Below are 57,260 nucleotides of genomic sequence, written 5' to 3'. Positions count from 1 at the left end.
CCCTGTGGCCGCATGATCGCCTTGAAGTGCACCGCGATGACTACCGGTGGCTGTCCAAGGTGTACGCCTCCATCCTGCCCGCAGATACGAGCCGGGACTTGCTCTGGCACCGTATCGGAGCGAAAACCCTCGAACTAGTACATGGCCACATCGGCCAGGTGACAGTGAAGGACACCGGCGTGGACGTCGTCATCGCCGATGAGGGCACTATCAAGCGGCTCATGGAATCCGGGGTCCTCATTGACGAGGACCGGGAAAAGGCCACAGTGCTGACAGCCTCCGACGTCGTCGACAACATTGCCGAACGACTCAAGCGCCGCATCGCTGGCCCCAACGGCAAGCACACCGTCTACCAATCCCTGTCCGAACGCCTGGAGCGGCTACGCGAACGCCAGTTCACCCGGTCGCAGGATGGAATCTCATTCCTGCAGGAACTGCTCAATCTGGCACGCGACCTGTCCGCCGCGGAGCACGCCGAGGATGAGGCCGACGCTGAAGGTCTTGACCTGCTCCCGGATCCGCACATCGGTGCGCTCACGCAGATCTTCGAGGAGTACAAGCCCGACGGTGCCCCGGTCATCCTGGAGAAGGTCGTCCGCGACATCGACGAAATCGTGAAAATGGTTAGCTGGGAGGGCTGGAACGAGACCAAACGCGGCGACCGCGAAGTCCGCAAAGCCATCCTAAAGGTGCTCCGCCATTACGGGCTGCCCCTTGAGGGCGAACTATTCGATCGTTCCTATGCCTATGTTGCGGAGAACTACTGAGATCCGACAGCCCTAGGGCACCAACGTGAGGTGTTCTCTGGTAGGCATGTGAAGACAGACACACTCCTCTCCCGGCTTCGCGGGGCTACACACAGAATTCCGTCGATGATCCAGTTCTGAGCCTGATGAGTTGTTCATGTCCGGTTGCGTAAGGCCGGGATCCCCGAACTGGCCCGGGCCATCCTCAACGGAAACGACCGCCGGCACGACCATCGTGGCCACCTGGATCAGGGCCCAGCTCCTAGACGATAAAGGCCATCCGCTCGGCATCCGGTACGCCAGCAATGTTGGCCGCGGATACAGATGGGCCCACTGGCCGCGCCCTGGCAGTTGCTAGAACCTAATGAGCCCCAGTAGCGGCGCCGAGATCCAGGGATCCAACCTTGACCTACTCGCGGCCGCGCATCGTTTCGGTATCCGCGTCGCCTGAGCCAGATCCACAGCCGGCAATCGCGTATGAGATCACATGAACAGCTATGATTGAATCAAGACTCGCAAGCTTGATTCAACGATGGGAATTGTCATGGCAGTAGATGTTGGCCGCCGGATAGCTGAGCGGCGTGACGAAGCGGGCATGAACCAGCGGGAGTTGGAGGTCGCCACTGGCATCTCACAATCGACCCTGTGCCGTATTGAGAACGGGAGTCGTCCCGCCCGCTTGGACGAAGTCATCTCCATCGCCTGGGCTCTGGGCTGCCCAGTTGAGGCGATCCTGGATGAGAATCCCGTCCGGGATAGGGTGCTCGTTGCCAGTCGGGCCAACGCTTCCACGGCCGATGCCGCTGCAGTTAGATTGCGGCTGACTCAGTTTCTGGAGATGGACGAGTACTTGGCGCTGCACGGCATCGGGGCGTAATGTCCGAAGAACCTCTGGTCGTTCCTGCCTGCGTTGGGGGAAGTGAGCAGGCGGCGTGCCTGGCCGCTATGAAGATTCGCCGTGAACATGGTTTTGGCTCCGGGCCGATCCCTGACCTTCACGAGCTCATCGGGTTGGTGGCGCCCGGCGTTGACATCGCCATCTTGGACATGCCGGACGGGATGGACGGCATGGTCATCACCGATCCGTTGCGCAAGAAATCCATCATCGGCGTTGCCACCACAGGTGTCCCTGAACGCCAGAGGTCATCGATGGGCCATGAACTTGGGCATATAGTTTTCGCCGATTACGAGGCAGGATTGCGGCACGATCCGTCGTCACGGACGCCGGAAGAAACCCGCGCTGATACCTTTGCACGTCATCTACTGGCCCCCGTAGAGGGCGTAGCCGGATTCCTCGAAGATTTGAACGCTGTCCGAGGGGACCTCAATCCCCGACACATCTCCTCTGTCGTGCACCACTTCCAGGTGTCACCAGCCATCGCCATGATCCAGATGCACTCGGACGGGTGGATCACTGCCGCGCAGAAAGCTGAACGGAGCGAATCAGCACGCAGTTTAGCCCTGAGGTACGGATGGATCGGTGACTACCGGGCGATGGCAGCGGAGAGCAGTACCCCTCGCCCCCCTCAGCGGCTAATCGAAAACACCACCGAGGGGTACATCCGGAATCTTGTATCCGTTCAGGGTCTTGCGGCGGTCAGTGGGGTCGATCCTAAGGTGCAGCTAGCGGAACTTGAGCAGGCCTGCATCAAGCCTGAAACCATTGAAGTGGCCTGGGCCGACCTTGACGACTTCGGGCCGGCCTGACCCGGTGGCTGCCGGCCTGACGATACTAGATGCCGGACCATGCATCACTTTCTGCGCCGCGTCCAAGCAGCGACTGCTTATCGACGTGCTGCAGTCTGCGTCCAGTAAGCTCTACGTTCCTGATGTCGTCGACGACGAAGTTGCTAAACGAGGCTCCAACCGCCGGGATTTCCCCTTGACCACGGTCAAGAACTGGCAGTTGCTGACTGAGCATGATCATGTTGGAATCCTCGACTCAAGGCTGGACGCCGACAATGCCAAAGCGCTATCTATTGCTGTCAAAAAGCTCACGGGCATGCCCCTGGCTCAACGGCTTACGGAAAGCAGCGACCTCGGTGAAATCATGGTCATAGCTCACGCTATGGTCCGCAAGGAACGGGGTGAATCCGTCCTTGTCGTCATCGATGAGCACCGCGGTCAACGGTTAGCGTCGAAGTTCGGAATCAAGGTTATCGATACGGCGCTGATACTTAGCAAGGCAATAGTGCTCGGCCTGATCACTGACCGCGGCGACATGCGCAAGACTTATGATGCCCTCCGCAAATACGACTCTGGTTTGGTCGACATAGGCTCCACCACCCTCCTAGGGAGCGAGCTATGGGCGAAGAAGCCCAGGCCCGAAACAGATGCTGAGGAATCGGGAGGCGGATAGTTCTTCCGTCCGGCAAGCTCCAGTTCGGTAGTACACATCAAAAGCGACTCCCTTTTTCGAGTATTTCGTCTCTGACTGTCCTATCAACCCCGTCCCACTTGGCCGATCTCACGACTCCTCGAAGAGGAATGACACACCCAAGGGCTACCGTTTGCGAGTATGGGACTTCTACTCGGATATGTCAGATATGTGGGCATGAGACATGTTCAGTATCTGGTCTGTCTCATCGCAACCATTGATGCAAAAAAATCAATTAAACTAACCTTCCGCGAATTTTGGGCGCACCCTAATCTTGATGGCTTCGCTACTCCAACAGCCCCGGACCATATGCGGCGGTAGGCTCGCACCATTCTCGTAGCGATGCTTTATACACCGTCGCTCTGGTTCTGTTGGTCCGGTTCCGGACTCGAAGTCTCCGGGGTGGTAGTGGTCAAAGCTGAAAGGACGACAAGCGCGATCACGTCCGGGCCACCAGGGACGGGTGGAGTGGTGACGAGCTTAAGAAGCTCGGGCTGGAGAACAATGCGGCCGCAACCCGCCGCCGTAACAACCGTCGGCCAGCAGCACAGTCCGCTTCGGAAGCATCCACCGAACCCGCCCCCGAATGAGAAACGTGGTTCTGACTGTCCTCCGTCCACACCGGCGGGACCCGTGACAGCTCAATTGTCGTTACCTCAAACAAGATTCTGATCTACAGTCCGGATTGATCAACTCAGCGGGTCTGGGCGGACCCGTCTAGAGGTAGCTGCAGATACGTTCAGCGTTGCACTGATTGGGGTCACCTGCCGCGGCGGTTTCGTAAAAACCGGCAACGGATTCCCGCAGCGCGGTGAGCTCAGCGATCTGCCTGTCAAGGTTTCTGAGGTGTTCAGATAACTGATCCCGTACGTGACCACAGGGCGCCTCCCCCGCATCCCTGATACGGAGAATGCCACGAATTTCAGACAGGGCAAGGCCTGCGACCTGGCTGCGCCGGATGAACTCGATCCTGCCAAGGGTTTCCTGCGGGTAATCCCGATACCCGTTGGTCGAGCGGTCAGCCTGGGGCAGAAGCCCTCGCTCCTCATAAAATCTGAGGGCCTTGGTCGTCACGCCGGAGGACGCTGCAACTTCGCCGATACGCATGATTCACCTCATCCTGGTGGTACTTTCCTCTAACCTTCCATTGTAGTGGAAGGTCGTCGTGACAAGCTTTCGCGTTGATCTTGTTGCCCGGTCCTACGGCGAACCGCGCTCAGGTTTCATCCCGGACGCTACCGGAGGTCGAGTTTCTCCAGGGCTGCCTGGTAGGCCTCGTGGTAGGTGGGGAACTGTGCCACCTGGTCCAGGAGGGTGTCGATGGGCAGCTGCGCGCGGATCGCCAGAGAGGCATGATGGATCCATTCTCCGGCCATCGGTCCCACCGCCCACGCTCCGATGAGAATCTTCCGATCGGCATCGGCGAGTAATCCCAGGTGCCCGCGCGGGTCCTGTTCGTAAGTCCACGGGCGTGCGATGGCTTTGGCGAGGTCAAGTTCGGTGGCGGCGGTGCGGATCCCGTGGTGTTCGGCCTGGTCGTGGGTCAGGCCGGCGGCGGCGATTTCAGGGTCAGCAAATATCACCCGTGGTATCCCGTCATAGGTGGCCGGGTGGGGCCGCCCGAGAATGGCATCCGCAACGATCCGGCCCTGGTATTTCGCGACGTGTGTGAAGGGCATGATGCCAGTGACGTCGCCGATGGCCCAGGTGTTGTCGCCGGCCTGGCAATGCTCATCGACCAGCACTTCGCTGCGGTCGCCGAACTGTACCCCGGCGTGTTCGAATCCGAGCCCTTTGGTGCGGGGTTTGCGCCCGGTGCCGAAGATCACGACGTCAGCTGCCACGTCACCGCCAGGTTCCCCTTCGCTGGTCACCAGTTCGATGACGCTGTCGGCGCCTTCACGTCGTGCCCGGGCAGCGGACGTGCTCAAGCGGATGTCGATGCCGGCTTCCTGCAGGTACTGGTGGGCCAATTCACCGACCCGGGCCTCTTCCCGGTCGATCAACCGTTTCCCGCGGTGGATGAGGGTGACCTTGACTCCGAAGCGGGCCAGGAACGTCGCCGTTTCAACACCAACCGCACTGCCGCCGATAATCACCGCTCGCTCCGGAACAGTGCTGGCGGTGTAGGTTTCGCGGTTGGTCCACGCCGTAATGTTTTCGATGCCTTCCAACGGTGGGATCACCGCTTCGGTGCCGGTGGCGATGACGATATGGTCGGCCGTGATTTCCTGGGCGCCCGCCTGGATCCGGCCCGGCCCGGTAATCCGGGCCTCCTCTTTGAGAACCACCGCACCCTCTTTCTCATACCCCTCAATTTGGGATTGGTCGTCGAGATTGCGGATCATATAATCCCGATACTTCGAGGTTTCGGTCCAGTCCAGTTCCGCGCCGGAAACCCCGGCGGCCCGTTGCACTTCCGTGCGCGCTTCCGGCGGCCGCAGCACAGTCTTGGACGGAATGCACGCCCAATAGGCGCACTCCCCACCAATCAGTTCGCGTTCAAAAACCGCAACCTTTTTTCCTGCTTTGAGAAGACGGTCCGCAGCAACCTCACCGCCCGGTCCCATACCAATTACCGCAACATCGAAGTGCTCGCTCATCTTGGATCTCCTTCAGGTTCGGTGGATCTCTCTGTCGTCGAATATTTCGTACCATCACCTATCCGGCGTCGCACACCGCTGCTTGTTGCGTGGGCTACGCCAGAGCAGGACGGGATAGGGTCTTGGCTCAGCAGCGGCAGCTTTGCGCCCCGCTCTCCTGCTGATCCGGGGTGGGTGCTGGTGTGTGGGCGAGCATCTTCTCCGCCATGGAAGAGCCAAGCCGGTAGGCTTCCTCGACAGGTATCACGGTGCCTCCGGGATGGGTGTCGAGCCAGGGCGCGGCTTCTTCGGGTGAGGCGAAAAAGTGGACCTGGTTACAGAAGGACGAACGCACGGAGCTCATATCGTCCGGATTCACGAGTGAGACGACGGCGGTGGCCGGCTCGACGCCGGTAAAGCCGGTGTTATCCACCGTTACCCTCACCGGCGTACCGGTGGCCCTATAAGCGGATTCAATCCGCGCCGTCGCGCCCAGGAGGGTGGGGAAGATCAGGGTGTCCAGTGCGCACCAGGTGTAGAGCTGTTCGCCGTCCACTTCGAAGCGGTGCTGGGTGGGACGCTGAGTCAAGCCCTGCCCGATGATCCGCCCGGACCCGTCATACTCGGTGTCAGCCATGGCGTCCAAAGCGGTGCGGACTTCATCGACGGGGCGTCCGGTGGCTACGGCGAGATCCACTACGTCGACCGGGTCGCCTTGGGCGAGGAGTTTCAGCAGCGGCAACCACAGCCAGGGCTGCATCCCTGTTTCGGTGGAGGCAAGCCGGTCGGTTACCTGACTGATGCTGTCCGTCACGGAACTGTTCCTTTCAGTGGTCATGGTTGTTGGCCTGCAAGGTCAGGAGGCGCAGCAGGAGAGCCGGGAGACGTCGGTGTTGAAGGATTGGGCGGCGATTTTGATGCCTTCGGCCATCGTCAGGTACGGGCTCCACAGGTTCGCGACCTGATCCACGGTCATCTCGGCCTGGAGAATATAGACCCCGGCTGCGGCGATGTCGCCGGCTTCCTTGGCGACAGCGGTGATGCCCAGGATCCGCCCGGTGTCGGCTTCAGCAACGATTTTGATGAATCCGCGGGTGTCCCTGTTGACCAGTGCCCGGGGCACGTATTCCAGCGGCAGGACCCGGCACTCACAGATGATGCCCGCGTCCCGGGCCTGTTTGTCAGTCATTCCCACCGCGGCCAGGGTCGGCCCGGTAAACGTCACCCGAGGCAGGTACCGGTAGTCCACTTCACGTCCTGCGTTGTTAAAGGCGTTCTCGACCATCAACGTGCCGTGGGAGGCAGCCACATACACGAACTCGGGGTGCCCGGTGACATCGCCGGCAGCCCAGATCCGCGGATTCGAGCTGATCAGCGTGTCCCGCACCAGGACTTCACCCTTGTCCCCGGTTTTGACGCCCACTCCTGCCAGGTTCAGGCCGTCGGTGACTGGGCGCCGGCCCGTTGCGACCAGCAGTTTCGCGGCCCGGATTTCTTCCTGCCCGCCGGCGATCGCCGCCTGGGCCACAATCCCGCCGGTGGCGTCCGTAGTGATCGAGGAGAGGGTGGCCCGGCGGATGACCCGGATGCCTTCATCAGCGAAAACACTCATCAACGCCCGGGATGCATCGGGTTCCTCCGCAGAGGCCAGGCGGGAGCGCACCAGCATCGTCACTTTCGAACCGAGCCGGGCGAAAAGCTGCGCCTGTTCCAGAGCCACATAGCCGCCACCGATGACCAGCAAAGACTCGGGCACCTCGTCGAGTTCCATGGCCGTGGTGGACGTCAGATAATCCACCCCGTCCAGCCCTTCGATGGGCGGCGCCCAAGGCGCTGATCCGGTGGCCACCAAATAGTGGGCGGCCGTGATTGTTTCCCGGGTTCCATCCGTTGCGGTGACCTCCAGCACCGGTTCCGCGGCGTCACCGGCGAATACGGCATTGCCCTGGCGCAGTTCCCACCCGTATTCGCCGATCAGGTCCACGTACTTTTCGGAGCGCATGTTTTCCACCAGGGACCGCTTACCCCCGATGAGCCCGGTCATGTCCACCGGTTCAGCGGTGGTGGTGATGCCGGGGAACCTACCCGAATCCTGGGCGGTGTGACGCGCTTCGGCGGCGGCCAGCAAAGCTTTTGAGGGTACGCAGCCGGTGTTTACGCAGGTCCCGCCCACCGTTCCGCGCTCGATCATGACCACCCGTTTGCCGAGATTGGTTGCCCTGATGGCGGCAGCGAAGGCGCCGCCGCCTGAACCGATGACGGCTAAATCAAAATCCGGTACTGCCTCAGGCATGAAATTCTCCACAATTCTTATCTGGAACGCACCGGCCGTGGCCGGTGGGTGATCTTCGGTTTGGGGGCTACACCCAGTCTGCACCTTCCCCTTCGGGGGAAGGTCAAGGATTCCGGGTGCCAGTTGCTCACCACAGCCGGCCAGGTCCCGTCCGTGCCTTCCACTCCACCTTGCCCCGGGGCGGGCCGGACAGGCCTGGAACTGAATCGTCTAAGGGAGTGTTTCGTCGAGGAATTCCCGCAGGGCTTCGGCTTTCATTGGTTGCGCGTCGGCGCGTCCGAGGACTTCGCCATCCGGGGCGATGACCACGGTGGAATCCAGGGAAACGATCTCGTACTTCTTAGACAGTTCACCTGTTTCGTCGACGACGTAGGGATGCTCGGGGAAGCCTGCCAGTTCACGGAACTCGTCGACCTGGGTTTTCGTGTTTCCCGGGGTCACATCGACTCCCACGAAGTCAGCCTGGTCGGCGTACTCGGACTCCAGTTCCTTCATCGCTTCCGCCTGCGGAATGCAGGTGAAGCACCAGCTCGCCATGAAATACAGGACTGTGGGACGCTCTGCGGGCACGGTGATCGGTTCGCCTTCCGTGGAGGTGAGTTCGATCCGGTCCACGCTCGTTCCGCCAGCAGCAGCGGTGTCGGCTCCTGCGCCGCGGTTCAGCGCTATGCCGGCAAGAATTACCACAACGGCCACGACCGCGGCGAACGCGGTAATGATCAGGATGCGCCGACGGTTTTTGGTGGCGGTCATGGGGTTCCTTGCTGTTGGTTGCGATCATTTAGTGGTTCCGTGGTTCCAGGGGCACAGCACGAGTCCGCGCTGTTGTGGGTGTCAATCGCGTCGCTGCGATCCGATCCGTCTGCCGGATCCGCGTCCGGGGCCTTGGCTTTGTTGCGGCGTCCACGGGAAAAAGCCAGCACCGCGAGGATTGCGGCCACGGTCATTGCCGTGATCACCGGCCAGGTGTCCGTGATGAAACCGGACAGTCCGACACTGGCTGCAGTGATAACCGACCCCATGATCCCGCCGGCCTGCCCGCCGCTCAGAGCTGGCACCCAGTAGAGCAGCAGATATATTCCGGCCAGGACCAGGGCCGCCCCGCCGAGCCGGTTAATGTAGGGCAGCAGCCGGCGGACGTGGCGGGCCAGGGCATCGCGGGCCACCGCAGCGCCCAGAGACAACAGAATCAGTACTACCGATGAGCCCAAAGCGTAGGCGGCGAAGACTGCCAGCAGCCCGAGCAGGCTTCCCGTGGACACGGCCTGCGCGACGACGGCCAGCAGGAGGGCCAGGCTGCAGGAAAGAGCGGCCACCGCTTAGGCCACACCGTAACCGAATACGCCTTTGAGCCCCGAGGCGGTTCCGTCCGTTTTGAAGAACCGGTTCAGGTTCAGCCGGGTGCCCGGCAGTTGCCACCCGACGATCATTCCCAGCCCGGCGATGACGATCACGGCGCCGATGACCACCGCGGCCCAGGGCAGCGCCGAAGCAATCGAGCGTAGTCCCACCGCAACGAGCAGCCCGGCTGTCACAAAAACCGTGCCGAATCCGGCGCTCAGCGCAATACCTGCCCGAAGCCCTGCCAGAAGCGGTCGCTTGGGTCCGCTGCCTGGGCCGGAACCAATGAAATACGCCAGATACGTCGGAAGCATCGCAAACCCGCACGGATTAACGGTCGCAAGCATCCCGGTCAAAAAGGCCAGACCCAGCGCCCCGGTCATGCGCGGGTCCTCGATGCCAGCGAAGCCGGACGGTCAGAGAGACCATCATTGTGCCGGTCGGCATCGGAGGGCATCGTTTCCAGCAAGACAGCGGAACCCCAGGGCGGGACCTGGCCCGATCCCGAGGGAGCGCAGCCACCGCCCGTCGTTCTCGGCATCAGGCCGGAGCGTTTGTCGTTCTTCGCATCAATGGGCATGTTAATCCTTCCAAGGTTCCGCGCCGCCCGGCACCGGTTGATCACCAGGCGCAAACAGCAACACCAAAATTCCTACTCAACCCATCATCAACCTTTCCCCGCGGGGGAAGGTCAAGCCTGGCTGACGCTGACTAGAGGCAGGCTGCCTGGAAGCCGTCACTTCCCTTGTGGTGAGATGTCGGACGCCGGTCCCGGGCCTTGATATTTGATGCGCTATTGCGTGCCTGCTGCAATCAGGGCTGTTCGGAGCTGTGCAGCGCTTGGATCTACGGTGCGGAACACTTCACTACCCGTGGCGTCCAGAACGACGGCCGTGCTTACCTGGCTGATCTGGTAGGCGGTGATCAAACGGGCGTTCAGGTCGGTGGCGAAGGCCAAAGATGAGGCATCATTTTCGCCCAGGAACGCTTCGATTTCCTCGACGGTTTCGTAGGGTGCAATATCGACGGCAACATAATTTGCTTCGTCCGGTGACTCCCGCTGCAGCTCGGCAAGGACGTTCGTTGCCGGCCCGCAGGCACCGCAATCAATGGAGAAGAAAAACAGCACGCTGGGCTGAGATCCCGGAATCGGAACCTGTGTTCCCTCCACGGTGCGGGCCATGAAGTCCCCTCCCACCACGGCAGCTCCAGGCGTGACCCGTTGCTCAACTTCAGAGGAAAGCAGCGACACCGACAGGGTCCCGACCGCTGCGGTGACGAGTATCAACACCATCCCTGTCAGCCACCATGGGCTCTTCCGATCTCTGCTACTCCGATCTCTGCTATAGGGCCCAGCACGGATGCCGTCTGGGCGTGTCATCTGCCGCGCGGACCCTGCCCGGTCTGGTTTTGGATCTGATCCCGCCCAGGCGTACCTGGTGGAACGCAGCAATCACCGTCGTCCGTTTTCCCGGAAGCGCGGCGCCGGAAAACCCAGACCAGCACGCCGAGGGCCAAGACTACTGCGGCCGTGATCAGCCATGGATTGCCCAGCAGTGATCCCGTTGCGCCGAGGGCTCCGGCAGCGATCAGTAACGGCAGCCCACAGCAGAGCACATGAAGCAACACAAACCCGGCAACGACCAGCGCCGTCTTGTTTCCCTGTTTCTGCTCACTCTCTTGCTCACTCTTCTGCTTAATGGTTGACAAGGGTGATCCCTTCGAAGGCGGCGGACTTTTAGGTGAGGCTCTGGAGGCACTGGGTTGGCCGTGCTCTCCGTCCAGTATTGACCTTGCCCTATGGGGAAGGTCAATACTGGACGGTGAAACACCATCAGAGGTGTTTGCCCGTTGGACAGATTACCTAATCCTGCCGCTGTCCCGAGGCCGTCCGCAGCAGATCATCAGGCAGGAGCGGGGGAACCAACAGCGGGCTTCGCGAGAAGCCCTAGGGGCTAAGCCGCTGAATGAATGTTTTCGACGATATTCAGCGTCCGGATGATCCCATCCGAGTCCGACAGCCAACTTCGCCGGCATTGGGAGAGGCCAATTTTTGTCTAAGAACCATCATCCGGCGCGCCACCGCGCCAATCCTGTCCGCCGCCACCCGGCGCGGGTCGTTTCACATGCCGGGAGCATCGGCCGGTCCACAGCCGTTGTTACCGCTGCTTCAGCGCTACTGCTCAGTGGCGGCCTGCCGGCCAACGCCGTCGACACAGCCGAGGAACTTCACCAGGCAGGAGAACCGGCCACGCACACGGTCGTCTCCGGTGACACCCTAGGAGCCATCTCCGGCCGGTACGGTGTCGAGCTGGGCACCGTGTTCTCCCTCAACGAAATGAACCAGACCACCATCATCTACCCCGGCGATATTGTCAGCGTAAGCGGCGATGCAGACACCCCGACGCCGGCCACGCACACGGTCGTTTCCGGTGACACCTTGGGAATCATCTCCGGCCAGTACGGTGTCGAGCTAGGCACCGTGTTCTCCCTCAACCAGATGAATCAGAGCACCATCATCTATCCAGGCGACGTCATCAACCTGACCGGTGATGTGGCCGTCGGCGGTCCTGCTCCCGCAGCACCCGCCGTGCAGGCTTTGAGTGTTCAGGCGTTACCGGCACCCCCACCAGCCCCAGCACCCGCAGCACCACCCGTGCCTGCACCTGCACCTGCACCTGCACCTGCACCTAGGATGGTGCTTGCAGCCGTGTCCACAGCACCGGCGCCGGTGAGCCGGCTGAGTTTGCCGTTAGCAAACGCGTCGGTGAACTCGCCGTTTGGTTACCGTGGAGGAGAACTCCATACGGGCCTTGATTTCGCGGCCGGGTGCGGCACCCCCGTCCTGAGTTCGGCAGCCGGAACGGTCATCGAAGCCGGGTTCAGCGCCTACGGAGGCGGCAACCGGATTGTCATCGATCACGGAAACGGTCTTCAAACCACGTACAACCACCTTGAAACCATCGGCATTCAGCTGAACCAATCTGTGGGAAGTGGAGCACCGATCGGGGTGGCCGGTTCCACCGGTAACTCCACCGGCTGCCACCTGCATTTTGAAGTCGTCGTCAATGGCCAGACAGTAGACCCTGCCGCCTGGCTCTAACAGTGTGTGGTGCAGGGTTTCCGCAGCAGTATCGCCCCGGAAGCCCTGCACCATAGCTATACCCGCCGGATCAGCTTTACCGTCTAACGCCGTTTCCGAGCGGAAGGGCTTTTTTGTGACAAGACGTCAGAGGCCGCGACGCAACGCGGCGGCGGTGTGGATCGCCGGCAGTTTCGCGACGGCCGTTCTGCTGGCAGTCGCCGGCGTGGCCCTTTCTGGTGCAGCCCAAGTGCGTGTGCTCGGGGACCCGGGAGCCGTGGCCCGGTGGGGTCTTCCAGCCGTTCTGGCCGTACATCACCTGGCTTTGGCCGCAGTGGTAGGTGCACTGGTTTTCGCCGCCCTAATCGTTCCGCGCAGGATTCACAGTAACGAGCACCATCAGCCGGGGACCACCAGGCGCCCAGGAGATGCGGATCATCCGGCGTTCCTGCGTGCGATCACGGTGGCATCCGTTGCCGCGGTGGTGTGGGTGCCAGCGGCAGCGGTGGTCCTTCTCCTGACCTATGCCGATATTGCCGGCTCACCCCTGAGCGCTGACCCCTCCTTCACAGCCCAGCTGGGGGTGTTCGTGACCGACATCGCCGCGGGCCGGGCCCGACTGGTGATCCTCATCATCGCGGTCCTGACCAGCATGCTGGTCCTGGTGGTTCGGTCATCCTTGGGCTTGCTGATGCTCGCCGGGCTCTGTCTGGCAAGCATCATCCCTGCCACCTCCGCCATCGGTCACGCCGCAGGCAGCACCGACCACATTGGGGCCAGCAACGCCCTGGGTTTACACATCGGCGCCGGAACGGTCTGGGCCGGGGGCATCATCGTGCTGGCCGCCATCATTCCCGCCCTGGCCATCCCCGATCCCGGTTCCATCAGCGGGAAATCCTCTCCCGCGGACACGGCGACCGTCATGACCCGTTTTTCGGTCCTGGCCGGGCTGGCCTTCGCACTCGTGGTAATCACCGGAACCATCAGTTCTCTTTACCGGATTGAGGGTATGGGGAATCTGCTTTCACCGTATGGTCTGCTGCTCGTGTCGAAGACTGTCGCGACACTGCTGCTGGGTTTGCTGGGACTCGTTCATCGCCGCCGGATCATCCCCCAGCTGGCAAGTCCCGCCGGTCACCCCCGTCTGCTGTGGCAGATTCTTATAGTCGAGCTGCTCCTCATGGGAGGTGCCGCCGGGCTCGCCGTCGCCTTAGCCCGCAGCCCCTCCCCTGTTCCTTTGGAACCGGACCCGACGTCAACCCCGGCGCAGTTGCTCACCGGCTACCTGCTACCTCCCGCACCTGATGGATTCGCTTGGTTGTCCCAGTGGCGGCCCGACTGGCTGTGGATCACGGCTGCGGTGTTCGCGGCGCTGGCCTACGTGTGGGCCTACGTCGCCTCCCGGCGCAAGGGTACCGAGTTGCCGTGTAAGCCTCTGCTGAGCTGGTTCAGCGCCCTGATCCTGCTGACTTTCATCACCTCCGGACCTCCGGCCGTGTACGCACCTGTCCTGCTCACCGCCCATACCGCGAGCATGGTGACGCTGGTTTTTGCGGTTCCGGTACTGCTCTTGGCAGGCACACCATTACGCCTTGTCCTCAGCGTCCTGCCGGCACGCACCGACGGTAGCTTCGGACCGCAGGAAATTGTCCTATCCATCGCACGCGCCGCAACGAAACCCGGGCCAGTCCTTTATGGGCTGGCATTGGGATCAGTGACCATCCTGTTCTACCTCACACCGGCTTTCGCCCTCAGCCTCTCCAAACACGTGGCCCACGAAACGGTGCTGATCCTTTTCCTCACCCTCGGCCTGCTGTTCGTCAACGCCGTTTACATCCGGGAATCCCCGGGATTTCGTGGACCACAGGTGGTAAGCGTTAGCGTCGCGCTGAGTGGCATTGCAGCAGTCGGCCTCAGGTTCCTGAGGCCGGCGGGCATCGAACAGGACTGGTTCACAGGGCTAGGACGGGCATGGGGTCCTTCCACGTCAGCGGACCAGCAACAGGCCGGCATCATCCTTCTCTCCGCCTGCGCCCTCACGGCCGCGGCATTCGTCGTGTCCCGGTTCCGTAGCTCCCGGATTGGGTGGACGCACACCACTTCAATGGAATCCCGCAGGCTCGATCAAATTTGAATTCATCCGCCGCAGCTAGCTGGCGGACGCATTCTGGCGCAGATCAGCGACATACTGCGGATCCGCGTTGCCGCCATCACACCGTGCGCTCATGTGCGGGATCTACTGGCATGACAGCTGACAGATCTGGACCGACTGCTCACCGAGCTCACGGCGCCACAGGAAACGGGTCTAGTACCGCGGCGCGGGAGCAGCTTTGGTTGGGTTTCTCGGCGGCTGTCCGGGAGCTACCGCCGGCTCATGCGGGTCTGTAACGCTGATAACAGGACGCCATAAACCCCGAAACCTTCCAGCCGGATGTAATATTGGCGGTTGGGAGGCATGATGAAAATTGGTGAACTTGCCGGTATGGCCGGTGTGAATCCGAAGACGATCCGTTACTACGAGTCGATCGGGGTGCTGCCGGAGCCCGCACGCACGGGGTCGGGCTACCGCGATTACGACAGTTCCTTCCTGGACAGGCTGATTTTTATCCGCACTGCTCAGAGTCTTGGCATCACACTGGATGAAATCAAGGAAATTCGTGTTTTCAGCGAGCGTGGTGAGACGCCGTGTTCCTACGTGCGCGGTGTCCTCACGACCCAGCTCGAAGGGATCGGCGGCCGCATCCGGGAGCTGGAACAGCTGCAGGAACAGTTGACTGAAATCGTCTCCGAAGCGAACCGGCTTTCCCCTGATGTGCCGGATTGCACGTGCCGGTTGATCGAGCACGTGCGGCTGAAAGCCGGTACCGCTTCGGTGCTGCCCCGGGGTCGAGTCGGCTTAGGCTGAAATCATCTGCAGGCAGGCCTCGGCTGCCTTGCGGCAGGCCTGGGCGCATTCGTCCATGCCGGTGCGCTCACATTCTTCGGCGCACCGTTCGCAGGCGTCGGCGCAGAGCCGGCACAGTTCCGGTGTGAGGCTGCTGCCGCGTGCCAGCAGCCTGATGCACAGCCCGCAGAGATCCGCGCAGTCCGAACACATCTTGATGCAGCCGGCCAGATCTGCGTTGCCCTGGTCCGCGCAATCCTGAGCGCAGGCGGTACACGTAGCCAGACAGTCGCTGAGAAGAGTAATGAGTTCTTTGGTCTGATCCTCGATGAGCGGCATGTGGTGTCCTTTCCAATCTGGTTGCTTTCCGGCTGATGCCGATCCATCCACCTTGAACCTTCCTGCCGGTGGAAGGTCAAGCCCGTCGGGCGCTGGGCCGACTGACCTGGTTAACTTGACCTTCCATTCGAATGGAAGGTTTACCTTTGATTGATCACGGAATCACGAGGGTTCCGGATGGGCGGATCTACGTTGCGGGTTATGCAGCGGGCCGTCCGGATATAGGAGGTAATCGCCATGGCAGAGAATGTGACTCTTCGGGTTGAGGGAATGACCTGCACCGGCTGTGAGCGGCGGCTGGGAACAGCACTGAAACGTCTGGACGGGGTCAGTGAGGCAACCGCGGATCACCGCACCGGCGAACTTACGGTGCGCTATGACCCGGCCATTGCCACCCGTGAGACTTTGGTTGAGCGGGTGGAGACAGCCGGCTACACAGTTCCTGACGACACCAGTGGGGCAGCGCAACGCGGTTCAGGGCACCCAGGTCCAGGACGATGAGTGCCGATACCGAGACCCGCAGCGAGGAATTGTGGGCTGAGGAGCCCAGCCATCTTGAGGGCCATGCGAGGATCCGGGCCCGGATCGCGGGGCTGCACTGTTCGCTGTGCACGGGGACGATCGAAAAGGCTCTGGGCCGGCAGGCCGGCGTGGAGCAGGTCGCGGTCAGCCTCACCCACGAACAGGCACTGATCGACTATGACCCACTGCAGATCAAGCCGCAGGAGATCCTGCGTACCCTGCGCGAAATCGGCTATGACCTCTACGACCCGCGGAAGCTTCGCCCGTTCGAGGACGAGGAAGCCGACCTGATCCGCGAGGGCAAACGACTGCTCGCCGCGGTCGCGGTGAGCTTGACCGCTATTGCACTGATCCTGGAGATTTCCGGGGTTTGGTCCATCCTGGTCCCGGCCTCCGTGGTGGCACTGATGGTGCCGGTGGGTTACGCAATCCTGCTCCCGGCCGGCAAATCCCGTGCCGTACTGGGTGCCCTGACCATCATCGCTCCGGGCGCGCTGGCCTACGCCGGCCGTGAAACAGGGCTGATCACCGACACGGCAGCCGGCTGGATCACCGGCGTCCTCGCCCTGGTGGTGATATTCGGTGTCGGCCCGCATATTCTGCGGATGGCCTACCAAGCGGCCCGGCGGCGGATCCTGAACCAGCACGTGCTGCTGGAAATCGGTGCGTTCGCCGGTATCGCCGGCGGCATCATCGGCCTGACCGGGGTCTTTACCGATTACCCAACCGCCCCGTTCTTCGCCGTCACGGTACTGGTGGCGAACTACCATATTTTCTCCGAATGGCTGTCCCTGCTGGTAAAGACCCGCTCCAGCCAGGCGGTCCGGAAACTCCTTGAACTCCAACCCGACACCGCACGCCTGGTACGCGATGGCCGTGAGGAGGAAATTCCCGTCGACCAGGTCGAAACCGGCGACGTCGTGCGGATACGCCCGGGCGAGCGGGTACCGGTGGACGGCCGGGTCACCGAAGGACACTCCACTCTTGACCTTTCTCTGGTCACCGGGGAACCGGTGCCCACGGAACGCTCAACCGGTGATGAGGTAATCGGCGGTTCCATCAACGGCGCCGGGTGCCTCCTAGTGGAAGTCACCCGCACCGGGGCGGACAGTTTCCTTTCCCAGGTCGTCCGCCACGTCGAAGACGCCAGGGCACTCAAACCCGGGATCCTGCACCTGGTTGACCGGGTGCTGCGCGTCTACACCCCCACGGTGCTCCTGATTGCCGCGGCCGCCCTGCTGGGATGGCTGCTGGGCAGCTGGGCCCTGACCGGTGAGCCCGATGTGCGCCGTGCAGTTTTCGCCGGCATCGGGGTCCTGGTGATGGGTTACCCCTGCGCCGTGGGTATCGCAGCCCCCCTGGCAATAGTGCGTGCCGCCGGTGAAGCGGCGGATCAGGGCATCATCATGCGCACCGGTGAAGCGTTCCAGACCTTCGGCCAGGTACGCACCATCGTGTTAGATAAAACCGGGACACTAACCGAGGGACGCCCCACCCTCCGGGAAATCAAGGCCCTGGGCAATGAAGCGGAACTACTGGCCCTGGCCGCTGCAGCGGAAAGCCCCTCAGAGCACCCGCTGGCCCGGGCTGTGGTGGAAGCCGCCGAACAGCGCCAGCTGGTTGTGCCCTCCGCGCAGAACTTTGAATCCGTGACCGGATTCGGAGTCACTGCCCGCGTCGACGGGCGGGCGGTCATTGTCGGACGGCCCGGCTTCCTCACCGAACATGGAGTGGATATGACGCAGCTGGCCGGTGCCGTCGATGATCTCGAGGGCATCGGACGCACGGTCGTCGCGGTCTCCGCGGACGGAGAGCTGCAGGGTGTTCTTGCCCTCGGTGATGACATCCGCCCGGACGCTGTCGAAGCGGTCACCGCAATGAAAGAGGCCGGGATCCGGCCCGTACTTGCCACCGGGGACAACGCCCGCGCGGCCGCCCACGTCGCAGCGCAGGTCGGGATTGATGACGTCCACGCCGGTATCCTGCCGGATCAGAAAGCCGCGCTGGTGCGCGAACTCCAGGGACGCGGTACCCGTGTGGCGATGGTCGGTGACGGCATCAATGACGCCCCGGCCCTGATGCAGGCCGACGTCGGAATCGCCATGGGCGGTGGCACCGACATAGCGGTGGAATCCGCCGACGTCGTCATCGTCCGCAACGATCTGCGCTCCATTCTGATAGCGCAGCAGAACAGCCGCTCCAGCTACCGGCGGACCCGTCAAAACGTGTCCCTGGCATTTGTGTTCAACGGCATCGGGATCCCCGCCGCCGCGACAGGGCTGGTCTACCCGGTCTGGGCAATGGTCGCCATGGCACTGTCCGTCACCGCGATATTCATCAACAGCCTCGGCGGCCGCCCTGCCTTGCTGTTCCAAGCCATCGGCAGCGTCGGACGCACCCACAACGACGACTAAACCACCACCAAACCTACTCAGGTGCCCCACTACCGCATCGTCCCACCGAGAACCGGGACGGTGCGGTACTGCATGAAAAAGCGCTGAAAGGAACACCCATGATCGCCTTCCCCATCCTCAACCACGAAAACATCGACGCGGCACTCACCCGACCCGGGCTGATACTGCTGGATTTCTGGCAGGCCTCCTGTGCCCCGTGCCGGGCCCTGGAACCCCGGCTGGAACAATTCGCCCGACGTCACCCCGGTGAGTTCACCGGATACCGCATCGACATCGACACAGACCTGGATGCAGCGACCGCCTACGATGTTCAATCCATCCCAACCCTCATCCTGTTCAAGGATGGACAGGAAACCGGAAGGCTCGACGGACTCATCCGTGACACGGACCTTGAAGCAATACTCAACCCGGCCCCACAGGACGGCAGCCAATAACCGGCACAAGGTAAGAACCACCGCCTCCAGTCCCCGATCCTGTTGCTGAAGCGTCACCCCATGACACCCACCTGCCCAGTCCACGACCGGAGACCAGCGACCGACCTGTACAGCATTTCTGAAAGGATCGGCACATGGCCGCCAGCACCTCGTTAACGTCGCTGCTCAAACAGCGCCCCTACCGTGCGCTGTGGACGGCCCGGACAATCTCCCAATGGGGGGACGCGTTCAACACGGTCGCCCTGGTCCTGCTGGTCTACTCACTGACCGGTTCCGGCCTCGGAGTCTCCGGGGTGGTCATCGCCGAGATCATCCCGGTTCTACTCCTGGCTCCCCTGGCAGGGGCACTAGTAGACCGGCTGCCCCGGGTGAAAGTCATGATCGCCGCCGACCTGATCAGGGCTGGGCTCGCCTTTGCCCTGCCCTTCGTGGACGGCAACGTCTTCAACGTCTACCTGATCGCCGTCGGCCTCTCCGCTGCGTCCGTGTTCTTCAACCCGGCAGCCCAGTCGGTTCTGCCGTCCATCGTCAAGGAACGGGACCTGGTGGCGGCGAACAGCGGAATCTGGACCGCCGCCGTCATCTCCCAAGTCGTCCTGGCACCCCTGGCCGGGGTGGTGGTCGCAGTCTTCGGCTACGACTGGGCGTTCTGGATCAACGCCGCAAGCTACCTCGCCTCAGCCGCCGCCCTGCTGCGCCTGAAAGTGCCGGCCCATCCCAAACGCACCCAACGGTCCTCGTGGTACCGGGACGCCCGCGAAGGGCTCTCCGAACTCGCCGGGCACCGGCTGCTGCGCGCACTGGCAGCCACTCAGTTTCTGGCCGCCCTCTCAGCCGGAGCAACCGGCGCACTCCTCGTGGTCCTGGCACAGGACCACCTCCGCCTCGACGAAGCCAGCTTCGGTCTGCTCATCGGAGCCATCGGCGTCGGCGCCGCACTCGGACCCCTCATCCTCACTAAAATCACCGACAACCCCCGCCGCCCAGCATTTGTACTGGGGCCGTTTGTCCTGCGCGGCCTGGTCGACGCCGTCCTCGCGACGATCACCGGTCTGTACTCGGCTGTTGCCGCCCTCGTTGTCTACGGGCTGGGAACCTCCACCGGAGCAGTCACCTTCAATTCCCTGCTCCAGACCGAGATACCGGAAAAACTACGTGGACGTATCTTCGCGACCTTCGACATGCTCTGGCAATCCGGACGGCTCATCTCACTCCTACTCGGCGGCATCGCCGCCGATCTCTTCGGCATCAGAGCCGTCTTCTACCTCGGCGGCGCCCTCCTGCTCGCAGCCGCCTGGACCGGCTGGCACGGACTCAAAAACGCACCCGCGGCCAATTAACAGAGTGTTTCACTTCCTTAGAAGTGGAACACTCACCGCAATCACACTTTCCTTGTAATGCACGCGGCATTTCCTGCTCCACAACTAATTCCATAAAGGAATTCCATAAAGTGCGTACGGAACTGACATCCGGTACGGTGGGCACATGGATCTTGGCTACGCCCGCGTCTCGACCGCCAAACAGGACCTCGATCGGCAAATAGACGCGCTCCGAGCTGTGGGGATTCCTCGTGAGCGCATTTACGTGGATAAGAAATCTGGGTCGACTACCAACAGGGTGGGACTCAACACAGCCTTGGCCTACGCCCGCGATGGAGACGTCATCGTAGTACACACTCTCGACCGCCTCGGCCGCACCGTACGCGATACCTTGAACATGATTCACGATCTGGCCCAACGGGGCATTGGTGTGCGTAACCTGGCCGATCCCATCAGGGTGGATTCGGCTAAACCGGATGACCCGATGTCGCAACTAGCGCTGGTCATGCTGGCGTTGTTCGGGCAAATGGAGCGAACCTACGCTATTGAGCGCGCATCGCATGCCCGGTCGGTGGCTACGAGCCAGGGTAAAAGAGTAGGCAGGCCTTCCGTTGTCGATCCGTCCAAGCTTGCCTATGCAGCACACTTACGCGACGCCGGACGGTCGATCACCGAAATTGTCGACGAGACAGGGATCACTCGATCGAGCTTGTATAGGCACCTACCGCCAAGACCCCCTGAATCGGTGATGGCCGACGGGTCGTGGGTGTCATTGCGTGAAGAGGAATCAACGCAGGACGCTGAATAGCGGGTCGTCAGCTAGACGGTAGGAACGCCCCCCGAGCAGGCCTGTGACGTGTCTGGGCTCAACGGATACTCTGAACCTTGTTCTCTACGTTCGTGCTGTTGGATCGCAGACGCAGAAGTTCCTCGTTCTGGGCTGCCAGCCTTGAAAGCGCGAGTTCCTTGAAATTTTCCAGTTCACGGACTTTCCTTGCCGTTTCTGCAAGGCGGAATTGGAGCCTAGTCCTTTCGGATTGCAGCCGCTGCTGTTGTTCCGGTGGGCTGCTGGGGCTTGGCCCTCCCTTGTCGCGCAGAGACCGTTGTTGCTCGAACTCGGCTTTGAGATGCGGGTAGGTCCGATACATGGTCGCGCGAGAGACATTCGCTAGGGAGCAGAGGCTGGCAATGTCGCGCTTCATTCCGGGTGGGACTTCGCCGTCGAGCAACCGTCGGATAGCTGCCCGGATCCGGTCCTCTGTCTGCAGCTGGTCCGTTTTCATGTGAGGGGTCCTTGAGCGACTGTCGCGTGGTCTATTTCGGTGAGAATCCGTTCGGCCCTGTCTAAGGTTGCCTGAGCTCGGCCGCGTTCAGGTTTGGAAATTCGCGGGTTGCCAAGAAAAACCGTGCGAGTCGCTTCGGCGTGATTTGCCCAGGCTTCGCGGTGTACCCCGTGGTGCGTCGCTTGGGGACAGCGCCCCGAATCGCAGAGCCCGATGAGTGGTGCTTTAGCGTCTGGCGTCCCAGCCAGTTGGAGGCATAACGCCTTTTTGGGATCAGTGAACCAGCAGTAGTTTGCGGCTCCGATGTGCAGACTCTCGGCCTTTGCCTTGAGGAGGCGTTCAACCCGGCGATCATCGATGACGATAGCGGGCCCGGGTTGGTGGCCTGTCAAAGCTTCGTCGACGGTAGTGAATAGACTGATCAGTTCCTTTGCTCCGCGACCAGTGGGAAGTTTTCCCTGCTTGTAGTCGTCGTACGCTGCGATGGTGAGTCGTAAGTGTTCCGCATCTTCTTCTGCCGAAATTTCGGCCCGGAGAGCTGCTTGGTGTCCCCCGGGGCGTGCCGCATACCCCTCCGTGGTCGCTACGCTGATGTGTTTGAGATGATACTTCGCTGCCATCAGTCCGTGTGGGCGCTGGGCGATGGACAGCGCCAGCGTTCGGCGAAGCGCGCGTGGATTCACGGGTCCTTCGGGAATCGGTACCAGCCCCAGGCGCTGCCCATTGGGTCCGTTCATCCAGCTGCGAAAGCGGTCGTACCGGACCGAGGCGGAATTCGACTGCTTTGTGAAGAGCAGCTCGCCTGGCGAAGCGTTCTGCAGCGACTCAACCATCCCCAAGGCACGGTAAACATCTTCAATGACAACCCACGAATCGTCGATACCGCCGAATCGTTGTCCCTTAATCCGCCGGGATGAGATCCGGTAGCGGAGAATACCGTTTCCCATGTCCTCGCGCGTGCGGCTGCCAAAGCGGAGCTCCTGCAATTCTGAGGATCTCATCCCCGAGAGTGCGGACGTAAGAAAGAAGGCGGCGGATTCAACGGCGGTTTTGGTCGAATTGAGCCTAGCCCGGTCGGCGGGAAGAGACCAAGGTATCTGCTCTTGATCGTCCGCTCGGCTGACGGGGGCGCTGTCGCGGCACCATTGCTCCTCGAAACCGCATTCGCGCGACGAATCTGCTGGAGCGTTCAACGAGAGTTCCGATCGCCGATTGGTTCAGGGCGCCGGTAATGAGATCGCCTTCCCAATGCCCGGGCACTGCCCGATCGTCGGCCTCGGCTGGGCGCTTAGCGATGGAAATCATGGGATCCATGAAACGTCTGGTTCGATGGGCGGAATCACGGCGGGGTTTCCTTCTCGTCCGCCCACGACGCATCGAGGCTGCTATCTCTCGCTTGAGCCCGCCCTGGCCCTGAACGTAGATCGCTTGATAGACCGTCTCGGTACTCACCCGCATCCTCCGATCCTCGGGGAACTCCTTCACCATCCGGTGGCTGATCTGTTCCGGTGACCACCGCTTCCGAAGCTTTACCTCAACATAGGCGCGTAGAGCCCCATCGTCGAGTTTGCGGGACCTGGGGCGCGGCCGGCGTGCTGCAGCGGTACGGTGCGCCGCATAAGGTAGGTAGCCGATCGTTGGGGACGCGTTGCGCTCTAACTCTCGGCTGATCGTCGACGGGCTGCGACCCAACACCCGGCTGACGGCACGCATTGACTGGCCGCTCCTGCGCAGATCGTGGATCTGCTCGCGTTCAACCAGGCTAAGGTAGCGGGCATCGACAACGGTCTCGAGGCGCACCAAGTCAACTGGTGTCCCTCGTGTGTAGATGGTGCGCGGTGACTTCACATTGGCCAGTATCGCCGCTTGGTTGTAGCGGACCACGCGCCCGTCCGGGTAGCGGCGTCCGCCAGTGATCTGGGTGATGCCCTTGTCCCAGTCTGCCGCGGTCCGTTTATCGACCTGGACTTCGCTGGCCGCCGCGGCCCGACTCACCCCGGCAGCCCGGAGATCGAGAAACCGTGCCCGCTGAGCGCGGGTATCCGTGCCTGTGAAGATCCCGGCCCGATGCGCCCATTTGTAGCAGGTGACCCGGACAAAGCCGAGTTCCTTCGCCACCCGCGACACGTTCCCGCTGATCTTCAGTCGTCGGAAGAACTCGGCCTTGTCTGCATCCGTATACGACCGGTTCTTCACGCGAACTGTGGACAGCTGCGCCTCGCGGCGCCACCTGTAACAGGAGTCGACGCTCAGCCCGAGCTCGGCGGCGACAGCACGAATCGTGCCCCCACGATCCAAACGATGAAAGAACTCCTCCCGCTCCTTCGCCATATATTGCAGGTTCTGCTTTCCACGAGGTCGACCGACCACAACATGCTCCCTAAATTTCAGGGTGTTGCGACGATGCCTAGAATTCAAGCGGACGAGGGCAAGCTTTACCTTTGCGCGATCAAAGACCTGCACTCGAACCGGATCGTCGGGTATTCCATGGACGGTCGGATGAAAGCGTCCCTTGCCGTAGCGGCCCTGGATCACGCTGTTTCGTTCAGGAACCCCGCCGGTACCATCGTTCATTCCGACCGAGGATCCCAGTTCAGATCCAGGAAATTCGTCTCCGCCCTGCACTGCCATGGGTTGAGCGGATCGATGGGACGGGTGGGTGCCTGCGGTGACAACGCTGCGATGGAATCGTTCTTCTCGCTGCTGCAAAAGAACGTCCTGAATCGGAAGCGGTGGAAACCAGGGACGAGCTCAGGCTCGCCATCACGACCTGGATTGAACGGACTTACCACCGTAAACGCCGACAACGCGCCCTCGGCCGGCTGACCCCGATCGAGTTTGAGACAATAAACAACGCGGCCACAGCCGCCTAGGAAACTATCAACCCCAGCTGTCAACTAAACCTTCAGCAGTCCCAACCGATGGTTAGACACATGAGCGGGTACACACGCGTATCCAGCAATGAGCAAGACCTCACCGCGCATCGCAACGGGCTCGCTGCATTGAATGCCCCGAGGAAAGAATCTACGTCGACCACGGATTAGCCGACACCAACCGCGAACGACCAGGACCTCGGGGAACGGATACGACACGGAAGCGGCGTCAGCAATACTCACGCCCGGCTTCCGGGGAGGACTTGAGGTAATCATCGTAGTGACCTCAGCCGAGGATAAGGTGTCCAAGGGCGTAAACGTATCGGGCTGATTTGCCCTTTTTCTACTCGCGTGTGCGAGTAGTGCGTGACGGAGTTTGACGTTGTGTGCTTTTTTCGGTCATTTAGTTGCGGTTCAGTCCATCTTCGCCACGGGACAGCAGGGCCTTCTTGTAGTGGATTTCGGCGTTGTCAATGAGGCGGGTATGAGCGTTAGGCGAGAAAACCTGCAAGATGCTGAACTGAAGATGCTGACGATGGTTAAGATCCGCGTCGTTCAACTCGCCTAGGGCGGCATTGCCGCCGTGACCGGTCTTGGCGTATTCGCTCCAGCGCCCGAGGAACCCATTAGCACCGTCAGCCTTCCCTACATAGAGCCGACGCGTCGAGGTGTCCGCGATGAGGTAGACACCCTTCACGGATGCCAGGGCGGCCTGCCATTCCCGGTAGCGGGAGTCCACCACAACTTCCTGCAGTGTTGCGAAGTCGACAATGATTGAATCGAAGCCCGGGAAAGCCACCTGAGCCCTGTCCGCAACCTCGACCACGGCAAAGCCTTCCGCCTGGTCACCTGGCTTCGCCCAGTTCACCGCGTCACCGGACCATTCGATGACGAGCCTGTCCGTGTGTGCGGAGAAAACATCAGACGGTGTCAGGTCGAAGAACCGCTGGACCTCGGTGCGTTCGGACACGACTTCCCCGTGATTCTCATACGCCGTAATGAACCGGCCAAGACGGCCTGGGGCACCGAGGAAGACTAGCCAGATCCGGGGAGGAATCATGGGCAACTTGCCGCCGATGAGACTCTGAGTCCGCGTGTAGTCCCACAGTGATTCTCCGTATGCCACCGCCCCGTCTGCGGCAAGCCCCTTGAGAGTGTGTCGGATGACGACGACGTCGGCGGGGCCTAAGCCGGCTGCCTGAAGAAGGTGCCCGAGTTTGAGTTGGCCAGTCGAGTCGGTATGCATTTGTCCCCTATACGTGTTTGTGAAGCTTCAGTCTATGAGCCGCGCGTGAACCCGCGTCGATCTCGATGGGGCCCTCCGCCCCTCAGCCAGAGAGCTCTGGACGCGGACACTAAGTGCTCCGGTCGCCTTATGGTTTCGGTGCAACGCCCCGGTCGTTGGTCTGTGCGACCACATATCGTCGTGGCATCAAGAGATAAGTCCCGCCTCGCGAACCGTAGATGTAGGCTCGATCGTCCACATATGACCAACCGACCGGTGAACCACCCACTGATTGAAGAGCAAGATGAATGAACACAGTTCTGCCCAGCCTGAGAAGCGCTCAACAGCGGCGGGCGACCCCTCCCGCAGGAGACCGTCACGGATCGCCTTAGTGGATGCGAACAGTTTCTACGTCAGCTGTGAACGGGTTTTCGACCCCAAGCTGGCCGGGATCCCGACGGTAGTTTTGTTCAATAACGATGGCTGCGTCGTTGCGAGGTCCAGCGAGGCTAAGGACCTGGGCATCCCGATGGGTGAACCCTGGTTCAAGCTGGCGGCCCGGGCAAAAGAGTGGAACCTGTAGAAATTCTCCAGCAACTACGAGCTGTATGGCGACCTCAGCTCACGCTTCATGGAGCTCCTCGGACGGCACGCTGCCTGGGTTGAGATCTACTCGATTGATGAAGCATTTTGTGGACTGTCCGGGGAGCCTGAAGAGCTAGTAAACGAAGGCCAAAAGATCCGCCGGACCGTCCTGCGGAACACGGGCCTGCCCGTCTGTGTGGGCATCGCACCGACGAAGACGTTAGCCAAATTCGCGAACCGGATCGCGAAGCAGAACCCGGCCATGAACGGTGTCTGCAATTTGGACACAATGCCGCCGGCCCATGTCGTCCACATCATGTCGCGCGTCCCAGTGACCGGCATCTGGGGTATGGCCGGCCGGCTCGGGAAGCGGCTGAACTCGATGGGCATCTTCACGATCGCTGACCTGCAAGCGTCCGACCCCGTGGTGATGCGCAAGAAGTTCTCCGTCCTGATGCAGCGGACCATCCTGGAGCTGAACAGCATCCCCTGCATAGAGCTCGAGCTGGAGAGCGAAGACAAGAAGCAGATGATCTTCTCCCGGTCCTTCTCCACCCCGGTCACCATCATCGCCGAGATGCACCAGGTGCTGAGCATTTACGCCCAGTCAGCAGCCGCCCGCCTGGCCAAGGGAGAGCAACTCGCGAAGGTGATGACCGTGTTCGCCGGCACCTCGCACTTCCACCAGAGCGCCTCCTCGTTCCCGTCCGTGACCGTGAAGCTGCCGGCTCCGACCGCGGATCCGGTCATCCTCACGAAGGCGGCCGTCGGCGCCTTGAACGGGGTCCTCATGGAGGGCGTCCCGTATGCGCGGGCCGGGGTGATGCTCACCGACCTCTCCCCCGCCGGCTACCAGCCCCAGTTCGATGCGTTCGTCTCCGTCCACGAGCACCGCAACATCGGTAACCTGCTCGGGAAGGTGAAGGGCAAGTACGGGACCGCCAGCATCGGCCTCGGCCGGGCCGGGATGCTCGCCCCGCCGGACTGGACGATGAGCCGGAAGCATTCCTCCCCGCGGTACACGACCGAATGGGCTGATCTGCCGGTCGTCAAAGCCAGCTAAACCTGAAGTCCAGGAGGGCATGACTACGATTGCCCGTGAGCCTGCCGGAATTCCCACTGGCGGCGCTTCGCCCCCACTTACGGAGCCCGAGCTCTCACTGATCCCTTGCCACTTTAATCTGGCGTCCATCTCAGAAACCCGGAGGAGGATGAGGTCCTTCGGGAACCCTGCGGCGGTAGCGCTATTCACCGTCGCAGGCTGCACCGCCCAGATCAAGTGATCCCGAGAAATGAACCTCCGGCGCGGGAGCCGGAACGCCCGCGTAGGTCTGCCTTGGGTCGCTGGCACGCATGGCCAGGTGGTTGTAGACCGACACCTCACCATCATCAGCTGCGAAAATCGTGGCTACCGCGCCTGGCACAATTGCCGCGGCCGAGATCGCACCAGGGATCCGCGAGGCCACGGCGTCAGACGAGGACTCAGGCACCAACTCAATCTGAATCGTCATTCCCGTGCTGCCGTCGTTAGCTACCATATTGTTCCCATCGTCGGTCCGATGTCTTGTACTCTGATGATCCTCGGCTGGGTGCATCTGTCAAGAGAAGGCTGGCTACTGAAGGTTGATCTCTCGTCTGCCACGCACAGACGGAGTAATGCTCGTGTCACCGCACAAGGCGCAGCGCCGGCGGCTTAATTTGGGCAGCACCATCATCCCGTTCACGCAGTAGCCGGGTCACGCCGATGATCAGGTCAGCGGCGACCGTTTCAGCGAACTCCGCAGGGATAGCTGGGGACGGATCGAAGCCGATGATTTCCCCGCCGTGGGTGGAGCTCACACAGGAGATCAGCGCGCCGCACGCTTCGGCTGCAGTCAGGGCAGCCTGCACCTGAGTCTCGGAAGGCTGGAAGTAGCTGCGCCGCGGGTTCATCAGGTAGGTGCAGACGACCCTCCCGTCAACGACCAGCTGCCGGACGACGTCGGCCGGATCCACGGACACGCTCATGATCCACGGCGCGCAGGAATCCTTCGGGACGGTGACTGCCGGGGCCAGGCGCACCCCGGTGACAGGTTCCTCTGCACCCAGGGCGGGTCGGGCGGTCATACCTGCGGGCACGGTGCAGCCGGGGTAGATCCCGGACGACAGTTGAGTCTTCAGGCCGGCGACGTGCAGGCGCAGTATGGTGTCCCTATGGTCGGCTGCTGCCTCAAGCGTCGACAGTGGATTCGCGACGAGGATACCGTTGACCTCGAAGTGCCGGGCGATGCCTTCCATGGCAGGGTACGTTTCCGGCGGCAGCCGCCAAAGGACCGCGTCAATGTCCGGCAGCGGCCGGGAACGGTCCTCCAGATCTCGGTTAGGCAAGGCGGTGAAGTTAGCTGGGGCCAAGTGAACAATGTCCACGCCAAGGGCGCGTAGGTGCCGGCTGAGAACGTCTCGTCCAGTTCCGGCCCGCTCCACGATGGCCAACCGCAGGATGGGGGCATTATTCATGGACTGGACCATGCGTAGATACGCGCAGCCTCTTCACGGGCAAACCGGCGGTTACAGGAATGGCGCGGGACCGATCCTCTCCCCTGTCCGATCCACCACCGGTACTCACTGTTAGCCGTCGTAAGCTTCATCAAGTAGCGCCTTCGCCGCTGCAGCTGCGGCGACGAATCTGTCCTCTCGAATTGCTTTCACAGGGGTTGTGTATCCAAGTCGAGGGTTCACGGTGATGGCCCATGACTGTGCGATGCTGGCATGCCGCGCGCGCTGAATGGTACTTAGTACTTCGAGGGCGAAGCGAAGTCGCGTGTCGGCAGAATCTGGGGGAACTGAGGTTCCGTCACCCCATTCGCGCACTAGGTCCGGGTCTTGGTGTCCCGCTATGCTGGCAACGATCCGCGGAGTCAGGAGTAGGCTCAGCTCGCCGACCACATCTTTGATCTCGGGCGGCAAGTATCCGTCTTGGCTGCCAGAAGGTGGGAAGGTCGTCATTTGGAGTCCCTTTCCGCTAGTTTCATGATTTTAGCGTCAGCTAGATCGCCCCTGCAGACAAGTAACGGACCTATATCAGCGCTCTACACCGGCCCCTATCGGTAAATTGTCATACGGCGCTGGCAGGATTTCGGCTAATGGCGACGAGTGCCGCCGACTGGAGGAAACATGTTTGAACGCTCTGACGCTGGTCTTCTCAGTTCCGATGATGAGCCCACAGAGTCTTCCACTGACCTTCCCCGCGACCACGCGGATGTTAAAGATCAGAGAGCCGGTCGCGTTCCTGCATTTCCGCCGTTCGCCATGAGCTTTCTCCCGGAATACTGGCCCTGACTCTGGGTTAGCATTCCGGCGGCAACACGTTTGGACGAGGACGCATTACTCACGGCGATCCAAGAAGACCGGCACAGAGAGTTGGCCGTGCGGCAATGATCCCTCAAGGAGAATTTCCAGGACCGCAGATCAACCTAAAGATGTTGAAGTCCAACGTGAACGGCATGGGTAGGCCTGAACCGGGTGCTTGATCGTTTTAAGTTCAGTTGCAGATAGGGAGAGCGATGAGTGCCAACGAGCTGGCTCATGCGGTGGAAGCGTCCGAGTTCGTCAAAGCGTTCGGAGGTTACGGCGTGAGCCCGTCCGACATAGCCCGGGTCGTCCAGATCGACGTCGATACGGTGTGCGCATGGAAGGCGGACGGTGCCAAACCGAGACAAAGTGCCTACACCCAGCTTGTGGGACTGCGCGAAATCATTTTGGTGCTGTCTGATTCACTCACCCCTCGTGGGGTCGGACAGTGGTTGCACTCGAAGAATCGACTCCTTGACGGGAAGCCGCCGCTGGATGCGCTGTGTGAAGGTCAACAGCAGAAGGCACTGGAAGCTGCGCGAGTTTTCGTCGATGGATCCTTTATCTAAGAGATGCAGACTGGACGAGGGCACGTCTCGCCGTGGTTTGTCACACCCGCAAACTAGGGTGAGGGAATGGCTACCGAACCTCACCCAATTGCTATTTTCGGGGACTGGCATGGGCACCTAGGCTGGGCGCTTGGCAGCCTCGATGCAGCATCAAAAGCCGGCGCGAGGATCCTCGTCCATGTAGGTGATCTTGGTCTGGACTTCCCGGGCCGAAACCGAGGCAGATTCGAAAAGAAGCTCAACCGCATCCTAGTCGAACGCGAGATGACCCTCATCTTGTCTTTGGGTAATCATGACAACCACGACTCCGCGGCAAAGCTGGAGATGCAAGCCGACGGTCTTGCCACTTTTCGGTCCAACATCAGGATCCTTCCCCGCGGCGGCCGTACCCTCATCGAGGGCCTCACCATCGGCGGTCTCGGCGGCGCCTACAGCATCGATCGGAAACATAGGACCGAGGGAGAAGACTGGTGGGCCAATGAGGAGCCCACTCAGGAAGAAGCTGACCTGCTTGTGGCAGGCGGCCCAGTGGACATTCTGATCACCCACGATGTGCCAGCTTCCGTCCCCATGACAGGGGATCTGAAGCTTCAAGCCGACGTCGTTGCCCGGGCGGAGAGAACCAGAATTCTCCTCGATACGGTGGTGCGGCGATTGCGGCCTCCGCATCTGTTCGCTGGTCATTGGCACCAACGACGGACATACGACCTTGTTCATAAGGACGGCACGGTGACACGGGTTGACGTCCTCGCGAATGAGTTCGCTACCAACGGCAATGGTGTCCTGGTTTGGCCGGCCGAACCGATGCCACTCAGGGTCGAACCGCTAAGGATAACAACGAGATGAATGGAAGGTTTGATCGGGAATGGACGTAGACGAGTGGGAATCGGATTTGGTGTATGACCTTGCCAATGGCCCGGGAACTACGTCTCTGCTGACGCTGGCCAGTTGCGGGAGTCCTGCCGCCAGCCGGAAGATTATCCAGATTGCACAGCGGGTCGTTGGCGAGTCAGGTTGGCCGCTGTACGAACTGGTCGCCGGTCAGGTAGCCGCCGCCGGACCATTGAAGGAAGAGGGGTTCCTCATTCTTAAGGATGTGCGGCGGCCCGTGCCGGAAGCGGTGCCAGCCCTTGTTGCCGCACACCAGCACCTCATTACACGGAGTCTGCCCGTAGGGTTGCTGGTCGTAGGGTCCGTCACGGGGATCAGGGATCTACGTCGGTACCCTGTCATGGGCTTCCTCAGCCGAGCCTACCCAGTCGACCTCGCCTGAAAGCAGTATAAAAGGCCCCGCCTGTTCAGGCGCCAATCCTCGTCTCGGTGTCCTAGTAGGCAGGTTTATCGCACAGGTGGGGCCAGATAATAGGGGCCTTGCTCGGGAAAGCCGCCGGGGGCTTAATGGTCCTGTGCCTATTACGCCGCTAGATTTACCTGTGCTGTCTCCTCCCACCGGAGTGCGAAAAGAGCTGACTCACCTTGGGGTAGCCCTGGACGAAACTATCCCTGCCAAGGCCGAATCGAATCTGCTGATCGCGACCTGGAACCTGCGGGCCTTCGGCGGGTTGACCCGCTCTTGGGAATCCTCTCGTGGCGACTCCCCTAAACGAAACTGGCACGCGGTCGCCTGTATCGCCGCCGTTTCCTCCAGATTCGATGTGATCGCCGTCCAAGAGGTCCGCCGGGACGTCACCGCCCTGCACACCCTGATGACCATTCTTGGTCCGACCTGGAAGTTCATAACCTCCGACGTCACCGAAGGTTCGGCCGGCAACAGCGAAAGACTGACGTTTATCTATGACACCAACCGAGTCCAAGTATCGGGCCTTGTCGGAGAAATCGTTCTCCCCCCAGCAGCAGATGGCCCCGTCGAACAGTTTGCCCGCACCCCTTACGCCGCGGGGTTCACCCGAGGTGAAGTCGAGTTCCTCCTGACCACCGTGCACGTCCTATGGGGAGCAAGCCCAGCGCAACGGCTCCCCGAAATTACCGGCTTCGCCCAATGGATGCGCGACTGGGCCGACCGGCCAAACGACTGGAACCAGAATCTGTTCGTCCTCGGCGACTTCAACCTCGACCGGATCGGTGATCCGCTTTTTGAAGCGTTCATCTCCACCGGGCTCTGGCCCCCGACCGAGCTCAACAACGTACCTCGAACTATCTTCGACGCCAGCGGTGCTAATCATTTTTACGACCAGATCGCCTGGTTCTCGGAACCGGACGGCACCGCACTGCTGAAGTCGATGACCTACACCGGTCGGGCTGGCCACTTCAACTTCGTCGCGCACCTCTACCTAGATCTGACCCGCAATGAGGTCTCGTGGCGGATCTCCGACCACTACCCGCTATGGGCCGAATTCACCCTCTGAAGGAACAATCATGAACGCCGAACTCCGGTCACTCCACCGTGGCGCATTACAGCGTCGGGCACGGCAGCGTATCGATCTGTTCGATGAAATGCGCGCAGTGAAGATTCCCAAAGGCCATGGGCTCGTACAACGAGAGATTGCTGACTTGCTCGTCATCAGTCAGGACAAGGTCCACCGCCTTCTGAAGGCCGTCGAGCGTCGGGGTGATGATCTCACCCCTGATCCGGCCGAGCTCATTCTGCAGGTTTTCGTTTACGACAGCCCTCGCGCAGGAAATGCTAAGTAGAGAAGAGTTCGACGAATTGAAGAATGCAGTTGGCCGGTAAGGCGAGGCCGTTTCACGTCCCTCACAAGCATGGTGCCGCTCGTCCACAATCATTGCTCCACTCCAACCTGGTGAACCTAAGTGGCCACAATCGCCTCGAACATGAGGGGCCGCGTGATTCATCATCAGGAATGACACCGACAAAGGCTAACGTCTGGTCTATCAAATAGCATCTAATCACCTTGGGGAGTCAGCCGTGAATGTCACTGTTAGTCCGCAGCAGAACGAGCAATCGACCCGCGCAAGTTGGAGATGTCATAGCCCCGCGGACGACCGCGATGGACTTGCACCGGGTGACCCTCACAATGGCCTTCTGAAGCCTCACGAATCCGAGGTAGGGCGTTGAATATCTTTAGTAAGCGATCTTTGTGCCCCTCGCGTGGTCCTTTGCCCGGCAGACTCTCCTGGGATTTAACCCGGGCGGCGATGGACCGAGCCCTCAGCTCAGAACCTCGCGTTCGTCAGATAGGACTCGCATCGTTGCAAGCTCTCGCTTCAGGAACATTGCTGACCACGATCGATCGAGCTGCCGCGATTAAATGCATCGAGGTCGTGGCCGAAAGCTATCCCCCGAATGACTGATCATGACCTCCTCTACCAACTATCGGGTGACGAACCTGGAAGCTTCACCATCACCACTGAAAGCGGGACGGTGTACGTGGTGGACTGCACTCTAGGCTTCGTTCAGAGATTTCCCAAACTCAGGCGGCCCACAACCGACTACGTTCCCTTACCCGTTCAGGATCTCCGCCGTGATGAGGGTCGGATTCCCATCATTCGAATCGAACGACTAGTCGTGGGAGAGCGCGGCGTACTCATTTTGGACGTCGTCGGTGACGGCCAGACCGTGACGGTCCGCACCACCACTCCCGTGCTGTCCATCGAACGATCCAGCAGCGCCGACTGATTCCATCGTGTCCGACGCTTGAGTCCCGGTCGGACAATGGGCTGAGAGCGCACCGGGCGCGTGAATACCCACCGAGAGGTGACCATGTCGAATCGTCATTGGGAGAGCGCAACCATCGTCTTGCCTCTGCAGAGTTCGGCCGCGTACGGCAGGTGCTCCGGACCAAGGACCATGCGCGCAAAGAGAAAGCGTTCGAGTTGACCCAGGACGCCTGGAAGTCGATGAGCCGCAAGGAGCAGACCGACCCAAACGCCTACCGGCAGGCTGTCTCCGGCTGGTACGACCGGACCGCTGCCAGGGTCGATCCTTACGGCGACCGGTCTGGCAAACCCACCGAGAAGCGGGCAGTCCTCGATGCTGCCCTCGACAGGCTCTACTCCGTCGCCAGTGAAGGCAAACCGGCACGGGTCCGTAAAGGCGACATGGAGTTCCCCACGAACCGGACCACCCAGTTCAGTGCAGGCCCGGCCGAGATTACCTTCGACCGAAAGACCAACTCCGTCGAGTGGGACGTTCTGGAGAACAACTGGGCTGTAGAGAAGGCCACCATTCACCCTCTCTCACGGGACTTCATCGGCGCCCGCCGCCGTCGGGGAGCCGGAAGTCTTCGTCCGATACAGCGTTTTGAGCACTGAAAATGGAGAAAACGACGATTTCAGGTGATCGGCGTCGTGGAGGCCCGAAATCTGTCCAGCAACGAAAACCGGGATTTGGGCCCCTTTTTCGGTACCGATTACGACAACACCCTTTTTCGGCTCAAACCGGCGATCAACGAAAGATGACCGTTTTTGGGCAAAAAAGAAGGTCCCGATTTGGCCTTGTGATAACCGTCGTCTCTATGGATGAAAGTTCGTTCCTAGGTTATCACACTCCACCAAACCGGGAATTCACCCGATTTCGTTTGTCCCACCTGTCCAACCCCTGTCCACCCCCTTTGCGGGACACTTTTTTCGGGTATCGTCCCACGTCAGAGGCACAATGGAGGGTCGAAAAAGGGTTTGTCCCACCTGTCCCACCTGTGGGGAGACCATCTATAGATATACCAATGGTTGTAGTAGTAGCTAGAGACAACAACAACAGTGGCCCTATATATATATATTTTAAGTAAACAGGTAGGACAACTGTCTCTAAGGGGCCCCCTTCCCTTTGTTTACCTGGGGAAATTTTGTCCCACCAGTGGTAGGACAGAGGTGGGACGGTGGGACAAACCGCCACAGGCCCAAATCTCCTCTTTCCCGGCCCGGACACTTCTCAACTGATCTCAGCAGCCGGATCCGGCTGCACCTCCCTCTCCCTCGGCCGGCACATCTGCGCATGGCTGGACATACCAACCCCTCCCTGCCCTGTCGCCGGGGATGCCGGGTTGCGTCGCCGCACACATCAGTGGTGTCAGTCCAGAAAACCTTGAGAGGAAACCTCGCCACCATGATGGGAGCCCACCACGCAGCCTGCGGCGCAGCCGCCTGGGTCGCGATCACCACCAGCGCAACCGTGCCGCTGAATTTCATCGCAGAGGGCGCCACCATGCAGGCCGGGTTCGGTCTGCTCGAGGTTGGGCCCGTCGGTGTCATCACCGGCGCACTCGTCTGCGCGGGAGCCGCCCTCGTCCCTGACGCTGATCACCACAACGCGACCATCGCCCACTCGCTGCCTCCCCTCTCGAACGCCATCTGCACCGGCATCGGCGCCGCCGCCGGCGGTCACCGCCACGGCACCCACTCCATCATCGGGATCGCGTTCTTCACCGCCCTCGCCTGGCTGGCCGGACTCTGGACCACCGAGCTCACCGGCTTCGGAACCATTGGCATCGGTGCAGGGATCCTCTCCGTCCTGCTCGTCGCCTTCGCAGCGAAAGCCTTGAAGATCATCCCCGACTCCATGAGGAAGTCCCCGTGGGCGGTCGGCATCACCGCCGGAGCGTTCATCGCCTTCTTCCCGCCCGAGCACGCCAGCTGGTTCCCCATCGCGATGGGCCTCGGCGTGATCATCCACATCCTCGGCGACATGATGACCACCGGCGGTTGCAACCTCGCCTGGCCAGTCACCATCAAGCCCCCCAAGGTCCTGCGCAGCGTCCCGGTCATCAACATGATGTGGAAGCCCAACGGCTACTTCGCCATCCCCGTCCTCGGCAACGCCGGATCCTGGCGTGAATGGCTGCTCCTGGTCCCGATCAGCCTGTACGCGATCGCCGGGGTCGGCACCGTCATGGCCACCGCCGGCCAGGACGGCCTCACAGCCCTTGTCGCCATGGCCGGCGGCTAGAGACTCACCCCAGTTCTCCCGGTAGCTTCACTGGCCGACCACCGGTCCACTAACCACCCAGCTGGCGCTCAGCGGATCTGCCGCACACAAGAAGTCATGAGCACTCTCGCCACACGCCAGCCCCGAGGAGTCCCTGTCGGCGGCCAATTCGCCAGCATCCACCGATCTGAGACCGACCTCGAACTCTGCCCAGCCACCGGGCTCACTGCGGGACGTCCCCTGGCGGTCCGCCTGGGCTTGGGTGAGAACGATGAGTACAACGACCTGGTCGACGGTCAGGTCATCGAGTCCCTCGACATCCGCCGCTCCGAAGACGACGGGACCTACTGGGTCTCCCCCGCCAAGGTCATCAACTTTCGCGACCTCATCCCCGCCGCGGACCTCGGTGTCACCGACACTGAGCGTGACCAGTGGCTGGACCTCAATGAACCGGTGATCGAAGATTTCATCGGCGAACGCTACGGGGCTGAACTCGGCGATGGAAGCCTTGACGAGGACTGGTCCAACATCAGTGCCGAATTCACCGCTGCCCACCCCGGCCAGGAGCTTGGCTCCGACCAGGCGCTCAACCTGGCGTGGAACAACACCAAAATCGTCCAGCTGCACAGCGAGATGGATCCCGGTACGCAAGGCGCAGAGCATCTGGGCCGGTTGCTGCGCGAGAAAGTTGACGCCTGCAAAGTCGTCCCCCTGGACCTGACCGTCCGGGAAGAGACCCTGCGCCTGCGCAAGGACCCGACCAGCCTCGACTCCATCGTGAGCGGCCGTCTCGGTGAGCGTGAACTTCCCGACCCGGTAGCCCTTGCCATCGCCCATGACCTCGGCTCCACCGGCACCCGCCCCGCCCTGGCCAAGCTCGCCCGCGTCGGATACACCGACCTGGAAGCTGCCACCAACGAACTCCGCGACGCCTACGACGCCGCACCCAACCCACTACAGAAGCGCCGCATCGACATGATGTGGACCTGGCTTCACCACGGAGGCGACAACGCATGACCACCAACGACACCCCCATCAACCGGCAGCCCGCCGGCGTCCCCACCGGTGGGCAGTTCGCCCACGGCTCTCACGCCGAACCGTCAGCTGTCGTCCTGCCTTTGACGGAGGTTCATCTGGCCCCCGGTGAGGATGACGAATTCGATCACCTGGCTGACGGGTACGTGATGGACTCCCTGCACGTCCACCGCAACGACCACGACGGGTACTACGTCACCGCGGCACGCAGGATCGAGATCCCCGACCTGGTCAGCGCTGAAGACATGAAAATGGACGAAACCGAGCACGCTTCCTGGGTCGACAAGCACGACCAACTCATCCGTGGCTACCTGGCCGAACGCTACGGTGCGGACGTCGTCGAAGCCGGTGAGGATTCGATGGAGATCCAGTTCACCGCCGAGCACCCCGGAGACACCCTCACCGAAGCTGAGGCGATGAGACTCGGCTGGGAGGAAACGAAGATCGTCCAGTTCCATAACGAGTCCGACCCCGGCACCTTCGGTTCGGAGAACCTGAACCGGCTGATCATGGACACGGTCGACGCAAGCACCATCATCCCCGATCACCACACCCTGATGTCTGAGGCCCACCAGTTAGCCAACGATCGACGATTCGTTGACTCGATCGTCTCGCTGCGCAGCGGTGAGCGTGAAATTCCGGACGCCGCGGCCATGGCTATCGCCCGCAACCTAGCCACCGATAACCCCGGCAAGTACCCTGCGCTGGCCAAGCTCGGCTACCACGGCCACACCGACACAAAAGCGATGCAGCACCTGGATCCTCAACGGAGGCGACAACGCATGACCATCAACGACGCACCCATCAGCCGTCAGCCGGCCGGCGTCCCCACCGGAGGACAATTCGCTCCCGGGACGCACCCCGAATCGTCCGTAACGCTGTAGTGCACCGGTTGCCCGCAGCCAGTTGCCTTTTCCTAGGCTGGTTCTGCCAGGGTGCGTCGGAGGTCCCGAGTATTTTGGCGGATGGGTGATCTTACGGCGAGCGGGGTTCGGGCTTGTTCAAGCTGGTGATCCATTTCCTCAGAATCGCGCACCGCTGCGCTGAGTAGCCGCTGTCTATTTTCTGTGGAGTGGGTATGTGGGTCGCAGGTCGCCATCGATATGTTCGACGACTGCCAGGGCCTGGAGTTCATCACCGACCTATCGGTCGCCTACATGATCGCACGCGGCCTCGCGAAGTCAAGAAGCCGCGAACACTACGACGCCTAACACACGCCGTGGCGGGGAAATCAATCATCCTCGCCACGGATAGGCACTATGTCACTCACCAAGGTTCGTGGCGCGTACCGCTGTCGGCCCATCATCAACCCCGGTGGATCCACTTGTTTAGTGCTGGCCTTCGGTTCTTAACCCTGCTAGCTCGCGGCAATCAGCCTGTTGGCTGCAAACGATGACTTCAGCGACCTGCCGAGTGAGCTGTATTTCCCGGGTGGACCTGAGGATGCTGAGCGCCAATCTTTATCGCATGTACAAACGCTTCTTATGTTCGTCGGAATGGCCCGTTGCCTGGTCAAGGTTCTGGCCCACCAAATGGTGGAAGTTGATGGACTGATTGCTTCTGGCGGGTTACCGTTGAGTAGTGCCCCGGACCCCGGCATGGCCGCATTGACTATGCGGATGTCGATGAGTTTTGGGGTTTAGATCATGGCCACTACTGAAATACGTTCCAGCGAGCAGGTGGTTGGGCACCTAGCCCCGGAATTGCGGCTTAGTGCTCTGATCCAGGTCAATACTGATATGGACTTCGCGACCGTGGCCGTTCGGGGATCACTAACCCAGTCCAATTGTGCCGCACTGATCCGGATGGTTGTTTGCACCAGCTATGTGGACTCTAATCTGAAGATCACCGTCGATCTCAGCGGGGCTCGATCAGTAGATCGTGAAGCTCTCAAAAGATTGGGCAATTATCCTACGTGGACGGTCATTGGGCCTCTCCCAGAGACCGCCATCGACGCTCAGCCGAACGCGGGATCTAGCCACCTATCTGTGGGTTCGAACTGGCATGCCTCATACCCGACATCGCCTCGATCAATTGCCGCTCACCAATCAGCCACTAGCCCGCTGGTGGGAGAAGTAGGCAGGGGTGAGTATGTGCACCCGGCAGCCCCGAGTCGGCACGCGCCGGAGGAACCGTTCCCGCAGGACCTGACCGTTCTGGATCAGTTTCGGTTAGAGGTACTGAACAGTAGAACGCATCGTCAACTCGATATGGAGTACATCCGCGATATACAGGCGCACCCTGAAACCAGTACGCGATTAGAGGAACTGACTGAAGAACTTGACCGCAGAGACAGTAAATACAGTCAGCGCTAAAGGGTCAAGGAACCTCCAACAATTTTACTTGCCGTCTGTTGCAAACCGAGACTGTTCGAACGCGAGTATCGGCGGAGCCTGCTGAAAGCCTCGCTCATGTCCACATCATTGGTCTGAGAAATGACGCCCTTTGCCTGCTCAATCAAGACCCGACTGTTCAGCGCATTCTGCAGTTGGTCATTAACCATGGTGCTTTCGCGGATCGCGCGCTCCTGAAGCAGACCAATGGTCGCAACGTGCGCTAGGGCTTGCCCGATGGCTGAGTCTTCGTCGGTCAACGCACCGGGCTGGTGACCGAACAATCCCATAGCCCCAATTGTCCGGTCCTTCACGCGTAGCGGGATTGCATGGATGGAATGGAACCCTTGGCTCAGCGCCGCGGCCTGAAATTCGGGCCAGCGTCCGCCCATGGAATCGATGCTATCGATGGTGATCACAACACCCGTTTTGAAGCATTCGACACAAGGACCCTCACCGGCCTGGAGCTGCAATATCTCCACCAGCTGGGTTTCCTCACTCGTGGAGGCCACCACTTGCAGCTCCCCGTCAGGATCGACCAACAAAAGGCCAGCTGCACTGGCGTCGAGCAGATCAACGGTCTCCTCCACCAGGGTTTGCAGGAGATCCAGGACGTCGTAATCGGTGACGAGTGTGTCTGTAAGTTTCACAAACGCTGCGCCCACCCGCTCCGCACGCGATGTAGTCACCATACGCACACCCTACTCCAGCACATGCCGATGGTCCCCTTAAATAGGCGAGCAAAATCTAAATAGGCGACGTGAAATCCAGTTCCCGAGCAACCACATCCCGGGCGGTTTCCGTGAGCGTGCGCCCGTTAGCAAACGCGTGAGCACGCAACAGCAACAGGGCATCCGCTGCCGAAAGCGTTGCCTGGACAAGAACCATGCCGGTGGCCTGATGAATTTCCCTACGGGACTGATAAGAATGTCCCGAAGGCGAGCCATCATCGGTACCAGCGCTGTCATTCAATAACTGGCGCAACACGGTCCACGACGTCTGGTCCGCGAGGGCGGACGCCGTCGTTTGGTCGGAACGGCTCAGGGTCCACGGCGAGGTCCTATACAGTTCCACCACCCCAATTTCAATTGTTCCTACGGCCAGCGGGAAAACATACAACGCCGCTGCGCCCGTCTCGGCTACTGCCGTCCCAAATACCGGCCATAAATGGTGATCCGCGGATTGTAGATCCGGTAAAAGTACTGGGAGGCGGGTGCGGAGGGCTTCCCACCGCGGGCCCTCACCCAAATCGAACTGCAACTCATCTAATCTGGCCGCAACAGGATCGCTGGCATGCAACAACGTCTCGTGCATGGACCCGCCGAAGACCGACACCGAAGCACCCGTGACCGGTAATTGTTCAAGAAAGGGTGCACACAGCCGGGCGTTGCCCGAGCCCGAACCCACTTGCGACTCAGTCACCGCTTCTCCGAAACACTGTGCGAGGATTCGGCGTGCTGACCATAGATACCCGTCTCCACCCCTTCGTCATTGTCGGTATTCGGTCCTGATCTAACAATAAACCCGATGCTCCTGAGGATGTCCGGATCGACCATGAGAGGTTAGCCCGGGTGAACCAGAAAACCGTTTTACTGATCACCGGGTACACCTGGACCCAAAGGACCAACTACACCCAGGTCAGGGACCACCGCTGCAGCGAAGAAGCCACCACCGCAGCAGCGGCCACGGAAACACAGAAACCTGTTAACACGGAAACCAGTGCAGCAGAGCATAGCTAGCAGCCTGCACTAGGCGCCCCCGCCCACCACAAGTGCGGGGGGTGCCGCCCACCACAAGTGCGGGGGGGGTGCTGCCCACCACAGGCGCGGGGGTGCTGCCCGGCCCGGACGGAACCGGACCAGGCGAACAAAGGCTACGCGGCCGGGCGAGAACCCCGGTACTTAGCCAGCCAGTCGCTCCTCAGATCGTGCTCAAAATGAGGTCGTAGAGCGCGGTATCGGGGCAGAGCTCTCTTATGCCTTTTCGTAGCATCACCCGACCAAGCCCGGATAGGCTACAAAAGCCCAATACCAGCTGCCGGGGGAGAACAACCGATGGATCGTTTTAGTCTACTGAAGCTTGAGAATCCACTCATGGAGAATGAGACGGTTGGAAGCCGGTTGGCGGCGGCTCGGCCAGATCTGGATGAACACTTCTTCCATGTGAACCCTGCTCATCACCTTGAACGCCGGCTGTGGAGCATCATTGCGCTGTCCGACATGCCCGAGAAGGACATTCCCATCAGGAAAGATGATCCGGATTCGCTTTTCAACCGATTCCGTCGGTTAGTGGAAGAAATGCCATTCTCGGAGGATTCTAACTTGGATGAGGAAGTATCGAAGGAGCGCTTGGCGGCGCTCGAAGCGCATTCACTGATGCACCAAGTTATGGAGACGGCTCTACGCCTCTTTGTGATGCTTAGTGAGCTTGAGACTGGCGAGTCCCCTTGGATTCCACTCGCTGAACTGCCTGCCAACAGTGAGTACCGCCGAAAGGTAAAGGGCTTACTCTCAGGGACGGACGCCGCGCAGCTCGCTGTGAAAGTTGCGATACCTCATTATGGTCAGTTGGTGCGGAGTCTAGGTGAGAACCAGGCCTTGGCTCATGCTCGTTTCGTATCGCACTGGCTGATGTTCTTTGCGGAACTCTTCGACCAAGACGGCTACAACGGAGCACAAAGTCACAACCAGATGAAACACGGGATGGCTGCTATCGCTCGGGATGATGTCAAAATGACCTTCGTCGGCAATTCGGATCGGCTAACAGTGGATGAACTGAACGCCGGGTACGACATCATTAACGCCGTATCGATTACCTACCTGTCAAGAAAGAAAATCAAGGGTCATGCAGCTGGATGGAGTCTCCGAACTGACAACGCCGACCCTGCTCTATGCTTGGCCGTCGCGCAGGCAGGCATTTGTGTGGTCCGCTCGCTCTGGCAGGTCAGCAAGCTGAAGGCACAGCCAGGTATAGCGAATGATTACGAACACAACGCCGCACCATTGCCGACTGACGTATTCGCACGAAGTCAGTCCGGTTTTCAATCTGTATCAATGGAACTAGTGCCGCCGATACCGGTGCAGGCGAAGGCGACCTGAAGACTAGGGTTACTGCTGACGTAGGAGTTTGCAGGCCCAGCGTCAGCGGGTGCGAGTTAAACCCGCAGCCGCCAGGATGATCCGCTTCCGGCAGCAACTCAGATTACGGGCTCAGTCTTGAGTATCACCGGATACAAGTTTGTGAACATATTCCAGCATCTTGATCGGGTAATGCTTGGCTTGAAGCCATGGGCTGGACGCAGCTGTATACCAATACAGCAGTGCGTGCGGCGTGATGCCCAAGTGATGGGTCGATGTAGGGCCAGGAAGAGCTTCGAAGCTGTTGTCAGGCGCGGTATTGAGCAACACACCCTGATCGAGGAAACACGCGTTATCGATGCGCATATTGACCGGGAGGGTTCCGTTTAGAGAGTCGAAGGCTGGGACTAAGTTTTCGGGACTCGAACTTTGCAGGCAATCAGCCCACATGGTGGTGCGTCAGAGCTGACGGTTCAGGTACAGGACGTGGGCTGAACGACTTGGTCGTCGATGGCCCGGTGTGGAAGATCCTCTTCTCAGATTCGGAGGAGGCAGAGCTGGTCGAGGCCCAAGTCGTAGCGGCATGGTACTGAACGAACCCGCCACTGCAACTGGCGCAGCATTTGTTTCCGGCAGGGGCTGCACCTGTGACTGTTAGCCAGGAATGGCGGTTAATCGCAGCTTCAGTTGGCGGTCCTGTCGTCCTATTTAGCGATCAGCTTACGGGCGGTAGTTGTCCGTGCCGTTGGCGACCAAAAATGAGATTACTAATCAACGGCATGTGGCATTGATGCGTCAAGGCCCGGATCTGTTGGACTTTTTCTCAGGCCTCTTCAAGAAGTAGATCAGCATGCCCGTTGTCGTAACTACGAAAACCAAGGCGAACGGCCATTCTTGGCTGCCGGAGATGAAAGCGTTGACCAAAAAGCCGACGCCTGCCAAAACAATCGCTGAACAACAGGCGACATTCCACAGCTTCACCTTGGACGTACGGGCTCAATCACTTCGCGCTGGACTGTAGGCTCAACGATCACGTTTACGCTTCTTCCTGATGATGCTCGTGATGCCCACGCCTAAAACCACCAGAATAATGGGTATGACCAGCCACCATTGGGTGTCCCCCGAAATCCTTTGCCCGACAGCTGTTGCTGCATCGGCAATTGGTCCGCCGACGGACAGGATGGAGGTGGTCATTGGCGCTCCCTTGATCGCATTCCTGATTTTAGTTTCTGCTAGCCGGTAATACTCCTGCGAGAGTAACCCTGAATAACGACATTAAACGAATCATGGTGCAGGCAACGTAGTGGACCTGGTCGCATCTTTGGGGTCACTGGAGTGATGGAAAGGTTCGTTGTGTCTGTGCATGTTGCGGTTGGGGATCCCCTACCGCAACAACTACTATTCGAACCAAAAACCCCTACCGTTGCGACGACCGCTTGAATACACCCACCGTCCTACGGGACCAGAAGTCTCCTCTAATTGGAGAGCTACAGATCCTCATCGGGGTAGCGATACTCGTGGCGAAGTGTCTTGATCTGCTTGATCGCCATAAAGATCAGAAGAGGCCCGAGGATAAGAGCTGCAACGGCTGCGATAGTCGCTCCGGTGGAGGGCTTCCAGAAGGCGAGAAACACCAACGCAACGGTGAGCACCCCGAAAGCTATGCTCTGCATCGTCCACCAGATCGTGCCGCGGCGCACTGTCGGATGAGTCCATTTCTCAGTCAAGTCGTCTCCCGCTGATCTAGGGGCCGGCAATGTTCAGCCTTTGACTGTCGAGCCTAGTCACTACGGACACAGCTCGCTCCAATACCGTCTTCCTCGGTGCACCGTCGGCGATCAACACCGCCCTGGCATTGAGACAGGGCATCTGGCCCAAGAATGATGCCGGCTGGCCGACGTGCGGCATACCCGACGTGCTCTACGTCGATCACGGGACGGACTTCACCAGCAACCATCTGGCGCAAACCGGCAAAGACCTCCATTTTGAGATCATCTACTCAGCTGTCGCCAGACCACAGGGCCGCGGCAAAATCGAGCGCCTCTTCGGCACCATCAACACCGAGTTACTCGCCGAGTTGCCCGGCCATCTGACCGAGGGCCAACGCCATCCTGATCCGGTGTTAACGCTGCCAGAGCTGGACGCCGCGGTCAGACAATTCATCACCGGTACCTACCATCAACGTGAACACCCAGAGATCAAGGCGACCCCGCACCAGGCGTGGGTCGGCGATGGGCGACTTCCACGGCTGCCGACAACGATCGATGAGCTGAACCTGTTGCTGCTTACCGTGGCAAAACCGCGGATCGTTCACCGAGACGGCGTCCATTTCCAGGGACTCCGATACATCTCACCCCTCTTGGCGGCCTATGTCGGTGAACCCGTAATCGTCCGCTACGATCCGCGCGACATTGCCGAGATCCGCGTCTTCCACCGGGACCAGTACATCTGTAAAGCGGTCAATCCCGACCACGAATCCGCAACTGTCAGTCTCAAAGACATTCAGGCCGCACGATCCGCCCGGCGACGTGAACTGCGTGGACAGATCAACGAACGCATCGCCGTGGTGGCTCAGTATCAGCCTGAATCCGCCCCAGTGAAACAGAGCCCGCCGACCGAACCTGCAGGAAAGAAACCAAAACTGCGTACCTATCTTGAGGATGACTGATGACCCAGCAAAGCTTTGTCGCGACCAAGGAACACCGCAGATTCGTCGAGTTCGCCGATGCCGTTCGCCGCCCAACGCACCATCGGTATCTGCTTCGGACAGGCAGGAATTGGCAAAACCCTCTCTGCCAGGCGCTACGCCAACTGGCACAAAGCCGAGGGGTTTCTCGAGGAATGGGGGCCACGAGACGACTCGGACCTCCAGATCTACGCCAGCCTTACCAGGAAGCGCACCGTGTTCTACACCCCTGGTGTCCTCAGCACACCTAAAGAAACCAGGTCCGACATCGAACACCTCACCATCCGCGTCTCTCTCTGCATCGACGAACATCTCTACAAGACAGGGAAAAACAAGGGCCAGACATAGGCGCCAGTAAGAACGTCGAGCTGATCATTATCGACGAGTCCGAACGGCTGAGCTCAACCGCCCTCGAGATGTTGCGTGACCGCTACGACCGCGACAACATCGCCTTGATACTCATAGGAATGCCCGGAATCGAGAAACAATTCAGCCGCTACCCTCAGCTCTGCAGCAGAGTTGGCTTCGCGCACGAATACCGGCCCCTAGCCGATGATGAACTATGTTTCGTACTCCAGCGCCGATGGCGCAAACTCGGTCACGACCTGGACCGCGAAGACTTCACTGACGCCCAAGCCATCGCCGCAATCGTCCGCGTTACTCGCGGCAACTTCCGCCTCGTCGACCGACTCTTCACCCAAATGGAACGGGTCAGGAAAATCAACGAGTTGAACACCATCACCGACGACGTCGTCGAAGCCGCCCGATCAACCCTGGTCATCGGTATCACCTGACCCGCCAATCGAAGCTGCAATAAACCGCCATTCCTCGCTAACAGTCACAGGCTGCACCCTAAAAAAGGACTAGATGACTCTCAAGACATGGGCTGCAGTCCCGCTAACTGCTACCGCGAATCGTGAAGCTTGGATAGAAGCACAAATAACGGCTGGGGAGCGCTTGTTCTCTGGGTTTCCGAACCCCGCAACCTCATCAGACAACCGGGCCAATCGGATCAGGGGCAGGTGGTTCAAACAGTAACCGCGAATGGCGTCACAACAACGCATGAAATACCTCTGACGGTGAAGGATCTTCAAGAGTCAGATGAGGACGTAGATACCTACCTCTCGGAGGCAGGCATACCTCCGCGGCCCCGCGGATTCATTTGGTACATCCATCTACCTCCCGGGGTGAATAGCGAACGAGAATTTTGGTCGATCCTCAACAAGGCAATCACGGATAAGGCCCCCGAAGCTCGTCGTCCGTCCCAATTCCTTCCACATCTAGCCGATGCACTGGCATCTCTATACAACTAAGTGCCACCCCTCGACGAAACGATCGCCTGACGACCCTAGCCGACCCTGTGCGGCCGGTGACAGGCACATTCCGGCGCCGGCCGCACACCAGTAAGGCATGACCGAATCAATCGCACGACAGCCCCAGGGTATCCCCGTCGGTGGACAGTTCGCCGCCACCTCCCACAGCGAGCCGGCACTCACCCTGCCTCCTCACGTCAGTGCCACTCACACCGCCGACTACAGCGGCCAGCTCGAGTTGAACACCTACACCTTCGACGAGCTCCCTACCTGGCCTGAAGACCTACCCGAGCCATCAGTCGAATTCGACTTCGATGACGGCAAGGTCCAGACCCGCATCACCGTGGACGATAAGACGATGCACTTCTGGAATAGCGACCTGGACGGCACGATGAACTCCACCGACTACGGCGAAGACCCCTGGGAAGACTTCGACCTCGAAGACAACGAAGTAGCGATGGCCTGGGGCAAAGCCGTCCATGAGCGTATCGACTCCAACACCTACGGCGCGATGCTCGACGTCGTCCACCAGCCACAGGTATCTGAGGCGATCATGGCTCACGCCCTGGGCAAGCCATCCACAAGCCAGCCGGCTCCAGCCCAGCCGCTCGATCTGACCGATGACACCGTCCGGGCATCCTACGAGGCCCCGCTGCGCAAGCAGATCGAAGAATTGCGGCTCAAGGAGCAGCGCTCCCTCCTGATCGGATGCGCAAAGAACATCCGGGATGAGTCCCCGCAGATCCAGTCCTTCGAGATCCGCCGGGACTACGCCGACTGCATTGAACTCACCGACGTCCGGGACAAGGACGGCAACCTGGTGGATGGCGCGGCGATCAGAATGGCCCAGTTCAGGATCGCCCGCGACGTCTACTTCGATGACATGGACCTGGTCGCGAAAGACGGACGCATCGACATCGACGAAGCGATGGCCTGGCGACCGTAGCTGGACCTGTGCGGCCAGCACATTCTGGTCTGGCCGCACACCAGTTGGGTATGACCACACCAACCGTACGTCAGCCCCAGGGCATTCCCATCGGCGGCCAGTTCGCCGCCACCTCCCACCCCGAGACCACCCTGAAGCTCGGCCCTACCGCCGTGCCAGCAGGCAGCGCCGGCGACTACCGGAACGCATCAGACTTCACCGATCTGGAGAAGGCTGCTGAATTTTTCGGCCACGGGGTCGGCTTCAATTCCCGCACCGGGAACCTCGAGCTGGCAACCGGGACGGCAAGTTACACGGCGATGCTTGAATTTCAGCCGTACGGGAACGTCATCCGCTCCCACAACGGTGAACCCGTCGACACTTTCCCAGCCAGCCTCCGTAAAGCCCAGGTCCTGGAACGGTTCGCCGCCAACCGCTACGGGGATCTCACCCGGGCGGCCGCCGGCGCGTACGTGCATCAACCAGGCGGCTAGGAGTTTGCCTCCGGCAGTCACCCGTGGTCTTCATTCCCAAGGGGGAGTACCGGACAAGCCACCGTCTACGCATGAGCTATCACGGCCCACAAGCCCGTCCGCCCCGCTGAAATGAGTCCTACCCATGAACACCCTTACCCGTCAGGAACTCACCGACCGGCTGCGTAACCAGTCCGGTGCGTTCGACCTTCCCTCGATCATGGTCGGTGTGCTCGTCATTGCTGTCCTGACCGGTGGCGTGCTCGCAGCAATTTTCGGGGTCATCCCCTGGGCGCAGGACAACGGAGCCAAGCAGGATCTGGGTTCCGTTGTCACTGCTGAGGGTGCAGCCCGGACCAAGGACAACACGTTCATGGACAGTGCAGGCCTGAACACGGCCGGGTATATGAGCCCGTCCGGATCCGTCGCTGTCGGCACAGACGCTGACGGGTCCTGTTACGTGGGTCTGTCCAGGTCCGATGCGGGCACCGTGTTCGTTGCCACAGACATTGCCACCACCCCCGTTCCGCTGACCCCGGCCGAGGACACCTCATGCATCAGCTCCTCAAAGCTCAATGAGCTGGTCGTGGCCGTCGGCGGAGAACCAGCCCTCACCGAACTTGCCGCCTGGGGAAACCAGGCCGACGGCAGGCTCGGCAACGGGCTTACGGCCGGTTTGGCGAGCCTTCCTGTCACAACAAACACCGCCACGGGGATTCTCGAAGGAAAAAACATCACTGCGACCAGCGCCGGCAGTAGCCATACCTGTGTGGTCGCAGATGGTGCAGCCTACTGCTGGGGCAACGGGGCTTTCGGCCAGCTCGGCAACGGGGCTACAGCCAACTCAGGAGTGCCGGTAGCTGTTGACGCCAGCGGGGTCCTCACCGGGAAAACCGTCACCTCAATCAGTGCTGGGGCAGTCCGGACCTGTGCGGTCGCGGATGCGGCAGTCTACTGCTGGGGTTACGGCACCGACGGCGGGCTCGGTAACGGTGCCACAGCACACTCAAACGTCCCGGTAGCGGTCAGCACCGCTGGTGTCCTCAACGGGAAAACCGTCACCTCGATCAGCTCATCAGATAACACCTGTGTCGTAGCGGACGGCGCAGCCTACTGCTGGGGTCGTGGTATTTTCGGCCAACTCGGTGATGGTGCGTCAGCCAACTCGAGCGTCCCGGTAGCGGTCAGTACTGCCGGGGTCCTTAACGGGAAAACCGTCACGTCGATCAGCGCCTCAACCAACACTTGCGCGGTCGCGGATGGGGCAGCCTACTGCTGGGGAACCGGCGGCTCCGGCCAGCTCGGTAACGGTACTACAAACGGCTCAAGCGTCCCGGTAGCGGTCAGCACTGCAAGGGTCCTCAACGGGAAAACCGTCACGTCGATCAGCTCTGGGAATAACACCTGTGCAGTAGCGGATGGGGCCGCCTACTGCTGGGGTAGCTCACGGTTCGGAGGGCTCGGGCAGGGCAGTACAACCGACTCAAACATTCCTGTGGCTGTCACCGCCACTCCGGGCGTCCTTGCGGGTAAAACCGTCACGTCGATCGGCACTGGAGAGTTTTACGCCTGTGCAGTCGCCGACGGGGCAGCCTACTGCTGGGGTTATGGTGCTACCGGCCGGCTTGGTAGCGGCAATGAGACCGACTCGCCTGTCCCTGTAGCCGTCGACTCCAGTGGAGTCCTTAGCGGAAAATCTGTCACTTCGATCAGCACAGGAGGCACCCACGCCGTTGTTACCTTCTAGCGTGGTGTAGCTCGCCAGGCCGACCAGTGAGTGCCGATTTTGCGGCTGGGTAGACACCTCGCCTATGCGTACTGGACTGGCGGCAAGACCCGGCATCTCCTTCGCATTGCCGCACACTGGGTGGGCATGACTGATCCGATCAAGCGTCAATCGTCAGGCGTGCCCACCGGTGGGCAATTCGCTGCCACTTCCCACGCTGAACCGACACTCGAACTAGGACCCCTCGATGCTGGCATAGGGTTGGAGCAGCAAGGAGGAACCATGCCCAGCTCTACCCCCGCCTCCACGTCTGCCGAGACCGTCGCCTTCACCACTCGCGAATGCATGTTCTGCGGCCACACGTCCGAATACGAGTTGGCAACCGACCAGGTCGCCGCAATCGAAGCCGAAACCCTCATCCAGCACGTTCTCCCGGACCTGGACATCCCTATCCCTACCCGCGAGATGCTGATCTCCGGCACCCACCCGGATTGCTGGGACAAAGCCTTCGGCTAAACCGCCTGTTACTTCGACGGGCCGCCGCACACCAGAGGGTATGACCTCCTCAATCGCACGCCAGCCCCAGGGCATTCCTGTCGGCGGCCAATTCGCTGCCACCTCCCACCCCGAACCGGATTTGAGCCTGGACGCATCGGACCAGACCGCTCTGGATCCAGCAGTCGAGAACCTGACCGCCTGGGCCACCGAGCAGGAAGACGCGATGCTCGACATCCAGCGGGGCATCTCGAACGCCGGGATGTCCGTTGTTGCCCGCACAGTCCGCGCCAAGTACCCGCAGGCAGCTACCCTCCAGACGTTCCTCCAGACCGACGACGAAGCCACCTACCTCAGGGTTGGTTCCGTCGAGGACGCTAACCACCAACCCCTCGATCGCGAAGCTGCCGCCTTCGTAGACGACCTTGCACTCGAACAGGGCCGGATCTACATGCTGCGCTTCGCGGCAGACCCCGTCGACCTGAAGAAGTTCGCGGATTGGGTGCCGGGCAAGGCTGATCCGCTTGATCTGGCTCCACCCGAAGATGACCTCACCCCGGAGCAGTCATCCAAAAAGCGTATGGACACCGCGCTGACTGGCTGGGGTGACGTTGATGATGACAAGCAGGTTCAGATGCGTGACCTGCTCATCGACCTTCGCCACCACGCCGACCGTGAAGACATCGACCTGCACGATGCCCTGGATCGCTCCTACGTGTACTACCTCGAAGAGAAGAACGACGACGACTTCCGGAACGGATACTGATGACCATCCCCCGTCAGCCCGCAGGCGTTCCCATCGGCGGCCAGTTCGCTACCCTGACCCGCCCGGAACCTGACGTCCGGCTGCAGCGACTCCAGGCCGGCCAGGGATTCCCGGCGCATGCCCGCGTGAGGGTCGAAAACAGCCACAAAACAGAGTTCGGGAACATCACCGAGAACTCCGGTGTCTGGGGTGGTGTCACCGTCAAACTCGACAACGGCGGGGTCATGAGCGGCAGTACCCGGAGCGTCACCAACTGGGATGACCACTTGGACGAGCTCATGCCTGAGGTCCCTGCTCACCAGGCAGGCGCCGAGGGTCTCTACGACCAGGAAACCACCGACAAGTTCATGCGCGCGAACCTGGTAGACCTGCGCAACTCCCGCGAAGCGGCAATCAACGGCGACTACTACTTCGCCGGCCGGGCCATGGCCAGCGCCACGGTCGCCGGCGCCCTCCTGGACGCCGACGCGGATCCGGAAACCATCCGTTTGCAGGGCCTGGACCTGGCCACCGGAGATCACGCCTACTTGGCACCGGGCATCATCAAGAACACGTACCAGGCAGCACCACTGTCTCACCGGCGTGCCCGCCAGCTCACCGGACATTTCCTCCAGGGGGCAATCAATCACCGGGCGGAGTTCAACCAGCGCAATGGGTCCGACAAGGCTGAGGATACTGACGCCGCCGCGGAAGCCTTGGGCGCCTCGAACGTGTACACGGCTGCGGCAGTCCGCCTCATCCGCGGGGTCGACACCTCGCCCGAACACCAGGTCGATTACGAAAAGAAGATCATCGACGCCATCGACGTCGGCTTCGATAACCCGGACTTCATCATGGCCGACGTGTGGGGAACCCCGGAGGACAACCAGTGGTAGGTCCCAGACCGCACCGAGAGCCCAAGGGCATCCGTACCGGCGGCCGGTTCGCAGCCGAGATGCATGGCGAAGCTGGCGTGAGTCTTGGCAAAGGACCTCACCTGATCTTGCCTGAAGACCCATTCCTACCCCATCACGCTGGGCTTCCTGATCCGCGCCCTGATGGCTCGACCATCGCCGATGACCGATGGGCTGACATGGTCGTCGGCGGAGTTGACGAAGGCCCGCTAACCCGAGGTCTCGTCAGTGCGCAGCGCCGGGAAGCTTTCCGTGCCTGGAGTTCCTTCGCTGAAGAAAAGGGTGCAACCGACAGCCGGTACAACGACTTTGCGCTCGGTCTGCGCACGGGCGTCTCCGCGCTGTACGAGCGACGGATGCCGTACTACTCCCCCGTCTTCCCGAGCGACCGGTTCAACGGATTTGAGACCCCCACCTACATTTCCGATAGCGCTGTCACGATTGCCGGAAAGAGCCGCACCTCAGGGACCGACAGGGAGCACTGGCGGCTGACCCTTCAGCACGCCCAGTCACCCGAGCAGTGGCGCGGGCATTTGGCCGCCGGGGTCATCCTTTCCGGACAGGACGAGTACTGGGGCATGCGTGATGACCCGGATGCCACTGTCACTGCTCAGTCAGCCCTGATCTGACAAAACGCTGACCTGCCGCACACCAGTGGGTATGACTATTTCACGCGTTCAGCCCGGTGTTCCCGCTGGCGACCATTTCACTGCCTCCCTTCATCCTGAAGCCGACGTCGCCCTCACTGGTGCTTACGGCCTCACCATTCACCCGAGCGCGGCCAGCCCGCTGGCCTACGACCTGGCCCAGGAAGGCGGGTTGACCGGCACCGTCACCGGCTACGGGGGCGACAACCCGGATGTGCCCGCAGGCGCCCTCACTTACAAACACCCGCAGGCCTACGGCGAGCTCCTCATCAGTGACACCGACGGCGAATTCGAGGTCCGCTACGACGACCGGTACGACGAAGCCAACTCGTTCACTACCTCGACGGACAGTGCGGATCCCGAAGACCGGACCAACATGATCAAGGGTGTGCTTTTCGACCTGGACGTGGCCAACGCAGCTGAGAGCACTCTCGGGTTTGGCGAAGCGTATGAGCGCCGGACCGCGGAAGTCGCCCGCGACGGAAGCTCAGCACAGTTCGTCCTCTCGGCCAATGAGGAAGATCACGACGGCCAGATCGCCTACCTGACCGTCAGCCACGACTACAAGACCGGTGCCACCTCGGTCTTCGATGACAACGCCCGCAAGAACCTCGAGGGCGGCGAGCTCGCTGCAAAGTTGAATGAAGTCAGCCTTGACCTCAGCGGCGGGGACCACAGCCAGCCCAGCCTGAAGGATCGCTTCAACTCACTGGTGGTCGAGTCTGCAAAATCACCCTTCGCCTCGGACGCGGTTCGCGTGCTCGCAGCGGGTTCCGGCGAGGAAGATGCCACGACCACCGGCTAGGAATGGCGGGTTGTCACGACCGGCGGTCGGGTCAGTAAGCAAGCTGACCATAACGTGCGTACAGAGAATGTTCTGCGTACAATTTAGCTTCGGTGCTGATCCGTCGGAGCCCTTCTTCGGGAGGCGTTCCGGTAAGGGTCTGACAGTGTCCCCCATACTGTCAGGCAGGCTGGGCGGGTCAGCACCCCAAGTCCGCTTCAGTGCGGCAGGACCCGGTCCTTGAGTGACCGGGGGAAGGCGGTTTGAGACCTCGCCTTTTCAAGAGAAACCCGGGCTGCATCTCCCCAGCTGGAGCCCGGGTTTCTCTGTCCCCCATTTGCCGTCCGTGATTATCCCGGACCGCCGCACACCATTCGGGCATGACCACCTTTGATGAAGTCAAGCATCCTCGCGCCGGTAGCGGCCAGTTCAAGGAGACCGCCCACGCGGAATCCCCTGTCACCCTCACTGCGCCAGCACGGGCACTCGAGTCGGACCCGAACATAGTGTTCGGTGAGCACCGCAGGATGGTGAGCGATCGGGTACACCAAATCAGTGTGATCCAATCCGATCTCGACAGCATTCACCTCCGCGGTGCTCGGATGGCGGCCAGAAACGTCTCCCCCGGAGCCACCGAGCTGCGTCTGAAGTACCGGCCCGAAGGGCGCTACGGTGGCGCCTTCGTCCCGTCTCGGATCAAGGACGCCAGCGGTGAGTTCGTCGACAACCCGACCGATTACACCCAGCCAAGCTGGGCGTACAAGTCCCCTGCACCCGAAGTCGGAGCTGCGACCATCAGCCACTCGATCAGCGACATCAAGGACCAGCACCGCCTCTTCGAAAAGGATTCGAGCTGTGAATACGACCCGTCAAACGACGAGTGGGTCATCTACCTGGCTGGCCAGACATCCTCCGAACACCAGAACGGCTAACGCCAATGCCCACGAAGACGAAGAACCGTGCGTCCAAGGGCATGCCTGACGTTATCTAGCCCTAACCGGCATTTTCCGTGGTGATCCGCGGTTGATGGTGTCAGCCACTGTCATTCAAATGAGTCACTGACTGATTGCTAGGGTCACACTTAGCCCAAGGCCAAGGTGAGGTAAATACGACGGTCGATGCCCTGCGGGGTCATTGATTAGGTCTCGCGGACGGGTAGCGTGATCGTCCGTCGGTTGACGGGAAGGGGCCGAGTTGTAATCCGGCATCTTCGCCTAATGCGAGACGAAGCCGCATGCGCGATCAACGTTCTGTCCGATAATGTTGCTCATCTTCTATCGAGCGGTCTTGATGAGGCGAAACGAAGCAATGACGCAGGTAACGGGAGCGGTGATAGTTGTCGCCGGCGCGCCCCGTCCGTTCATGGTTCGGCTTGGGGGCGTCACAGCATCAGTAGAACCGTCATGTCGTGAATAATTGCGGGACCATCCCTAACCCGCAGGAAGGATCGCAACCGTGTTGAGGGTCCGATTCCTTATGGAAGAGCACGGGGATGCTCCTCTGTCTGGCTGGGATGTTGACCCCGGGGACGACCGGCAATACGAGGGAGCAGCGTTCGGTCGCTCCGGCACGGCTTGGGCAACCATATTCACAGTGGGGCTAGCAGATGAAAGCCGCTTCTTAAGAGCCGTATCGGATAGATTTCCTCAGCTGCCGATCAACGCCGGTACGGATCTCGCAACTCTGATGCAACTTCGCGTCTGTTCACCTAACGAGACAAATTTTGTGGGCGCGTCGGATCAAGGGTTTACCGCTATTTGGCGGTCCTTTTTGAGCGCTGACTGGCGGGCGTTGGCCGTCTCACTTACATGTGTCTCTGTATCCATTATTTGCCGTCAATCCATGTGTCCTTTCCGAAGGTGGCTGCACTGCTTTAGGAACCTGAACAAAAGACGAGCCGACGGTTTCTGTGATGCAGTTGAGGTACCTTCACCGGGCTTTTTCTCGGGCAGGGTATACGCGAATCCCCTAGTCAGGTGCATCGCTATATTGGTGGAAGCCATAGCCTGAAAACCTGTAACTGTTGGCGAGGAATGGCGGTTATTCACAATTTCGATTGGCGGTCCTGTCGTTCCGAATACCCCATCCCTCAACAGACTTCTCGGAGGCTCAGAGCCACAAGTGAGGACGAGGGGCGGCGGCCTGTGTGAACCGCTAGTCGTTACGGTCCCCGTCAGCGGTCCGGGTTACACAGTGTTTGAGCTGACCTGCCTTGAGAATGCTCGCGGAGACTTTTGGGATTCTCTGAGAATGGAAAACAATTCGGCCTTATCCCCCAGCGGTCCCCAAAGCCGGAACGCCTCCCACAAAGGGTAGTTTTCAAATCCTGATGCATGAGCAAAGGCTTCATCATCGGTCGCTGCCCACTGCAGCGCCTGGTCACAATCATTGGTCTGAAACACGGAAAATCGTTCGATCCACAAGTAGCAGGGTTTGCCGCCGGCCAGACGAAAACGCCCCGACCGGTAAAGGCTCCGGACGACCACCACGCCGGGATCCCAATCAGGCTCCGCAGCGCCGGCGGCGCCAGCTTTATGGGAGATCTTCGCCTGACCCTTCAGAGCGTGCCAGACCCCGGATGCGAACCTGCGCTCCACGAACTTCTCGGGACTCCCGATTGAGCGGTATACGCTTCTGCACAACTCGTGTCCGTGCCCGGGATCTGCGCCTGGACCTGGCGGCAGCAGGATCAGGTCCATGATGCCGACGCTTTTCTGCCCTCGAAGACAGCCCTGCTTCGCTTCCTGCCGAGCGACGTCGACGGCTTTCGCCGGGGTTGGTGCGTCGATCAGGACCAGACGCTCTTCGTACAGCGGCCGTCCCCTCCCGCCTGCCCCGGACCATCTCAGGAGTCCTCGGGCGATGTACCAGTGATACTGGGGAGCGGGCAGGGTGCAACGACCCGCTGCCTCCGATGCGAACCTCTTCGAATCCGAACTGACCTCAACGTCCATACAGGAAACCCTATAGATATTAAAGCCAGAATCATTGAGCAGCTTCGCCGCGGATTGGAACCGCGCAAGCCGATGGTGAGTTCAGTCGGTCGTTGCAACACCCCTGTGGAGGTGGAGCTTGCATCAACGTTCTGTGCAAGGATCACACTGAGAACCAAGCTTTGTTCGAAGGTTAACGCGCCTCGGAAGGCATGATTGCGGATGAGAAACAGCAAGCAGCTCAGGATTCCGACTTTTCTCGCTTTGACCGTTTCCCTTGGGTCTATGTGGGCCGCGATATTGGTCGACGGCGCTCATCCCTGGTTTTGGATACTAATCACTATTCAAACGGTCGCAGTAATTGTTGCGGTGATTCTTCTCATCCGTTTCGTCCGCACACAACGCGATGAGTACTGGCGAGAGCGCAGCAGAGGCCCACGCAATCCTTCTGAACCGGAAGGGGCATAGCTCCGATTCCGGAGGATGGCAGGCATAGTGGGAACCTGTAAGCTATGCCCGTTGAGGGATCCCCCACCGCAACACTTGGTCCTGCATATTCAAAGGCGGGGCTGAATAGGCCGAACCCGCCCTTTGTGATGACGACCGAGTTCGACGGCCAATCTGGATCCGGCACAGGCGTGTACGGAACGTTTCGCCACCCACATTTGCTACTGCCTCTACCCGACTATGAGCGAAAGAAGCAGTGCCACGACCGTCACCCCACCCAGAACACCGAACAGCCACCAATTTGGCATTGTTGAAGGTCGTGCGGGGCTCTTCGTTCTCCCCAAAAGGGATTTCCAGAGCACGCCGACTCCTGCTAATCCTGCGATCCCGCTGAGCAATGCCAGGAACAAACTCAGGGTCATATAGCTCTTTCCTCCATTGAACCTTTTTCCGGACCGGTGGCACGGCTCCCCAGCTTATCGCCTCTTTACAGGTGAATCTCCGCTTCACCTGTTCGAATATGCGTCCAATTATTCGCTACTGCACCGCGAGCGAAGACGGGGCGAAAGTCTCACAAAGGATCGGTGTATTCAAGCGGTCGTCGCAACGGTAGGGGTTTCTGGTTCGAATAGTAGTTGTTGCATGGCGTATGCGGGGGTGATTCCGCCGAGGGTTTTACGCGGCCGG

General features: G+C 60.6%; 58 protein-coding genes and 3 pseudogenes (1 of these 61 running past the window's edge). 38 read left to right on the top strand and 23 right to left on the bottom strand.

Translation table 11 applies throughout. The annotated features are described in order from the left end of the window. The 4 genes from ACX80G_RS15395 to ACX80G_RS15380 form a co-directional block, all read left to right on the top strand. Positions 1–767 carry the 3' portion of a type I restriction endonuclease subunit R gene (locus ACX80G_RS15395; protein WP_459308738.1) on the top strand. 2,263 nt of this gene lie to the left of the window's left edge, so 767 of the gene's 3,030 nt are visible here — the last part of the coding sequence; its start codon lies beyond the left edge, outside the window; its stop codon occupies positions 765–767. A gap of 523 nt (positions 768–1,290) precedes the next feature. After that, complete coding sequence (gene relB, locus ACX80G_RS15390; protein ID WP_459308736.1) at positions 1,291–1,623, top strand: type II toxin-antitoxin system RelB family anti-toxin; 333 nt, start codon at positions 1,291–1,293, stop codon at positions 1,621–1,623. Then, on the top strand, positions 1,623–2,453 hold the full coding sequence (locus tag ACX80G_RS15385; protein WP_459308734.1) for an ImmA/IrrE family metallo-endopeptidase: 831 nt from the start codon (positions 1,623–1,625) through the stop codon (positions 2,451–2,453). The genes relB and ACX80G_RS15385 overlap by 1 nt, the downstream gene beginning before the upstream one ends. A gap of 4 nt (positions 2,454–2,457) precedes the next feature. Continuing rightward, positions 2,458–3,105: a PIN domain-containing protein gene (locus ACX80G_RS15380; RefSeq protein WP_459308732.1), complete on the top strand. Its 648-nt coding sequence runs from the start codon at positions 2,458–2,460 to the stop codon at positions 3,103–3,105. Positions 3,106–3,840: 735 nt separating this feature from the next. Here the strand turns inward: ACX80G_RS15380 and ACX80G_RS15375 are convergent. The 10 genes from ACX80G_RS15375 to merT form a co-directional block, all read right to left on the bottom strand. After that, on the bottom strand, positions 3,841–4,230 hold the full coding sequence (locus ACX80G_RS15375) for a heavy metal-responsive transcriptional regulator (protein WP_459308730.1): 390 nt from the start codon (positions 4,228–4,230) through the stop codon (positions 3,841–3,843). Positions 4,231–4,358: 128 nt separating this feature from the next. After that, entirely contained in the window at positions 4,359–5,726 is a 1,368-nt protein-coding gene (locus ACX80G_RS15370; protein WP_459308728.1) for a dihydrolipoyl dehydrogenase family protein, read from the bottom strand. A gap of 127 nt (positions 5,727–5,853) precedes the next feature. After that, on the bottom strand, positions 5,854–6,519 hold the full coding sequence (gene merB / locus ACX80G_RS15365; protein WP_459308727.1) for an organomercurial lyase MerB: 666 nt from the start codon (positions 6,517–6,519) through the stop codon (positions 5,854–5,856). Between the two features lie 42 nt (positions 6,520–6,561). Further along, complete coding sequence (gene merA / locus ACX80G_RS15360) at positions 6,562–7,998, bottom strand: mercury(II) reductase (protein WP_459308725.1); 1,437 nt, start codon at positions 7,996–7,998, stop codon at positions 6,562–6,564. A gap of 210 nt (positions 7,999–8,208) precedes the next feature. Further along, positions 8,209–8,751 carry a peroxiredoxin family protein gene (locus ACX80G_RS15355; protein WP_459308724.1) on the bottom strand — a complete coding sequence of 181 codons (543 nt, stop codon included), beginning with the start codon at positions 8,749–8,751 and terminating at the stop codon, positions 8,209–8,211. Next, positions 8,748–9,314: a cytochrome C biosynthesis protein gene (locus tag ACX80G_RS15350; protein ID WP_459308723.1), complete on the bottom strand. Its 567-nt coding sequence runs from the start codon at positions 9,312–9,314 to the stop codon at positions 8,748–8,750. The genes ACX80G_RS15355 and ACX80G_RS15350 overlap by 4 nt, the downstream gene beginning before the upstream one ends. Before the next feature lie 3 nt (positions 9,315–9,317). Continuing rightward, positions 9,318–9,722, bottom strand: coding sequence for a cytochrome c biogenesis CcdA family protein (locus tag ACX80G_RS15345; RefSeq protein WP_459308722.1), 405 nt, complete (start codon positions 9,720–9,722; stop codon positions 9,318–9,320). Next, positions 9,719–9,919: a hypothetical protein gene (locus tag ACX80G_RS15340; protein ID WP_459308720.1), complete on the bottom strand. Its 201-nt coding sequence runs from the start codon at positions 9,917–9,919 to the stop codon at positions 9,719–9,721. Before ACX80G_RS15340 ends, ACX80G_RS15345 begins: the two co-directional genes overlap by 4 nt. Before the next feature lie 213 nt (positions 9,920–10,132). Beyond that, a complete protein-coding gene (locus ACX80G_RS15335) occupies positions 10,133–10,633 on the bottom strand; it encodes a thioredoxin-like domain-containing protein (RefSeq protein ID WP_459308719.1) in 501 nt (166 codons plus the stop codon). Between the two features lie 83 nt (positions 10,634–10,716). Next, complete coding sequence (gene merT / locus ACX80G_RS15330; RefSeq protein ID WP_459308717.1) at positions 10,717–11,049, bottom strand: mercuric ion transporter MerT; 333 nt, start codon at positions 11,047–11,049, stop codon at positions 10,717–10,719. 343 nt (positions 11,050–11,392) lie between these two features. Between merT and ACX80G_RS15325 the strand changes: the two genes are divergently transcribed. From ACX80G_RS15325 to ACX80G_RS15315, 3 genes are all read left to right on the top strand, one after another. Further along, positions 11,393–12,442: a LysM peptidoglycan-binding domain-containing M23 family metallopeptidase gene (locus tag ACX80G_RS15325; protein ID WP_459308716.1), complete on the top strand. Its 1,050-nt coding sequence runs from the start codon at positions 11,393–11,395 to the stop codon at positions 12,440–12,442. Positions 12,443–12,557: 115 nt separating this feature from the next. Continuing rightward, positions 12,558–14,555 (top strand): bifunctional copper resistance protein CopD/cytochrome c oxidase assembly protein, encoded by a 1,998-nt coding sequence (locus ACX80G_RS15320; RefSeq protein WP_459308714.1) that lies wholly within the window; start codon positions 12,558–12,560, stop codon positions 14,553–14,555. Positions 14,556–14,876: 321 nt separating this feature from the next. Continuing rightward, positions 14,877–15,326, top strand: a complete 450-nt coding sequence (locus ACX80G_RS15315; protein WP_459308712.1) for a heavy metal-responsive transcriptional regulator — start codon at positions 14,877–14,879, stop codon at positions 15,324–15,326. Here the strand turns inward: ACX80G_RS15315 and ACX80G_RS15310 are convergent. Further along, entirely contained in the window at positions 15,318–15,644 is a 327-nt protein-coding gene (locus ACX80G_RS15310; protein WP_459308710.1) for a four-helix bundle copper-binding protein, read from the bottom strand. The two genes, ACX80G_RS15315 and ACX80G_RS15310, sit on opposite strands and share 9 nt — an antisense overlap. Before the next feature lie 237 nt (positions 15,645–15,881). Between ACX80G_RS15310 and ACX80G_RS15305 the strand changes: the two genes are divergently transcribed. The 5 genes from ACX80G_RS15305 to ACX80G_RS15285 all read left to right on the top strand — a co-directional run bounded on the left by ACX80G_RS15305 (position 15,882) and on the right by ACX80G_RS15285 (position 21,141). Next, the gene (locus ACX80G_RS15305; RefSeq protein ID WP_459308708.1) at positions 15,882–16,145 is read left to right on the top strand and encodes a heavy-metal-associated domain-containing protein; all 264 of its coding nucleotides are present in this window, start codon (positions 15,882–15,884) and stop codon (positions 16,143–16,145) included. Further along, positions 16,142–18,580 (top strand): heavy metal translocating P-type ATPase, encoded by a 2,439-nt coding sequence (locus tag ACX80G_RS15300; protein WP_459308706.1) that lies wholly within the window; start codon positions 16,142–16,144, stop codon positions 18,578–18,580. Before ACX80G_RS15305 ends, ACX80G_RS15300 begins: the two co-directional genes overlap by 4 nt. Positions 18,581–18,678: 98 nt before the next feature. After that, on the top strand, positions 18,679–19,014 hold the full coding sequence (locus ACX80G_RS15295; RefSeq protein WP_459308704.1) for a thioredoxin family protein: 336 nt from the start codon (positions 18,679–18,681) through the stop codon (positions 19,012–19,014). 134 nt (positions 19,015–19,148) lie between these two features. Continuing rightward, positions 19,149–20,354, top strand: coding sequence for an MFS transporter (locus ACX80G_RS15290; protein WP_459308702.1), 1,206 nt, complete (start codon positions 19,149–19,151; stop codon positions 20,352–20,354). A gap of 145 nt (positions 20,355–20,499) precedes the next feature. Next, a complete protein-coding gene (locus ACX80G_RS15285; RefSeq protein WP_459308700.1) occupies positions 20,500–21,141 on the top strand; it encodes a recombinase family protein in 642 nt (213 codons plus the stop codon). Between the two features lie 58 nt (positions 21,142–21,199). Here ACX80G_RS15285 and ACX80G_RS15280 read toward each other — a convergent pair whose 3' ends face one another. The 3 genes from ACX80G_RS15280 to ACX80G_RS15270 all read right to left on the bottom strand — a co-directional run bounded on the left by ACX80G_RS15280 (position 21,200) and on the right by ACX80G_RS15270 (position 23,947). After that, positions 21,200–21,616: a hypothetical protein gene (locus ACX80G_RS15280; protein WP_459308698.1), complete on the bottom strand. Its 417-nt coding sequence runs from the start codon at positions 21,614–21,616 to the stop codon at positions 21,200–21,202. Further along, a complete protein-coding gene (locus ACX80G_RS15275; RefSeq protein ID WP_459308696.1) occupies positions 21,613–22,617 on the bottom strand; it encodes a hypothetical protein in 1,005 nt (334 codons plus the stop codon). The genes ACX80G_RS15280 and ACX80G_RS15275 overlap by 4 nt, the downstream gene beginning before the upstream one ends. A 64-nt stretch (positions 22,618–22,681) precedes the next feature. Then, complete coding sequence (locus ACX80G_RS15270) at positions 22,682–23,947, bottom strand: IS30 family transposase (protein WP_459308695.1); 1,266 nt, start codon at positions 23,945–23,947, stop codon at positions 22,682–22,684. A 90-nt stretch (positions 23,948–24,037) separates the two neighbouring features. On the opposite strand from ACX80G_RS15270, the pseudogene ACX80G_RS15265 reads away from it, so the two are divergent. Further along, positions 24,038–24,489 (top strand): annotated as a pseudogene (locus ACX80G_RS15265) (IS3 family transposase); the annotation flags it as partial. Between the two features lie 403 nt (positions 24,490–24,892). On the opposite strand, the gene ACX80G_RS15260 reads toward ACX80G_RS15265, so the two are convergent. Then, complete coding sequence (locus ACX80G_RS15260; RefSeq protein WP_459308694.1) at positions 24,893–25,735, bottom strand: GIY-YIG nuclease family protein; 843 nt, start codon at positions 25,733–25,735, stop codon at positions 24,893–24,895. 283 nt (positions 25,736–26,018) lie between these two features. On the opposite strand from ACX80G_RS15260, the pseudogene ACX80G_RS15255 reads away from it, so the two are divergent. Continuing rightward, positions 26,019–27,362, top strand: a pseudogene (locus tag ACX80G_RS15255) (Y-family DNA polymerase). Positions 27,363–27,543: 181 nt separating this feature from the next. Here the strand turns inward: ACX80G_RS15255 and ACX80G_RS15250 are convergent. Beyond that, the gene (locus tag ACX80G_RS15250; RefSeq protein WP_459308693.1) at positions 27,544–27,810 is read right to left on the bottom strand and encodes a hypothetical protein; all 267 of its coding nucleotides are present in this window, start codon (positions 27,808–27,810) and stop codon (positions 27,544–27,546) included. 154 nt (positions 27,811–27,964) lie between these two features. Next, positions 27,965–28,795: a hypothetical protein gene (locus tag ACX80G_RS15245; RefSeq protein ID WP_459308691.1), complete on the bottom strand. Its 831-nt coding sequence runs from the start codon at positions 28,793–28,795 to the stop codon at positions 27,965–27,967. A 1,046-nt stretch (positions 28,796–29,841) separates the two neighbouring features. Here ACX80G_RS15245 and ACX80G_RS15240 point away from each other — a divergent pair. The 10 genes from ACX80G_RS15240 (at position 29,842) to ACX80G_RS15195 (ending at position 37,959) form a co-directional block, all read left to right on the top strand. Beyond that, positions 29,842–30,198: a hypothetical protein gene (locus tag ACX80G_RS15240; RefSeq protein WP_459308690.1), complete on the top strand. Its 357-nt coding sequence runs from the start codon at positions 29,842–29,844 to the stop codon at positions 30,196–30,198. Between the two features lie 66 nt (positions 30,199–30,264). Continuing rightward, positions 30,265–31,044, top strand: a complete 780-nt coding sequence (locus tag ACX80G_RS15235; RefSeq protein ID WP_459308688.1) for a metallophosphoesterase family protein — start codon at positions 30,265–30,267, stop codon at positions 31,042–31,044. 19 nt (positions 31,045–31,063) lie between these two features. Beyond that, positions 31,064–31,471, top strand: coding sequence for a hypothetical protein (locus ACX80G_RS15230; RefSeq protein ID WP_459308687.1), 408 nt, complete (start codon positions 31,064–31,066; stop codon positions 31,469–31,471). Positions 31,472–31,631: 160 nt separating this feature from the next. Beyond that, entirely contained in the window at positions 31,632–32,564 is a 933-nt protein-coding gene (locus ACX80G_RS15225; RefSeq protein ID WP_459308686.1) for an endonuclease/exonuclease/phosphatase family protein, read from the top strand. Positions 32,565–32,574: 10 nt separating this feature from the next. Then, positions 32,575–32,850: a LexA family transcriptional regulator gene (locus ACX80G_RS15220; protein ID WP_459308684.1), complete on the top strand. Its 276-nt coding sequence runs from the start codon at positions 32,575–32,577 to the stop codon at positions 32,848–32,850. Between the two features lie 613 nt (positions 32,851–33,463). Beyond that, positions 33,464–33,796, top strand: coding sequence for a hypothetical protein (locus ACX80G_RS15215; protein WP_459308682.1), 333 nt, complete (start codon positions 33,464–33,466; stop codon positions 33,794–33,796). A 98-nt stretch (positions 33,797–33,894) separates the two neighbouring features. Continuing rightward, positions 33,895–34,431 (top strand): hypothetical protein, encoded by a 537-nt coding sequence (locus ACX80G_RS15210; RefSeq protein WP_459308681.1) that lies wholly within the window; start codon positions 33,895–33,897, stop codon positions 34,429–34,431. A 751-nt stretch (positions 34,432–35,182) separates the two neighbouring features. Then, on the top strand, positions 35,183–36,061 hold the full coding sequence (locus ACX80G_RS15205) for a metal-dependent hydrolase (RefSeq protein ID WP_459308680.1): 879 nt from the start codon (positions 35,183–35,185) through the stop codon (positions 36,059–36,061). 96 nt (positions 36,062–36,157) lie between these two features. Continuing rightward, the gene (locus tag ACX80G_RS15200; protein ID WP_459308678.1) at positions 36,158–37,057 is read left to right on the top strand and encodes a hypothetical protein; all 900 of its coding nucleotides are present in this window, start codon (positions 36,158–36,160) and stop codon (positions 37,055–37,057) included. Next, on the top strand, positions 37,054–37,959 hold the full coding sequence (locus tag ACX80G_RS15195; protein ID WP_459308677.1) for a hypothetical protein: 906 nt from the start codon (positions 37,054–37,056) through the stop codon (positions 37,957–37,959). The genes ACX80G_RS15200 and ACX80G_RS15195 overlap by 4 nt, the downstream gene beginning before the upstream one ends. 1,427 nt (positions 37,960–39,386) lie before the next feature. Here the strand turns inward: ACX80G_RS15195 and ACX80G_RS15190 are convergent. Both ACX80G_RS15190 and ACX80G_RS15185 read right to left on the bottom strand, forming a co-directional pair. Beyond that, entirely contained in the window at positions 39,387–40,100 is a 714-nt protein-coding gene (locus ACX80G_RS15190; RefSeq protein WP_459308676.1) for a GAF and ANTAR domain-containing protein, read from the bottom strand. Positions 40,101–40,155: 55 nt separating this feature from the next. Beyond that, complete coding sequence (locus ACX80G_RS15185) at positions 40,156–40,830, bottom strand: GAF domain-containing protein (RefSeq protein ID WP_459308675.1); 675 nt, start codon at positions 40,828–40,830, stop codon at positions 40,156–40,158. Positions 40,831–40,979: 149 nt separating this feature from the next. Here ACX80G_RS15185 and ACX80G_RS15180 point away from each other — a divergent pair, with 149 nt between their 5' ends. Beyond that, positions 40,980–41,147 (top strand): hypothetical protein, encoded by a 168-nt coding sequence (locus ACX80G_RS15180; protein ID WP_459308673.1) that lies wholly within the window; start codon positions 40,980–40,982, stop codon positions 41,145–41,147. A gap of 354 nt (positions 41,148–41,501) precedes the next feature. Next, on the top strand, positions 41,502–42,506 hold the full coding sequence (locus ACX80G_RS15175) for a hypothetical protein (protein WP_459308672.1): 1,005 nt from the start codon (positions 41,502–41,504) through the stop codon (positions 42,504–42,506). Positions 42,507–42,617: 111 nt separating this feature from the next. Here the strand turns inward: ACX80G_RS15175 and ACX80G_RS15170 are convergent, their stop codons facing one another. From ACX80G_RS15170 to ACX80G_RS15160, 3 genes are all read right to left on the bottom strand, one after another. Next, complete coding sequence (locus ACX80G_RS15170; protein WP_459308670.1) at positions 42,618–42,851, bottom strand: hypothetical protein; 234 nt, start codon at positions 42,849–42,851, stop codon at positions 42,618–42,620. A 657-nt stretch (positions 42,852–43,508) separates the two neighbouring features. Further along, the gene (locus tag ACX80G_RS15165; protein ID WP_459308668.1) at positions 43,509–43,679 is read right to left on the bottom strand and encodes a hypothetical protein; all 171 of its coding nucleotides are present in this window, start codon (positions 43,677–43,679) and stop codon (positions 43,509–43,511) included. Between the two features lie 293 nt (positions 43,680–43,972). After that, positions 43,973–44,212 carry a hypothetical protein gene (locus ACX80G_RS15160; protein WP_459308667.1) on the bottom strand — a complete coding sequence of 80 codons (240 nt, stop codon included), beginning with the start codon at positions 44,210–44,212 and terminating at the stop codon, positions 43,973–43,975. A gap of 44 nt (positions 44,213–44,256) precedes the next feature. Here ACX80G_RS15160 and ACX80G_RS15155 point away from each other — a divergent pair, with 44 nt between their 5' ends. The 12 genes and pseudogenes from ACX80G_RS15155 to ACX80G_RS15100 all read left to right on the top strand — a co-directional run bounded on the left by ACX80G_RS15155 (position 44,257) and on the right by ACX80G_RS15100 (position 54,125). Further along, a complete protein-coding gene (locus ACX80G_RS15155) occupies positions 44,257–45,153 on the top strand; it encodes a Mu transposase C-terminal domain-containing protein (RefSeq protein WP_525929874.1) in 897 nt (298 codons plus the stop codon). Next, positions 45,153–45,965 (top strand): annotated as a pseudogene (locus tag ACX80G_RS15150) (AAA family ATPase). Before ACX80G_RS15155 ends, ACX80G_RS15150 begins: the two are co-directional and overlap by 1 nt. A 129-nt stretch (positions 45,966–46,094) precedes the next feature. Next, positions 46,095–46,484: a DUF5956 family protein gene (locus ACX80G_RS15145; RefSeq protein ID WP_459308664.1), complete on the top strand. Its 390-nt coding sequence runs from the start codon at positions 46,095–46,097 to the stop codon at positions 46,482–46,484. A gap of 97 nt (positions 46,485–46,581) precedes the next feature. After that, on the top strand, positions 46,582–47,430 hold the full coding sequence (locus ACX80G_RS15140; RefSeq protein WP_459308662.1) for a hypothetical protein: 849 nt from the start codon (positions 46,582–46,584) through the stop codon (positions 47,428–47,430). Between the two features lie 50 nt (positions 47,431–47,480). Next, positions 47,481–47,903, top strand: a complete 423-nt coding sequence (locus ACX80G_RS15135; RefSeq protein WP_459308660.1) for a hypothetical protein — start codon at positions 47,481–47,483, stop codon at positions 47,901–47,903. A 124-nt stretch (positions 47,904–48,027) separates the two neighbouring features. Then, positions 48,028–49,629 (top strand): RCC1 domain-containing protein, encoded by a 1,602-nt coding sequence (locus tag ACX80G_RS15130; RefSeq protein WP_459308658.1) that lies wholly within the window; start codon positions 48,028–48,030, stop codon positions 49,627–49,629. A gap of 261 nt (positions 49,630–49,890) precedes the next feature. Then, complete coding sequence (locus ACX80G_RS15125) at positions 49,891–50,124, top strand: hypothetical protein (RefSeq protein WP_459308656.1); 234 nt, start codon at positions 49,891–49,893, stop codon at positions 50,122–50,124. Between the two features lie 40 nt (positions 50,125–50,164). Further along, on the top strand, positions 50,165–50,869 hold the full coding sequence (locus tag ACX80G_RS15120; RefSeq protein WP_459308654.1) for a hypothetical protein: 705 nt from the start codon (positions 50,165–50,167) through the stop codon (positions 50,867–50,869). Then, positions 50,869–51,744: a hypothetical protein gene (locus tag ACX80G_RS15115; protein WP_459308653.1), complete on the top strand. Its 876-nt coding sequence runs from the start codon at positions 50,869–50,871 to the stop codon at positions 51,742–51,744. Before ACX80G_RS15120 ends, ACX80G_RS15115 begins: the two co-directional genes overlap by 1 nt. 107 nt (positions 51,745–51,851) lie before the next feature. Beyond that, on the top strand, positions 51,852–52,391 hold the full coding sequence (locus ACX80G_RS15110; RefSeq protein ID WP_459308651.1) for a hypothetical protein: 540 nt from the start codon (positions 51,852–51,854) through the stop codon (positions 52,389–52,391). Positions 52,392–52,422: 31 nt separating this feature from the next. Further along, positions 52,423–53,214: a hypothetical protein gene (locus ACX80G_RS15105; RefSeq protein ID WP_459308650.1), complete on the top strand. Its 792-nt coding sequence runs from the start codon at positions 52,423–52,425 to the stop codon at positions 53,212–53,214. Between the two features lie 359 nt (positions 53,215–53,573). Then, entirely contained in the window at positions 53,574–54,125 is a 552-nt protein-coding gene (locus tag ACX80G_RS15100; RefSeq protein ID WP_459308649.1) for a hypothetical protein, read from the top strand. A 1,254-nt stretch (positions 54,126–55,379) separates the two neighbouring features. Here ACX80G_RS15100 and ACX80G_RS15095 read toward each other — a convergent pair. Then, a complete protein-coding gene (locus ACX80G_RS15095; protein ID WP_459308648.1) occupies positions 55,380–55,892 on the bottom strand; it encodes a hypothetical protein in 513 nt (170 codons plus the stop codon). Positions 55,893–57,260 lie beyond the last annotated feature (1,368 nt).

Source organism: Arthrobacter glycogeni (assembly GCF_054510815.1).
Note: the sequence above shows the minus strand (reverse complement) of the source record. Positions and strands in the feature narration are given on the sequence as shown.

Coding starts and splice junctions, on each gene's coding strand:
- relB (WP_459308736.1), top strand. CDS start 1,291: ATGGCAGTAGATGTTGGCCGCCGGATAGCTGAGCGGCGTGACGAAGCG.
- ACX80G_RS15385 (WP_459308734.1), top strand. CDS start 1,623: ATGTCCGAAGAACCTCTGGTCGTTCCTGCCTGCGTTGGGGGAAGTGAG.
- ACX80G_RS15375 (WP_459308730.1), bottom strand. CDS start 4,230: ATGCGTATCGGCGAAGTTGCAGCGTCCTCCGGCGTGACGACCAAGGCC.
- ACX80G_RS15370 (WP_459308728.1), bottom strand. CDS start 5,726: ATGAGCGAGCACTTCGATGTTGCGGTAATTGGTATGGGACCGGGCGGT.
- merA (WP_459308725.1), bottom strand. CDS start 7,998: ATGCCTGAGGCAGTACCGGATTTTGATTTAGCCGTCATCGGTTCAGGC.
- ACX80G_RS15355 (WP_459308724.1), bottom strand. CDS start 8,751: ATGACCGCCACCAAAAACCGTCGGCGCATCCTGATCATTACCGCGTTC.
- ACX80G_RS15345 (WP_459308722.1), bottom strand. CDS start 9,722: ATGACCGGGGCGCTGGGTCTGGCCTTTTTGACCGGGATGCTTGCGACC.
- ACX80G_RS15340 (WP_459308720.1), bottom strand. CDS start 9,919: ATGCCCATTGATGCGAAGAACGACAAACGCTCCGGCCTGATGCCGAGA.
- ACX80G_RS15335 (WP_459308719.1), bottom strand. CDS start 10,633: ATGGTGTTGATACTCGTCACCGCAGCGGTCGGGACCCTGTCGGTGTCG.
- ACX80G_RS15315 (WP_459308712.1), top strand. CDS start 14,877: ATGATGAAAATTGGTGAACTTGCCGGTATGGCCGGTGTGAATCCGAAG.
- ACX80G_RS15310 (WP_459308710.1), bottom strand. CDS start 15,644: ATGCCGCTCATCGAGGATCAGACCAAAGAACTCATTACTCTTCTCAGC.
- ACX80G_RS15305 (WP_459308708.1), top strand. CDS start 15,882: ATGGCAGAGAATGTGACTCTTCGGGTTGAGGGAATGACCTGCACCGGC.
- ACX80G_RS15300 (WP_459308706.1), top strand. CDS start 16,142: ATGAGTGCCGATACCGAGACCCGCAGCGAGGAATTGTGGGCTGAGGAG.
- ACX80G_RS15295 (WP_459308704.1), top strand. CDS start 18,679: ATGATCGCCTTCCCCATCCTCAACCACGAAAACATCGACGCGGCACTC.
- ACX80G_RS15290 (WP_459308702.1), top strand. CDS start 19,149: ATGGCCGCCAGCACCTCGTTAACGTCGCTGCTCAAACAGCGCCCCTAC.
- ACX80G_RS15285 (WP_459308700.1), top strand. CDS start 20,500: ATGGATCTTGGCTACGCCCGCGTCTCGACCGCCAAACAGGACCTCGAT.
- ACX80G_RS15280 (WP_459308698.1), bottom strand. CDS start 21,616: ATGAAAACGGACCAGCTGCAGACAGAGGACCGGATCCGGGCAGCTATC.
- ACX80G_RS15275 (WP_459308696.1), bottom strand. CDS start 22,617: ATGAGATCCTCAGAATTGCAGGAGCTCCGCTTTGGCAGCCGCACGCGC.
- ACX80G_RS15270 (WP_459308695.1), bottom strand. CDS start 23,947: ATGGCGAAGGAGCGGGAGGAGTTCTTTCATCGTTTGGATCGTGGGGGC.
- ACX80G_RS15260 (WP_459308694.1), bottom strand. CDS start 25,735: ATGCATACCGACTCGACTGGCCAACTCAAACTCGGGCACCTTCTTCAG.
- ACX80G_RS15250 (WP_459308693.1), bottom strand. CDS start 27,810: ATGACGATTCAGATTGAGTTGGTGCCTGAGTCCTCGTCTGACGCCGTG.
- ACX80G_RS15245 (WP_459308691.1), bottom strand. CDS start 28,795: ATGAATAATGCCCCCATCCTGCGGTTGGCCATCGTGGAGCGGGCCGGA.
- ACX80G_RS15240 (WP_459308690.1), top strand. CDS start 29,842: ATGAGTGCCAACGAGCTGGCTCATGCGGTGGAAGCGTCCGAGTTCGTC.
- ACX80G_RS15235 (WP_459308688.1), top strand. CDS start 30,265: ATGGCTACCGAACCTCACCCAATTGCTATTTTCGGGGACTGGCATGGG.
- ACX80G_RS15230 (WP_459308687.1), top strand. CDS start 31,064: ATGGACGTAGACGAGTGGGAATCGGATTTGGTGTATGACCTTGCCAAT.
- ACX80G_RS15220 (WP_459308684.1), top strand. CDS start 32,575: ATGAACGCCGAACTCCGGTCACTCCACCGTGGCGCATTACAGCGTCGG.
- ACX80G_RS15215 (WP_459308682.1), top strand. CDS start 33,464: ATGACTGATCATGACCTCCTCTACCAACTATCGGGTGACGAACCTGGA.
- ACX80G_RS15200 (WP_459308678.1), top strand. CDS start 36,158: ATGAGCACTCTCGCCACACGCCAGCCCCGAGGAGTCCCTGTCGGCGGC.
- ACX80G_RS15195 (WP_459308677.1), top strand. CDS start 37,054: ATGACCACCAACGACACCCCCATCAACCGGCAGCCCGCCGGCGTCCCC.
- ACX80G_RS15190 (WP_459308676.1), bottom strand. CDS start 40,100: ATGGTGACTACATCGCGTGCGGAGCGGGTGGGCGCAGCGTTTGTGAAA.
- ACX80G_RS15175 (WP_459308672.1), top strand. CDS start 41,502: ATGGAGAATGAGACGGTTGGAAGCCGGTTGGCGGCGGCTCGGCCAGAT.
- ACX80G_RS15170 (WP_459308670.1), bottom strand. CDS start 42,851: ATGCGCATCGATAACGCGTGTTTCCTCGATCAGGGTGTGTTGCTCAAT.
- ACX80G_RS15165 (WP_459308668.1), bottom strand. CDS start 43,679: ATGACCACCTCCATCCTGTCCGTCGGCGGACCAATTGCCGATGCAGCA.
- ACX80G_RS15140 (WP_459308662.1), top strand. CDS start 46,582: ATGACCGAATCAATCGCACGACAGCCCCAGGGTATCCCCGTCGGTGGA.
- ACX80G_RS15135 (WP_459308660.1), top strand. CDS start 47,481: ATGACCACACCAACCGTACGTCAGCCCCAGGGCATTCCCATCGGCGGC.
- ACX80G_RS15130 (WP_459308658.1), top strand. CDS start 48,028: ATGAACACCCTTACCCGTCAGGAACTCACCGACCGGCTGCGTAACCAG.
- ACX80G_RS15125 (WP_459308656.1), top strand. CDS start 49,891: ATGCCCAGCTCTACCCCCGCCTCCACGTCTGCCGAGACCGTCGCCTTC.
- ACX80G_RS15120 (WP_459308654.1), top strand. CDS start 50,165: ATGACCTCCTCAATCGCACGCCAGCCCCAGGGCATTCCTGTCGGCGGC.
- ACX80G_RS15115 (WP_459308653.1), top strand. CDS start 50,869: ATGACCATCCCCCGTCAGCCCGCAGGCGTTCCCATCGGCGGCCAGTTC.
- ACX80G_RS15105 (WP_459308650.1), top strand. CDS start 52,423: ATGACTATTTCACGCGTTCAGCCCGGTGTTCCCGCTGGCGACCATTTC.
- ACX80G_RS15100 (WP_459308649.1), top strand. CDS start 53,574: ATGACCACCTTTGATGAAGTCAAGCATCCTCGCGCCGGTAGCGGCCAG.
- ACX80G_RS15095 (WP_459308648.1), bottom strand. CDS start 55,892: ATGGACCTGATCCTGCTGCCGCCAGGTCCAGGCGCAGATCCCGGGCAC.